Source organism: Pseudomonas sp. USHLN015 (genome assembly GCF_037153275.1).
GTDB lineage: Bacteria > Pseudomonadota > Gammaproteobacteria > Pseudomonadales > Pseudomonadaceae > Metapseudomonas > Metapseudomonas tohonis.
On record NZ_JBBCKP010000009.1, the window covers coordinates 1 to 54,642 of the forward strand.

Genomic DNA, 54,642 nt, shown 5'->3' on the forward strand with positions numbered 1-54,642 from the left:
GATGGGCCAGGGATGGCCCTTCGCGGCGTGCCCCTGGACGACGCTTGCGGCGAACGCACTTCAGTGCGGCCCGAAGGGCGAGCGCAGCGAGTAACGATGATGGAGCGAGGGAACCCGACGCAGTCGGGCCGTATGCAGGGGCGAGCGCTTTTGGTTACTTTTCTGTGGTTCGGCATCCCGACGCTTGAGAAAAGTGACTCGCCCGGGGGGCGAAACAGAAACCATCAGCAAAACTCGGCAATCGGCTTGGCCAAAGCTTCTATCAACACCTGACGCCGGCAGATCCAAGAGAATTCGCCCCTACACCCCGTCACCCCACCTGGGCTTCGCCCCGTGCGCCCTGGCGGGCATGCAGGCCGAAGGCGACCAGTGCCAGCAGAGGCAGCGCGGCGCCGACCAGGGCGATGGCCTGCCAGCCACCCTGCTCGAACAACAGGCTGGCGATGGAGGAGCCGATGGCGCCGCCGATGAAGATGCTGGTCATGTACAGCGCGTTCAGGCGGCCACGGCTGGCGGCATCGAGGGCATAGACCTCGCGCTGGCCGAGGACCATGTTCATCTGCACCGCGAAGTCCAGCAGCACGCCGGTCAGCGCCAGCCCCACCACGCCCCAGGGCAGGCCGAACAGCGCGGGCAGGAAGCTGAGGATGGCCAGCAGCATGGCGAGACGCGACATGCCGCGGGTATGGCCCGCATCCGCCAGGCGCCCGGCGATGGGCGCGGCGATGGCACCGATGGCGCCGACCAGGGCGAACAGCGCGATCTGCGACTGGGACAACCCGTGGTTGCGCGACAGCTCCAGTGGCACCGCGGTCCAGAACAGGCTGAAGGTACCGAACATCAGCGCCTGGTAAAGCGAACGCTGGCGCAGCACCGGCTCGCGACGGAACAGGTGCCAGAGCGAGGCCAGCAGCTGCCCGTAGCTGGCGCGGTGATCGGGCCGCCGGCTGGGCAGCGCCACGGCCACGACCACGGCGATCACCAGCATCAGCCCGGCGGCGCCGAAGAACACCGCACGCCAGCCGAAATGGTCGGCCACCACGCTCGACAACGGCCTCGCCAGGAGGATGCCCAGCAGCAGCCCGCCCATGATCCCGCCGACCACCCGGCCCCGCGACTCCTCCGGTGCCAGGTGCGCGGCCAGGGGGATCAGCATCTGCACCGATACCGAGCTGAAGCCGATCAGCGCCGACACCAGCAGCAGCGGGCCGGGCGCCTGGGTCAGCGCCATGCCCACGAGGCTGGCGAAGGTCACGCCGATGGTGGCGATCATCAGCCGGCGGTTCTCCAGCAGGTCCGCCAGGGGCACCAGGAAGAACAGGCCGAGGGCGTAGCCGACCTGGGTCAGGGAGACGATCAGGCTGGCGCCGTGGGTGGAGATGCCGACGTCGGGCGCGATCAGCTCGATGATCGGCTGGGCATAGTAGATGTTCGCGACGATGGCGCCGCAGCAGATGGCGAAGAGCAGCACCAGGCCACGGCTGATCGCCTGGGGCGCGGAATGGCTGGAAGGGGTCATCGGAGGGTCCTCGGGGTGGAACGGTTCGTGGCGCCTATCCTGGGCAAGAGCGCCGCCCGGGGGAATCCGTTCGCTGCGCAAAGCGGCTTTGCCTTTTGCGCAATGCCAGGCGCCTCAGAGCAGGCCGCCGACGAACGCGATGAAGGCCGCGACCCGCCGCGAGGCACGGTGGCTCGGCAGGTAGAGCGCGGTGATGAGCGAGCGGGTGTCGTCCGCGTTGATCCGCTGCCCCGGGAACAGCGACAGCAGGCGACCCGCGGCGATGTCGTCGTCCACCAGCCAGTCCGGCAGCAGGGCCACGGCCGAGCCGGCCAGCGCCACCTCGCGCAGCACCTCGATGTTGTTGCTGCGCATCCGCCCACGCACCGGCACGCGGACCTCGCCCTCGGGCCCCTGGAAGGTCCAGACCTGGCGCGCGGCGCCATAGTTGAAGCGCAGGCAGTCGTGCTCGGCCAGCTCCAGCGGCTGCGCCGGGGTGCCCCGTTCCGCGAGGTAGGCCGGGCTTGCCACCACATGGCGACGGAACTCGCCGAGGGTCCTGGCCACCACGCCGTCCATGGGCGCAGCCGCCCCGAGGCGGATCGACAGGTCGACCCGCTCGCCGAGCAGGTCGACGATTTCGTCGGTGAGGGTGATGTCCAGCTCCAGGCGCGGGTGACGCGCCAGGAGCGTACCGATATGCGGCGAGATCAGGCGCCGGCCGAAGGCGGTGGGCACCGAGACCCGCAACGGCCCGCTGGGCTCGTCACCGCCGTCCGTCACCGAGGCGTCGGCCTCGGCCAGGTATTCCAGCACCTGGCGCGCGCTCTGGTAGTAGGCGGCGCCGGCCTCGGTGACCGTGACCTGGCGGGTCGAGCGGTTCAGCAGCACCGTGCCCAGTTCCTGCTCCAGGGCATCGACCATGCGTGTCACCGAGGAGGTGGCCAGCCCGAGGCCCCGCGCGGCCGCCGAGAAGCCCTTGGCGTCCACGGTGGCGACGAACATCTTCAGGGCCAGCAGCTTGTCCATGTGGGCTCCGGGGCATTGGCAGAACCGGCGGGGCCGGGCTCGGGATCGACGGATGATACGCGGGGCAGGCCCGCGAAGCATCCGGCCGCATGCGGCTGGCACCCCGCCGCTGCGCTTCTGGACTGCTACTCCCGCCCTGTCATTCCAAGGAGAGAACGGTGAGTTGAGCGCTCGCCGCGACTCAACGCGGACTGACGCGATACACGCAGCGGGAGGCATTGGCCAGCAGGTGCTGTTCGCGGACCACCCGGGCCTCGTCGCCGATGATTTCCTGGAACAGTTGCAGCTCGGATCGGCAGAAGCCCTGGCAGGCCTGCGCCGCCACGCAGATCGGGCAGTGGTCCTCGATCAGCAGCCAGTCGTCGCCATCGCGCTCGACCCGCGCCATGTAGCCCTCGCTCGAGCGCACCTCGGCCAGTTGCTCCAGGCGTTGCATCAGGTCGCGGCCGGTACAGGCCTGGCGGTAGGCCGCACGCGACTCGGCCTCGCGCTGGCAGATCAGCCGGTCCAGCCCCTCCTCGCCGAACAGCTGGCGCACCGAAGCGATCAGCTGCACCGTGAGCTGCGCATGGGTATCGGGAAAACGCGCATAGCCGGAATCGGTCAGCACCCAGCTCTGGCGTGGCCGCCCCGCACCGGAAACCGGCTCCTGGCGCCCGGCCAGCAGCCCGGCCGCCACCAACTTCTGCACCTGCTGGCGCGCCGCCTCGGGCGTCATCTCCAGCACCTGGGCCAGGGTGGCGGTGGACAGCGGGCCACGGGTCTTCACCAGCAGCAGGATGCGGTCGGCCGTCGAGGCAGTGGAAGCGGTGGCGGGGTCGTGGGCAGGGGTCAAGGCGAGGTCCGGATATCCAAGCGAATGGTTGCATATTAGAGAGGTGACCGGAGCGCGTCGAGCGGCCACGCAGGGCACGCGCTGGGTAGCTTCTTCCCACGGCGCCGCGCCTGCCCTTCCCACGCCATCCTTTGGCTGGCTGGGGCGGGCGCGCGGTGGCGTCTAGCCTGCCCCTACCGCCCCGCGCCAAGGACAGCCACCGGGCGACCGCACTCCGAAAACAAGGAACGACACGATGAATCCCTACGGAACCGCCCTGAAGATACTGGCCCTGCTCGGCCTGGGCATCTGGTCCCTGGCCTCCTCCGCCTTCACCCCCTGGGGGCCCTTCACCGCCACCGGGCCGCTTACCGTCAAGTACAACCCGGCGCTGCCCGCCGCGACCTGCACCCTCACCGTGCAAGGCTTGGCCAACGGCGGAGTGGCGCAGCTCAATACCGCGACCATCGGCGGCACCAACCCGATCTGCTCGACCATCGCCGTACGTGGCTTGCCCTGGAGCTGGCAACCGACCAGTGCCACGGCCGTTAACGTCTCCGGCATGAGCATCAGGATCGGCACGGTTACCTGCGGTACCGGCGCCACCGTGCTGGCCACGAGCTGGAGCAACACCACCAGCAGCCTGGGGGCAACCAGCCAGCCCTGGGGCGGCTGTACGTTGCAAAGCCTGACGCTGACCACCTCGCCCGCGCTGACCCTTCCCTGAAGCCGGGTGTTGCTCGAAAAAAAAGTGCAGCTGTAACGGGTGACGCGCGCGGCGGCCGGGTAGTGTTGCGCGACCGGCCGCACCTGCGGCATCGCCCTGGATCGCAGCCATGCCCGACCTCGACACCTTCGTGATCTTCACCTGCGCGGTAGCGCTGCTGCTGGCATCGCCGGGACCGAACATGGCGTTCGTCATCAGCCATGGCGTTTCCCACGGTTGGCGTGGCGGTGTAACCGCAGCGCTGGGCATCAGCCTGGCGGATGCGATCCTGACCCTGCTCACCGCCGCCGGCATCACCGGCCTGGTGGCGGCCTGGCCGCCCTCCTTCGACATCATCCGCTTCGCAGGCGCGTTCTATCTCGCCTGGATGGCCTGGAAGACCCTGCGCAGCGACGTCACCGCCGGCGGCTCCCGCGTGGAGTGCGTGCCTTTGAAGACGGTGCTGGTCCGCGCCACCCTCAACAGCCTGCTCAACCCCAAGGCGTTGCTGTTCTTCATCGTCTTCCTGCCGCAGTTCGTGGTGCCGGGGCATGGCGCGATCAGTGCGCAGCTCCTGCTGCTGGGCGCCCTGCTCACCCTGCTGGCCTTCATCTTCCACGTGGGCCTCGGGCTGTTCGGCGGCGCCATGAGCCGCCGCCTCGGCGGGCGCGGGCGCCTCGCCGGCCTGCAGAAATGGGGGTTGGCCAGCCTGTTCGGCGCCCTCGCCCTGCGCCTGGTGGTGATGCAGCGCCCGGCTTGATGCGGGGCGCATCGCGAGCAGGGCTCGCTCCTGCGGGCGGTGCCTGGGGATGGCTCTTCCGTGGGAGCGGATGCATCCACGAATCGTCGCCTGTTTGCACGGTGCGGGCTTGTAACCGCATGGGTTTCGCTTCGCTCTACCCATCCCACGGGTGTGCATACGGTGGGTCGGGCGGCGTTTCGTGAGCCTCGCGCACCCCATCAATGCAAAAAAACCCGCCGGTCCTGCGACCGGCGGGGCATGGGGTGATGTCCTGGCTTATGCGACGACCGGGATCAGCGGGTCGGCTGCCGCCAGCGCTTCGGCACGGTTGGCCGCCGGCGGGTAGATCCACACGCTGTTGATCTGGGTCTTCAGTCGCTTGCCTTCCTCGCGCTCGAGCTTGACCTGGCGATCCCAGCCTTCGGTGTACACGGCGCCCCAGGCACCGAGGTCCAGGCAGGTGACGTACTTGGGCTGGCTGTAGGGAATGGGCTCGACGCCGAGCAGGTCGGCAGCGACGTTGTTGCCGGCCGAGCGCCCCAGGGCGATGGCGTGCTGGCAGGACATCAGGGCGAAGTGGCCCAGGTCGTCGCAGGCGGCGTAGGCGACGTCCCCCGTGGCGTAGACCGCGTCCTGGCCGATCACCTTGAGGCTGCGGTCCACGTGCAGGCGCCCCTGCGCATCGCGCTCGGCGGGGATCTGCTCGGTCAGCGCGCTGGCGCGCACGCCCACGGTCCAGACCACGGTGTCGGCGTCGATGCGGCGGCCATCGGCGAGGGTCACGCCGCCGGCATCCACCGAGGCGACGCTGGCATCCAGGCACCATTGGATGCCCAGCGCTTGCGAGGCCTCGATGATCTGCGCGCGTGGCCCGTCGCCCAGGGCAGCGCCGATGCGGCTGCCACGGTCGACCACGATGACCTGCACCTCGGCGTCGGCGCCCAGGGCCTCGCGCAGGCGGGCCGGCATTTCGGTGGCGGTCTCGATGCCGGTGAAGCCGCCACCGGCGACCACTACCGTATTGCGGGCCCGGGTCGCCGGACGCGAGCCGAGCGCGCGGATGTGCTCTTCCAGGCGCATGGCTTCTTCGATCTGGTCGACGTCGAAGGCATGCTCGACACCGGCCATCTTCGGCCGGACAACGCTGCTGCCGGTGGCCAGGACCAGGCGGTCGTAGACCAGTTCGGCGGCCGCGCCCCGCTCGTCACGGTAGGCCACGCGCTGGCCCTGCACATCGATGCGATCCACCAGCCCCTTGACGAAGCGCACGCCGACGGCGGCGAACAGCTCGCCCAAAGGCGCCTTCATGCGGTGCACGCCGGCTTCGTAGAAGCGCGGGCGGACGCGCAGCTCGGCCTGGGGCGCGAGGACGGTGACCTCGACATCGGTGCGGCCATGGATGTCCAGCAGGCGGGTGGCGCTGAGTGCGCTCCACAGGCCACCGAAGCCTGCACCGACGATCAGGATGCGCTGTTTCATGCTCGTTTCTCCAACGGGTAGGGTCGTGTTCGGTTCGAATGGGGTCGGGCTCTCGACGGCGCCAATGGCAAGACCGGGTTCAGTTGCACCGCGTGGCGACATCGACCGTCGATATCTACGACTATATTGATCGCAGTTTTTGCCAGCAAGCATTTTTTCTTTGCCCTCACCCGCCCGCGCTCGCCATGCTGCTGTCTGCACCGCTCAGGGATGCGCCCCGATCCCGCTCTCGCAACCTTGTGCCATGGGCATCGGCGGCGACGGACGGTATTCCCATCCATCGCCGACCAGGGCGCCTCCCTTGAGGCAAATGAATGCAGCTCGCACTATAAATGCGACCCGATAAGTCGGAGTTATGAATGTCTCTCTACAGCGCAGGGGTCGAGTACGGCATCCACTGCCTGCTCTTTCTCGTGGACGAGCGCGGCGACAGCCGTGAAGCCAGCGTGCGTGACATGGCCGAGCTCCAGGGCGTGCCCCAGGAGTACCTAGCGAAGGTCTTCACCAAGCTGGCCAAGGCCGGGCTGGTGGCGGCCACCGAAGGCGTGCGCGGCGGGTTCCGCCTGGCCCGTCCTTCGGACGAGATCACGGTGCTGGACATCGTCCGCGCCATCGATGGCAACAAGTCGATCTTCGAATGCCGCGACATCCGTGGGCGTTGCGCGCTGTTCGAAGGGTCGCCGCCGGACTGGGCGCTGGAAGGCACCTGCTCGGTCCACGCGGTGATGCTGACGGCGCAGAAGCGCATGGAAGAAGCGCTGGCCCAGCAGACCATTCTCGACATCGCCCGCCGCGTCGGCCGCAAGGTGCCCGCCGAGTTCGGCGCACAGGTCGCCGAGTGGATGGAGGAACGCCAGCAGAACCGTACGGGCGGTGATTCGATCCCCCTGGTCAATCTCCCCGACTGACCGGGCAAGGCTCAGAACAGGTCGAGCTGACCGTCGACCAGGCGGCTGAAATCGCCCTGGACGAAGGGCAGGATGGCCTCCGCCACCGGCTGCAGCTGGCGCGTGACGTAATGGTCGTAGTCGATGGCGGCGCGGCGGTTCTCCAGCGGCTCGGGCCCGGCCACGGTGATCAGGTAGCTGATCCAGCCACCGTTCTGGTACTGCCGGGGTCGACCCTGGCTGTCGTTGTACTCATCGGCCAGGCGCGCAGCGCGCACATGGGGCGGGACGTTGCGCTCGTAGTCGTCCAGGCGACGGCGCAGGCGCTTGCGGTAGACCAGCAGGTCGTCCAGCTCGCCGGCCAGGGTGCTGCGCACGTAGTCGCGCACATAGTCCTGGTAGGGCTCGCGGTTGAAGATGCGCAGGTACAGTTCCTGCTGGAAACGCTGGGCCAGGGGCGACCAGTCCGTGCGCACCGTCTCCAGGCCCTTGAAGACCATTTCCTCGCTGCCATCGGCACGCACCACCAACCCGGCGTAGCGCTTCTTGCTGCCCTCCTCCGCGCCTCTCACCGTGGGCATCAAGAATCGCTTGTAGTGGGTCTCGTATTGCAGCTCCAGCGCGCTCTCCAGGCCGTACTCGGCCAGCAGGTGCTCGCGCCACCACAGGTTGACCCGCTGCACCAGCGCGCGCCCGATGGCCGCGGCCTCCTCTTCGCCATGGGCGGCGCCCAGCCAGACGAAAGTGGAGTCGGTATCGCCATAGATCACCTGGTGCCCCTGTGCCTCGATCAGCGCGCGGGTGCGGCGCATGATCTCGTGGCCGCGCAGGGTGATGGACGAGGCCAGGCGCGGGTCGAAGAAGCGGCAGCCGCTGGAGCCGAGCACCCCGTAGAAGGCGTTCATGATGATCTTCAGGGCCTGGGACAGCGGCTGGTTGCGCTCGCGCTTGGCCGTCTCCCGCCCCTGCCAGACCCGCTCGACGATCGACGGCAGGCAATGCCGCGTGCGCGAGAAGCGTGCCTCGCGGAACCCCGGCACCGAGTGCTCGTCGTCAGGCTGGCGCAGGCCCTCCACCAACCCCACCGGATCGATGAGGAAGGTGCGGATGATCGAGGGGTACAGGCTCTTGTAGTCCAGGACCAGCACCGACTCGTACAGCCCGGGACGCGAATCCATGACGAAGCCGCCCGGGCTGGCCTCGGGCATGCGTTCGCCCTGGTTGGGCGCGACGAAGCCCTGGCGGTGCATCAGCGGCATGTACAGGTGGCAGAAGGCGGCGACCGAACCACCGCTGCGGTCGGCGGGCAGGCCGGTGACCGTGGCGCGTTCGAGGAGGAAGGTGAGCAGCTCGGTCTTTTCGAAGATGCGCGTCACCAGCTCGCAGTCCTTGAGGTTGTAGCGCGCCAGGGCGGGCTTGTCCTCGGCGAACATGCGGTTGATCTCGTCCATGCGCTGGTAGGGGGTGTCGATGGCCTTGCCTTCGCCAAGCAGGGTCTGGGCGACGTTCTCCAGGCTGAAGGACGGGAAGCTCCAGGTGGCCGAACGCAGCGCCTCGATGCCATCGATGATCAACCGGCCCGGCGCCTCGGTGAAGTAATGGTTGTTGCGGCTGCCGTGCTCGCGCCAGCCCATGGCCTCGCCGCCACGCCCCAGGCGCAGCGGTACCTTGAGGCGCTTGGCGTGCTCGTTGAGCACGCGCAGGTCGAACTGCACCAGGTTCCAGCCGATGATCGCGTCCGGGTCGTGCTCGACCAGCCACTGGTTGAGGCGTTCGAGCAGTTGCGCGCGGTCGTCGCAGTACTCCAGGGCGAAATCCACCTCGCTGGCGTCGCCGTTGGCCGGGCCGAGCATGTAGACCTGGCGCTGGCCACAGCCTTCCAGGGCGATGGAATAGAGCTCGCCGTGCAGGGTGGTCTCGATGTCCAGGGACACCAGGCGCAGGCGCGGGCGGTAGTCGGGCGCGGGCTTCATCTGCCCGTCCACCAGGGCGCCCTCGGCATCGGGCGTGCCGCCGAACAGCACCGGCGCGGTGATGAAGCGCTCCATCAGGTAGCGCTCCGGCGGGCGGATATCGGCTTCGAATACGTCGACGCCGGCCTGGCGCAGGGCCTTGTCCAGGCCGATCAACTGGCGGTGTTGCTGGCAGTACAGGCCGAGCACCGGACGATGGCGGAAGTCGCAGAGCCCCAGCGGCCGCAGCTCGACGCCGCGCTCGTTGCGCAGCAGCGCTTCGGCGCGCTCGCGCTGCTGGGCGGGGATGAAGGCGACGGACGTCTGCGGCGCCAGGCGCAGGTAGCGGGGACCATCGTCGGTGGCCAGCCAGAACGCCACTTCCGTGCCCGCGGGCGTATCGCGCCAGTGCCGGGTCAGGACGAAGCCCTGCTGTAGTTCCACCTTGTGACCTCGGAGAAAGATTCAGGGGCGCGATTCTACGTGGCGCGGCCGGCTCGCGCCTGCCCCATCGGCTAGTCGCGCGAACTCCTGACTTCCTTCAGCTTGCCTTCGATGAAGCGCAGCTCGCGGGTCATGCCGTTGCGCGGGCCGTAGGTCCAGATGTCCACGGTCACCGCATTGAGCTTTGGCACCCCGTTGTTGCGCAGGGCCGGCAGCGTGCGCACGCGGCTGTCGGGCTCGCCGCACTTGCGCAGCACGTCCTCCAGGCTGTCCTCCTGCTGCACCAGGCCCCCGCTGCAACGCAGGGTCAGGGCCTGGGCCGGGGCGACCCAGGCGGCTGCGAGCACGAGGGTCAGCAGGGCATGGGGAATGATGCGGTTCATGGAGTTCCTCCTTCGCGGTCAGCGCTTGATCGCCTGCTACCTATAGACCAAAGGGTGGCGCCGGGTGCTTCGCATGCACCGGCTCAGGGTGTCTCCGGCAGCGGCATGCCCTTGGGCCAGAGCATCCAGATGCGCCCTTCCTGCTTCATGTTGCCGGCCAGTTCACCCGCCTCCTGGCCGGTGCCCCAGAACAGGTCCGCGCGCACTTCGCCGACGATGGCGCCACCGGTGTCCTGGGCGGCGACCGGGCGCACCACGGGCGAGCCGTCGTCGGGGCGTGTGGTGGAGAGCCAGAGCAGGCTGCCCAGCGGGATCACCTTGCGGTCGATGGCCACGCTGTAGCCGGCGGTGAGCGGCACGTTGAGTGAACCGCGCGGGCCTTCGTTACTGTCCGGGCGGGCGCTGAAGAATACGTAGCTGGGGTTGCTGGCCAGCAGCTCGTCGACCCGCCCGGGATTGGCGACGGCCCATTCGCGGATGCGGCCCATGCTCACCTCCTCCTTCTGCAGCAGCCCCTGCTCCACCAGCCAGCGGCCGACGGGGCGATAGGGGTAGCCGTTCTGGTCGGCGTAGCCGATGCGCAACTGGCGGCCGTCGTCGAGCTGGATGCGCCCGGAACCCTGGATCTGCAGGAACTGCAGGTCCATCGGGTCATTGAGCCAGGCCAGCACCGGCGCCTTCACGCCCTGGCCACGGATGGTGGCGGCATCGTCGTAAGGCTTGAGCACGCGGCCTTCGAGGCGGCCTCGCAGGCGCTTGCCCTTGAGTTCGGGGTAGATCTCGTCCAGGGCGACGACGATGAGGTCGTCCGGCACGCCGTAGACCGGCACCTGCCCCTGCTCGGTGCGCTGCAGGTGGCCGGGGTAGACGGGTTCGTAGTAGCCGGTGATCAGGCCGTGCTCGCCCTTCCCCGCCGAGCGCAGGCTGTAGGGCTGGAGGTTGGCACCGATGAAGGCGCGGACGGCGCCGGCCTCCATCGGCACCGGCGCGGCGGCGGCACAGGTGGCGGACCAGACCGGGTCCTTGGCCAGGCGCGTGCAGGCCGAACGCCAGGCGGCGAAGCCATTGAGCAGTTCCTCGTCGGCCGTGGCGGGCACCTGGCTCCAGTCGACGGCGAGGTAGGTGGTGGCCTTGGCCGGCGGCGTCGGCTTCTCGGGTTCGCCCTGGTCGCAGCCGGCCAGTAGCGCAGCGAGGGGGAGGAGGCAGCAGAGGGTTCGGCGCCAATGGCGCAAAGCTGGGGTCACGCGGGGAATCCTGGGCGGTTGGGACGAAGCGCGTAGCTTGGTGAAGGTGCCAGCCCAGGTCAAACGCAACGGCCCGGGCAGCGGCAACAAAGCGTTATCAGAGATTGCAGGAAGGCCCCGGGGTTCCCTGCGCCCTCCTTCCAATGCCAATTTGTCGGGCGCCCCGCAAACGAAAGACCCGGCCACTGGGCCGGGTCCGGTTCCTCGAGGGCCGCGTCAGTGCACCGCGTCCGCCTGGCTGCGCGTCGGCCTTGGGGCCGGGCTGCCATGATGGTCGTCGTCATCGGCCAGTGGGACTTCGTTGCCGGCGGCGTCGTACAGCTTGCCGTTCTGGAAGTAGTCACCGTCGTTCAGCGCGGCGATGTCGGTGTAGCGCAGGCTGCGCTCGTGGCCGGCGGAGATCACCGAAGGCTGGTCGGGGTTGCCGGCGGTGAACTGGTTGAACACCAGGTTCAGCAGGATGGCCATGATCGCCGCCGAGCTGATGCCGGAGTGGAAGATGGTCTCGAACCAGGCTGGGAAGTGCTCGTAGAAGCTCGGCGCGGCGATCGGGATCATGCCGAAGCCGAGGGCGGTGGAGACGATGATCAGGTTCATGTTGTTGCGGTAGTCGACCTTGGCCAGGGTGCGGATGCCACTGGCGGCGACGGTGCCGAAGAGCACGATGCCGGCACCGCCGAGCACGGAGGTCGGCACGGCGGCGATCACCCGCCCCATGACCGGCAGCAGGCCCAGGGTGACCAGGATCAGGCCGCCGGTGGCGACCACATAGCGGCTCTTCACGCCGGTGACGGCGACCAGGCCGACGTTCTGGGCGAAGGCGCTCTGGGTGAAGGAGCCGAACAGGGGCGCCAGGACGCTGGACAGCATGTCGGCGCGCAGGCCATTGCCGAGGCGCTTGGAGTCCACCTTGGTGCCGATGATCTCGCCGACGGCGAGGATGTCGGCCGAGGTTTCCACCAGGGTCACCAGGATCACGATGCACATCGAGAGGATCGCGGCGAAATGGAAGGTCGGCATGCCGAAGTGCAGCAGCGAGGGCATCGCCACGATCGGGCCTTCAGCGACCTTGGAGAAATCGGTCAGGCCCAGTGCCATGGCGATCAGCGTGCCGATCACCATGGCCAGCAGAATCGACAGGCGCGAGATGGTGGAGCTGCCGATCTTGCTCAGCAGCAGCACGATCGCCAGGGTCATGCCGGCCAGGCCGATGTTGGTCATGCTGCCGAACTCGGGCGACTGGCTGTTGCCGCCCATGGCCCAGCGCGCGGCGACGGGCATCAGCGTCAGGCCGATGGTAGTGATCACCACCCCCGTGACCAGTGGCGGGAAGAACTTGGTGACACGGGAGAAGATGGGTGTGATCAGCAGGCCGATCAGCGACGCGGCCATCACCGCCCCGAGGACGGACTGGATGCCGCCCTCGCCGTTGTTGCTGCCGAGGATGGCGATCATGGTGGCGACGCCGGCGAAGGAAACGCCCTGGACGAGGGGCAGCTGGCAGCCGAAGAACGGCAGGCCGAGGGTCTGGAGCAGGGTCGCGAGGCCGCCGGCGAACAACGAGGCGGCGATCAGCAGGCCGATCTCGGAGGGGCTGAGCCCTGCCGCCTGGCCGAGGATCAGGGGAACGGCAACGATACCGCCGTACATGGTGAGAACGTGCTGCAATCCATAGGCGAGGTTGGCGCCGATGCCAAGGTTCTCGTCTTCCGGACGTGGTGCGACGGACGTAGCTTGGGAGAGCTTGTTCATGGGGAGGTGCACTCACTTCTTGTCGTTGTTGTGGGCGCAATGTAAACAAAAGTGTCCCCATATGGCTAGCACGTTGTATACAAAAAATGCGCATATGAAAAAGACAATTCCTGACCGATTGGTCATAACCCCGTATCCACGCGGGCTGAGGCCTGCACGGGGAAATTGGCCGAACGGGCGAATACCCTTTTCAACGACGTGACCCGGCTCACGCCGACGGCATTTACAGCGGCGGGATTTGGCCTACGCTGAGCCGTGACCCGATGGTCAGCTTGCATCCACTTCAAGGAGGAAACGGATATGACGCTGGGTATGGCCGATATCGGCAAGCTCTTCACCCTCTACATGCCCGCCTACATGTGCGAGGCGACCCGCCTGGACAGCGGTACCCTCTCCCTGCAGTTCACCGGGCGCGTCGACCTGGACGTGATCACCCTCCACGGCATGACCCTGGCCGAACTCTCCTCGCCCCTGGCGATCCGGAAGCTGAGCAAGGTGCTCAACGAGGAATTCGCCATCGCCATCGCCAACCGGCGCAGCTTCCGCCCGCGCACCTGCGGTGCCTGAATCGCAGCAGTCCTGGGCCGACGACCGCCCTCGGCAGCTCCCATGCGTACCGCATTGCACGGAGCCGGAACCTGGAGGGCCACTCGCCGCTCCAACCCCTTGGTCGCAGGCGAGCCTGCCTGCATCCCCGTGTGCGGGCACGACCCGAAGCGACGAAAAATACCGGTTCGGACTGGCGCAGGCCCCGGTTCTCGCGGCACTATCGCTGCTGGATTGAGAGCCGGGTTCGCCAACAAGGAAGGCTGCAATGCATTACTTCGACATCCAGTACAAGCTCAGGGGCGTGCCGAGAAGCCTTCGCGTGCGCCACACCGAGAAGGAAATGGGGCTGGAGCTGGCCCTGGCGCACATCATCGCCGAGCACCGTGGGCAGCTCGAGGTGGACCGCAACCTGGGCGGCTCGTCCTTCGAGAACAAGGTGCTCGCCTCCCAGGAAATCGGCGTATCAGGGGTCACCACGCACCTGGTCGAGAACTGACCCGAGGCCCTCAGGCCGCGATCAGCGGCCAGCGATCCTGGATGAACTCGCAGCCCTGCGGCGGCTGCCCGATCACCACATAGACCCGGCGCTCCCGCTCCGCTTCCAGCAACACCCCCTGCAGGCACTGGCTGGCCACGAGGTCGAACCAGTGCGGCTGCTGGGCCCTGTCCCTTTCCATGTAGCGCTGCACGGCGATCCTCACCGCCTGGGGCCGATAGCGCTCCCAGGCCTCCAGCGTCATGCAGTTCTCCCGCGCCCAGCCGCTGGCGGGCAAGGCTCCGGGCTGCCGTGGCCGGCGCCCCCAGGCAATCCATTCGATGGAACCGTCGGGCTGCACCACGGGCAGCTCCGCCCTGGGGCTCTGGAAATAGATCCGCCTTGCCCTGCCGTTCCCGGTGAAGCGACCCGCCACTTCGACGCCTCCGCACATGACACCCCCCTGAAGGTGGATACCGACAGGAGATTGACCGCGAAAAGGCCCATCCGCTGCATGCTGCCACGCGCCCTTCGTCGCCGTGTTGCAAGAACGCTCAAGCCCGGGGGTTGCAGCAGATGGCTAGCATTGCCTGACTCGCTGGTTCTGCTAGTTTTGCGCTCTTGATATCAAGGGGTCATCGGCGTGCCGGTGCAGGACTGAATGGGGCGGGGCCGCAGGCGCTTATGGAATGGTTGATCAGCTACAGCTTCAAGGGTGAAGCCCGCCACATGAAGATGAACACGCGGGACATACCCAACATCAAGGCCATCGGCTTTTCCATCTACACGCTCGAATTCCCCGGCAAGGCCCGCCCCTCACGCTCCAGCGAGGCCATCCAGGACTGGCTGACCGACTGCGGCATCGAGGTCACCGATGTGCGCCTGCTACGCCGCTCCGCAGGCCCCGGCCCGGAAGCGCCCTACAGCCAGCTGCTGCCGGGGCGCGACGGCACCTGAGCCAGCCCGCCCCGAGAGGCCGGGCAGCCGCACCCTTGCGGGAGCCCGCACACCCATCGCGCGCTCCCTTCCTGACCCGGATCAGCCTGCCGCGCGAAGGCGCTCGAAGCCGCGCGCCAGGTCGTTCTTCAGGTCGTCCATGTCCTCCAGGCCGACCTGCAGCCTCAGGGCGAAACCTTCCGCCTGCCAGTGCGTCGCGGTGCGGTAGGTGCGGCAATCGAAGGGGATCACCAGGCTCTCGTAGCCGCCCCAGGAGAAGCCCATGCTGAAGATCGACAGGTTGTCGAGCATCGCCGCCAGGCCGTCGCGGCTGTAGCCGGGGGCCAGCACGATGGAGAACAGCCCGGACGATCCCTTGAAATCACGCTTCCAGTGGGCGTGGCCCGGGCAGCTCTCGAAGGCCGGGTGCAGCACGCGGGAGACCTCGGGGCGCTCGCTCAGCCAGCGGGCCAGCTCCAGGCCGCGCCGCTCCGCCTCCTTGAGCCGCAGGAACAGCGTGCGCATGCCACGCAGCGCCTGCACGCAGTCCTCCGCACCGGGCAGCATCGACATGGCGTCGTAGGTGGCGCGCAACGCCGGCCAGCAGGCCTGGTTGGCCGTCACCAGGCCGAGCAGGATGTCGGAGTGGCCGCCCAGGTACTTGGTGCCGGCCTCCACGGTCAGGTCGATGCCGTGGTCGTGGCCACGGAAGAAGATCGGCGTGGCCCAGGTGTTGTCGAGGATGGTCTTCACGCCGTGACGGCGGGCGATTTCGACCATCGCCGGGATGTCCTGCACCTCGAAGGTCTGCGAACCCGGCGCCTCGAGGAACAGGGTGCTGGTGTCCGGCCCGATCAGGCGCTCGATGTCGGCGCCGATCAGCGGGTCGTAGTAGGTGGTGGTCACGCCGTAGCGGGCCAGCATCTGGTTGCAGAAGTTGCGCGTCGGCCGGTAGACGCTGTCGGGCACCAGGATGTGGTCGCCCGCCTTGGTGGTGCTGAACAGCGCCAGGGCCACGGCGCCCAGGCCCGAGGACGACAGCACGGTGCCCTCGGCGCCGGTCAGCTGGGTCCAGGCGTCCTCCAGGTGGGCGATGGTCGGCGACCCCGCCGTGCCGTAGGAGAAGCGACTGCGCCGGGCCTCGATGTCGTCCAGCGTCTTGTAGATGATGGTCGAGCCCTTGTAGAGCGGCGCGTTGACGAAGCCGAACTGCTCCGCCGGGTCGCGGCCGAGCATGGTCAGCTGGGTGCTGATGTCGAATTTCGAAATATCGTCTTTGTTCATTGCGAGGCGGGCCAGGATCGTCGAAGCAGCCGATGCTACCTGAAGCCTGCCCGTGGTTCACGAAGGCGTCCCAACACCGACCGGCCTGGTAGCGCTAGGTTTGGCCGCTGCTCCAACCTCCTCGCCAGCCTCTTCATCGCCGTGCGCATCAGGCTCGGCGCGCAACGGCTCCCGTAGGGTGGCGTAGAGCGAAGCGAAACCCACGGGGGTGGGCGTTACAGGGCGTCATGAATGCCCGGAAAACGCCGTGCATGAGGCTTCGCATCGCGCTCAGACAGCTTACGCAGACAGAGCCAGTGAAAACGTCATAGTTACGACATGAAACCGTCATCCATCCTCACGATGATGGCCCTGCATCCAACGGCAGATGGATGCATGCAGAATGCTTCTGATTGGCAGGCCCTCCTGGGCATGGACCGACCTCTTGCAGGTCGGTTTTTTTTGCCTGGAACATCCTTCACCGCCAGCCAGGAGCGCTGCAACCTCAGCGCAACATTCCTCCCCTAGGCTGCGCACAGTTTTCCCAGAGGCCGAACCCGTGACACGCGTTGCAAGAGATCTGCGCAAGAACCTGGAAAGAGTCGCCATCCACAACGAGGACGCCGCCATCGCCGTGATGCGCGCCGCCGACCGAATCGGCGACGAGTCCCTGCGCCAGCAACTGTTCATCGTCATCCAGCGCATGAACCAGGACGCCCTGGACCTGCGCGCCATGCGCAACGCCGTCTGACGCGCGCCTGGCCGCCCCGACGGCTCAGGCCTCGCCGAGGCAGGCGATGGCCCGCAGCACGTCCCTGAACGCCTCGATCTGCTGTTCGTTGAAGCGCGAGAACACCCGTTCCTGCTGCTGCTCGGCGATCTCCCAGAGGGTTTCCGCCTGGTCCATGCCCAGCGGAGTCAGGCTGCAACCGCTGGCATCGCCGCAGAGCATGCCCTTGCGGGTCAGCGTATCCACCGCCGCCTCGATCTCCCGCGTCGGCATCGCCACCAGTTGCTGCAGCGCCGCCATGTCCAGGCTGGCGTCCTTCTCCAGCACCATCAGCATGCGCGCCTCGCTGGTGCGCAGGCCGGTGGCGAGCTGCCGCGGCTGGTAGTCCTCCTGGTAGCTGCGCACCGCCTGGGTCATCAGGTAGTAGAGGTTGTGGCTGAGGCGCCCCTGGAAGGCGGTACGGGTAGCCGCCTCGTTCTTCTTCAGCAGGCGCGGATGGGGCAGCACCGCCGAATAGGCACCCTGGTGATAGAGCAGCGGCGCGCGACCGAAATCGTCGAAGGCGACGACCTTGCCGATCAGGATCCAGTGATCACCACCGTCCAGCTCCTGGTACTTCTCGCACTGAAAGCGCGCGGCGCACTCCTCCAGCAGCGGCGCACCACCGGCGCCCTCCTCCACGCGCAGCCCGGCGAAGCGGTCCTCGCTGGGGCGGGCGAACTGGTTGGAAATGTCGATCTGGTCGGCGGCCAGCACGTTCACCGCGAAGTGCCCGGCGCGGGAAAACACCTCGTAGCTGGTGGCGCGCTTGTCGATGCTCCAGAGCACCAGCGGCGGGTCCAGCGACACCGAGTTGAAGCTGTTGGCGGTCATGCCCACGCGGCGCCCGTCGGCGGCGGCGGTCATGACGGTCACTCCGGTGGCGAAATTGCCCAGGGCACGGCGGAAGGCACGCGGGTCGAAGCCCGCTTCATTGTTCTGTTGGGTCATGGCGAATCCTCGCAACCGGGCAACGCCCGGCTGGCAGGTGGACGATCGGGGTGGAGGCGGAGCCGGTCAGACCATGCTCGGGTCGGGTTCGAGGCCCATCAGTTCGCGACCGAGGATCTGCGCGCACACGTCGTAGTCGGTGTAGGCGTGGGCGCCGGTCATGTGGGCGTCGCGGAACAGGCGCTGCATCTCGTTGGACTCGAACCAGGCGGTGCCGCCGGCAGCCTCGAACAGGCGGTCCACCGCCTGGATGCACATCTTCACCGCGTAGGCCTGGTTGGTGCGCCAGAAGGCCAGGGTCTGGCGGTCCGGGTACTGATGGCGCTCACCGTGCTCGGCGTGCTCCTGCCAGGTCTTCTCCAGGAAGGCACGGGCAGCGGCGACCTGGTGGGTGGACTCGGCCAGGCGCATCAGCGCCGGGGTGGCGGTGCCGACGCTGACGCCGGTGTAGGCGCGCACGCGGTTCTTGGTCTTCTCGGCGAAGGCCACCAGCATGCGCTCGGCGACGCCCAGGCTGATGGCCGCGAAGCCGCTGGCGAAGTACGGGCGATAGGGGGCGTAGAAGATCTTGCTGTCCGGGTACAGGCCGAAGCCGGCGGAGCGGCCTTCCATCATGTCCTTGGCCGCCTCGATACGGTGATCGGGGATGAACACGTCCTTGAGAATCAGGGTCTTGGTGCCACTGCTGCGCATGCCGGCGACGAACCAGTCGTCACGGATCTCGTAGTCGGCGCGGGGCACCACGCCGAAGCAGTAGACCGGCGGCTCGCCCTCGCCCGCCGGGCGGCGGAAGCCGACGATGGCCCATTCGGCATGGTCGCAACCGCTGCTCCAGCCCAGCTCGCCGTTGAGGATGATGCCGCCCTCGACGTTCTCCGCCTTGCCGAACGGCGCGATGCTGCTGCTCGCGGTGGCATCCGGGTTCTCGCTCCAGATCTCGTCCTGCAGGCGCTTGGAGAACATCGCCAGCTGGTGGCTGTGGGTGCACAGCAGGCTGAAGGCCCAGGCAGTGCCCCCGCAGGCGCCGGCCAGGGCGACCACGCAGTCGGCGAATTCCGGCAGGGAGACCTCCAGGCCGCCATAGGCCTTGGGCTGGAGGGCCCGGTGCATGCCGATGCCCTTGAGCAGGGCGACGTTCTCGGCGGGCACCATGCGCTCCTGCTCCGCGCGGGCGGCGTTGGCAGCGATGGCGGGCAGGATGGCACGGAGGTCGGCGAGCAGAGGATTTGGCTTTTTCATGCGGGATACCCAGTCTATTTATTGTTAGTCGCCACCGTTCGGGAGAAGCCCTGGTGCCCCTTGGTGAAAGGGCCCATGGCGGTGGCCTGGGGGTCATTATGAAGAGGTGGTGCCGGGCTAAAAATGCACGTTCCGGATACTCGATTGCACTTTTCATGGCCAATCGCCGGTTTCCGGCAACAGCGTCGCCCACGAACGCTTAATGTATTAACGATCCATCTTTTGCTTTAGCATTCACCGCCCAGAACCCAGCCCCCAAGCCCAGCCCGAACGCCCTCGATGATCCAGCTGCCCAACGCCCTGCGTGCCCTGCGCCATCGCAACTTCCGCCTCTATTTCACCGGTCATTGCATTTCCACCCTCGGCACCTGGATCCAGCAGGTGGCACTGGCCTGGCTGGTCTATCGCCTCACCGGCTCCGCCGCGCTGCTCGGCGTCACCACCTGCGCCGCCCTGCTGCCGCAGTTGCTGGTCGGTCCCTTCGCCGGTGCCTGGATCGACCGCCACGACAAGCGCCGCCTGCTGATCGTCGTCGAAGGCCTGCTCGGCCTGCAGGCCCTGAGCCTGGCGGCGCTCACCGCGAGCGGGATGATCGGCCCGACCCTGCTGGTGGCCATGGCCGCCCTGCTCGGCGTGCTCAACGCGGTGGACACGCCGCTGCGCCAGTCGCTGCTCAGCCAGTTCGTCGACGACCGTGCGGACCTGCCCAATGCCCTGGCCCTGAACGCCATGCTCTTCACCCTCTCGCGCTTCATCGGCCCGCCGCTGGCCGGGCTGCTGCTCGGCTTCGTCAGCGAGGCGGTGTGCTTCGCCCTCAACGCCGTGTCCTACCTCGCGTTGATGACCGGGCTGCTGTGGGTGCGCATGGCGCCGACGCCAAGGGCGGCGGGCTCGTTCCGCAACGTCTTCGGCGAGGGGCTGGAATACGCGCGACGCGACCCGAAGATCCGCCTGATGATCCTCAGCGTGCTGGCCCTGAACCTCACCGCGTCGAGCTACGTGGTGCTGCTGCCGGTGTTCGCCAAGGACATCTTCGGCGGCGACGCCACCACCCTCGGCTGGCTCTGGGGCGCGGCCGGGGCCGGCTCGCTGCTGTCGAGCATAGTGCTCGCCAGCCACGCCGGCGGCAACGCCCTGTCGCGGCTGATCCTGCTCTCCTCCGCCGCCTGCGGGCTGGCCATGCTGGTCTTCGCCTGGAGCAGCCACCTGCCGCTGTCGCTGGCGGCCATGGCGGTGCTCGGCTTCGGCATCTCCTGCAGCAACGTCGGCACCAACATCATCCTGCAGAGCAGCGCCCCGGAAGCCTTGCGCGGCCGTGTCGTGGCGCTCTACACCTCCACCCGATTCGGCTTCGATGCCCTGGGCGGCCTCGCTGCCGGCCTGCTCGCCTCGCACCTCGGCGCCCCGCCGGTGCTGGCCCTGGGGGGCACGCTGCTGCTCGGCTACTGCCTGTGGCTGGCCCGCCACTCGAGCAGGATCCCAACGTAGCCGGCTGGCTCAGCGCCGGGCGAAGGTCGCTGCAACCAGGCAACAGGCCCCACAGCCGCCCATCACCAGTGCCATCGGCAGCGGCGTACCGTCGTAGAAGCTGCCCACCAGCGCGCTGGCCGCCGTGCCCAGGCCAAACTGGGTGGCTACCGCCAATCCCGCCGCCGCACCGGCGCGCTGGGGGAACTCGGCGAGCAGCGACGCCAGGCAGTTGGCCCCGAGCATGCCGGTGACGCTGACATAGACCACCACGCACGCCACGATCGCAGGCAAGCCGCCCCACCCCGCCCCCACCAGCAGCACCAGGGCAAGCCCCGCCGTCGCCGCCACCAGCGCGCCGAGGAAGAGCAACCGGCGCGGCCCCAGCCGCCCCACTAGCCGCGCATTGAGCGTGGTGACGAGGATGATGCCGGCGATGTTCAGCCCGAACAGCCAGCCGTAGCCCTGGGGCGAGACGCCGAAGTGGCCGATGTAGACGAAGGGCGAGGCCGTGATGAAGGCGAACATGCCGGCGAAGCAGCTGCCCATGCAGAAGATGTAGCCCAGCGCCCGTGGCCGCAGCGCAAGGTGCCCATAGGCGATGAAGGCCGCAGCCAGGGAATGGCTGCGCGCCTGCGGCGGGTGGGTCTCGGGAATCTTCAGCGCCACCGCCGCCAGGCACAGCCCGGCGAAGCCCATCAGCAGCAGGAACAGCGAACGCCAGCCGGCGAGCAGCATCAGGTAGCCGCCCAGCAGCGGCGCCACCAGGGTGGCGAACATGGTCACCAGGTGCATCAGCGACAGCACCCGCGCCGCATCGCTCACAGGGAACAGATCACGCACGATGGCCCGCGCCAGCACCGAAGCCGCAGCGCCACCCAGGGCCTGCAGCAGGCGCCAGGCCAGCAGGTGCTCGACCTCGCCCGCCAGCGCGCAGCCCAGGCTGGCCACCAGGTAGAGAGCGATGCCGCCCAGCAGCAGGCGCCGCCGGCCGAAACGGTCCGACAGCGGCCCATAGGCCAGCATCCCGAGGCACAGCCCGGCGAGGAACACGCCGATGGTCATCTGCACCCGCGCCTCCGGCGCCCCCAGGTCATGGGCGATCAGCGGCAGGCTGGGCAGGTACATGTCGATGGACAGCGGCCCGAAGGCCACCAGGGCGGCGAGCAGCAGGATCAGGCGCTTGGGGTTGGCGGTCATGGGGTTCCTGGGTGTCGTTCGGGTGGGTGAGGCGCCGGGCTGTTCAGTGGGTCCCCGCGTTCGCGGGGATGACAGGGTCGGGTACGGACGCTTTGCATGACCGTCACCCTCGCGAACGCGAGGGCCCACTCAGGAAGCCAGGTCGATCAGAGGCTCAGCAGCCACAGGCTCAGGCCCGGGAAGGCCACCAGCAGGACGATGCGCGCCAGGTCCGAGCAGAGGAACGGCACGATGCCCCTGGCGGTCTCGCCGTAGGGCACGTCGCCGGCGGCACGCTGGACGATGAACAGGTTCATGCCCAGGGGCGGATGGATCAGGCCGATCTCCACCACCATCAGCGCGAGGATGCCGAACCAGATGGACTTGTCGGACTCGCTCAGGCCGAAGAAATCCAGGCCCATGATCATCGGGTAGAAGATCGGGATGGTCAGCAGGATCATCGCCAGCGAATCCATCACGCAGCCCAGTGCCAGGTACAGGCCGAGGATGATCACCAGCACCAGCATCGGAGCCAGGCCGCTGCCGATCACCCAGGCCGCCAGCTCGCCCGGCATCTGGGTCAGCGCCAGGCCGGAGTTGAGCAGGTCCGCGCCCAGCAGCACGAGGAAGATCATCGCCGAGGTTTCCGCCGTGCCCAGCAGGCTGGCGCGCATGCCCTTCCAGCGCAGGCCGCCCTGGGTGACGGCGAGGATGCCGCAGGCCGCCGCGCCGATGGAGGCCGCCTCGGTGGGGTTGGCCCAGCCGCCGTAGATGCCGACGATCACCACCAGGAACACGCCGATCACCGGCAGCACGTTGACCAGCGCGCGGCCGCGCTCGGCCAGCGATGCCCTGGGCGAGACGGTGGCCTGGGACTCGTCCCGCGCCACCATGATCCGCAGCACCAGCACGTAGCCGATGATGGCGATCACCCCCGGCACCACGGCGGCGACGAAGAGCTTGGCGATGGATTCCTGGGTCAGCACCGCATAGATGATCAGCGGCACCGACGGCGGGATGAGGATGCCCAGGGTGCCGCCGGCCGCCACGGTCGCGGTGGCCAGGCGCCCGGAATAGTTGTGCCGGCGCAGCTCGGGCAGCGCCACGTGGCTCATGGTCGCCGCGGTGGCCAGGGAGGAGCCGCAGATGGCGCCGAAGCCCGCACAGGCGCCGATGGCGGACATGCCCATGCCGCCCTTCCAGTGGCCGATGAAGGCCGAGGCGCAGCGGAAGATCGAGCGCGACAGGCCGCCGTGGGTGGCGAACTGGCCCATCATCACGAACAGCGGGATCACCGCCAGGTCGTAGTTGGACAGGCGCGAATAGGCCAGGTCGTTGAGGGTGAACAGCAGGCTCGACAGGTCGCCGTCGTTGACCGCCCAGAAGCACGCCGCGCCGCCGACCAGCATGGTCAGGCCGATGTGAACCCGCAGCAGCAACAGGGTCATGGTGATCGCCAGTGCGATCAGCCCCAGGGCCAGGCCGCTCATGCCTCACCTCCCGCACCGCCCAGCACCCGCGCCACCCGGGCCAGGGCACAGAGCCCCAGGAGCACCAGGCTCGGCACGATCAGCGCCAGCGGAATCCACAACGGGATCGACAGCAGCGTGGTGACGTCGCCGAACTCGCGGTTGTCGAGCATCTGCAGGCTGGTGCGCCAGGCCAGCAGCCAGGCCACCGCGCAGCACAGCAGGTGGGCGAAGGCGTCCAGCACCCGGCGTACCCCGGCGGGCAGCCAGTTGGTCAGCGCGTCCACGCGGATGTGCGTGCCGCGCAGCTCGCACAGCGGCAGGAAGGCGGCGATGGCCACCGCAGCCCCCACCTCCACCAGTTCCATGTCGCCACGGATGGGCGTGGAGAACAGCTTGCGGCCGACGATGGAGACCACCGACATGCCGACCAGGGCCAGGATGATGCCGCCGCCCGCCAGGGCGAAACCATGAGTGACGCGCAGCAGGGCCCGGCGTACCAGGCCCCCCTGATCGCGCGCGTCGAGATCGAAATGCAGCGATTCCTTCATGGCCTCAGTGCCCCGAGCCGGCCAGGGTGCGCACGGCTTCCACCAGCGCCTTGCCGTCCAGCCCCTTGGCATCCGCCTCGTCGATCCAGCCCTGCACCGCGCCCTCGGATGCCTTGCGCATCTCGCCGTAGGCGGCGTCGTCCAGCACCACCAGGCCGTCGGCCGGCGTCGCGTCGTGGGCCTTGGCGGTGGCCGCATCCCAGGCGGTGGCGAAACGCTCGGACAGCGCCTTGCCGCTGTTGCGCTCGATGATCGCCTGCAGGTCCGCCGGCAGGCTATCGAAGCGGCGCTGGTTCATCAGCATGGTCAGCACCGTGTAGCCGAAGGCCGGTTGCCCGGCGGGCACGTCGCTGTGGTAGCGGGTCACCTCGTCGAGCTTGGTCGCCGGCACCACTTCCCAGGCGGCGAGCGCGCCATCCACCACGCCCTTGGAGATGGCCTCGGTCATCTGTGCCGGCGGCATGCTGACCGGGGTCGCGCCCAGGCTTTCTACGGTCTTCGCCGCCGTGCGGCTGGAGGCGCGCAGCTTGAGCCCGGCCAGGTCGGCCAGGGTGCGCACCGGTTTGCCCCGGGCGTGCAGGCTCATGCCGCCGTCACCGTGCACCACCAGCACCTTGTAGCCCTTGAAGTCGTCCCGGGCGTAGTGCTCGTAGAAGTCCCAGATGATCGCGTTGCCGGCCTTGCCGCCCATGGGCAGGACGAAGGGCAGCTCCAGCGCCTCGACCCGGGGGAACTTGCCGGCGGAATAGGCCGGCGCGGTCCAGACGATGTCCGCCACGCCGTTGCGCGCCATGTCCGCGAGCTTCGCCGGGGTGCCACCCAGCTGCATCGACGGGTAGAGCTGGCACTTCAGGCGGTCGCCCGACTCCTGGCGCAGTTGCTCGCACCAGGGCTCGATGATGTTGAGCTGGGCGTTGGAGGTGGATGGCAGGAAGTGGGCGACCTTGAGGGTGATGGTCTCGGCCTGGGCCGAACCGGCGCCGAGCAGCGCCGCGCACAGCGCGGGAATTGCGAGGGATTTCATGGCGATAGCTCCGTCTTGTTGTTGTAGCCAGTCACGTCGGCGCTGGCGGCTGGGAAGCGAATACCGTTAATACATTAATTTTTATCGCTTGCCTGTCAACAGAAAGAAGCGACCCTGGCGGGTATACGAAAGGCTAAAGTGATTTATCAGGAATATTAAATCCATATTTTTCAGCTATTTATAGAATATTTTAGATGTAGATTATCAAGTTTCTCTCTCGAAACGCCTTTCAAGGCATATTGTTAATATTTTAATTAATGACTAGATTGCGCGGGCCGACGCCACGGCTAGAGCGAGGCGTTCGGCCCCGACAGACCTTTCCTAGAGACAAGAACAATGACCAGGAAAATACGCACGACCCACGCCCTCACCTGCCTGCTGGCGACCCTCGCCGGCAGCGCCCACGCAGACCTCGTCAAGGACAGCAAGGCCAGCATCGAGGCTCGCAACATGTACATGAACCGCGACTTCCGCCAGGGCGGAGCGCCCCAGGCCAAGGCCGAGGAATGGGCCCAGGGCTTCACCGCGCGCTTCGAGTCCGGCTTCACCGAAGGCACCATCGGCGTCGGCCTCGACGCCATCGGCCAGGTGGCGATCAAGCTCGACTCCAGCCGCGACCGTCGCGGCACCGGCCTGCTGGCCTACGGCGCCCAGAGCCTGGAGCCCGAGGACAACTACAGCGAGCTGGGCCTGACCGCCAAGCTGCGCGCCTCCAGGAGCGTGCTGCGCATCGGCACCCTGCAGCCGCAGTTGCCGGTGGCGGCCTACAACGACGTGCGCCTGCTCTCCTCCACCTACGCCGGCGGCCTGCTCACTTCCCAGGAATTCGACGGCCTGACGCTCAACCTGGGGCGGCTGGAGAAGATCAACCTGCGGGATTCGTCGAGCAACGACGAGATGAACTACGGCGGCGTGGAAAGCGCGCACCTGGACCTGCTCGGCGGCAGCTACGCGCTCAGCCCGGCACTGACGCTGAGCTACTACCACGCACAGATGCAGGACATCTATCGCCAGCACTACCTCGGCCTGGTGCACAACGCCACCCTCGGCGAGGGCATCACCCTGAAGACCGACCTGCGCTACTTCGACACGGGCGAGGACGGCGAGCACCGCTATCGCAGCGCCGCGCGGGTGGACGGCGGGCGCATCGACAACCGCTTCTTCAACGGCATGGTCACCCTCGGCATGGGCGCCCACAAGTTCGGCCTCGGCTACCAGAACCTCTCCGGCGACGGTGATTTCGCCTACCCGGGGCTGGACCCCTACTCGGTGAACCTGGTGACCTTCAACGTCTTCACCAAGGCCGAGACCGATGCCTGGCAGGCGCGCTACGACTTCGACTTCGTCGCCCTCGGCGTGCCCGGCCTGAGCTTCATGACCCGCTACGTCAGCGGCAGGAACGTGCAGACCGCCACGGTGCAGGACGGCCGCGAATGGGAGCGTGACACCGACCTCGTCTACACCTTCCAGGACGGATCGCTGAAGGGCCTCAACATCCGCTTGCGCAACGCCACCTTCCGCTCCGGCGATGGCCTGCGCACCGATGTCGACGAGAACCGCCTGATCATCGGCTACACCCTGCCGCTGTTCTGATTGTCGCGTGCGGTAAGCGGAGTCGCTGGCGAGCGATCCACCAGGAGAGCTTCGCGAGCAGAGCTCGCTCCTACAAACCCATGCCCGGTGCACGCTCCCTCCCGTGGGAGCGGATTCATCCGCGAAGCGATGTGCAAGGACTCCCCGGACTGAAGTCCGGGCTACGGTGCCCCTTGGACCCTGTAGCCTGGGCTTCAGCCCGGGAACGGAGCTGGCACGAACCTACCCCCCGTTACGCGCCCGGTACTCGCCGGGCGTGATGCCGGCATGGCGGGAGAAGAAGCGGCTGAAGTAGGCCGGGTCCTTGAAGCCCAGCTGGTAGCAGATCTCGTTCACCGAGCCGCCGGTGAACAGCAGCAGCCGGCGCGCCTCCTGCATCAGGCGCTCATGCACCAGGCGCTTGGAGGGCAGGCCCGCGACCCGGCGGCAGATGTCGTTGAGGCGCGCCTCGGTGACGCCGATCTGCCGCGCATAGTCGGCCAGCGACCAATGCTGCGGGTAGTGCTCCTCGATCAGCGCGTTGAAGCGGTGGAAGAACTGCAGGTCGTCCCGCCGCGCCGGCTGCGCCTTGAGCGAACGGGTGGAGAGGCGCAGCAGGCTGATGAAGATCAGCCGGGTCAGCGCCTCCAGGCTTTCCGCGCGGCCGGAGTGCTGGCTGCGGAACTCATCGCCAAGGTAGTCGAACAGCTGGTCGAGGCGCCGCACCTCGGCGGCAAAGCTCTCGTCCAGCTCGTCGAAGGCCACGCAGACGGCACCGATCTGCGGCCCGGCGGCCAGGCCGCGCCCGGCATCCAGCAGCGGCCACACCAGTTGCTGGCGTACGGTCAGCACATGGCCGTCGGCGTCCGCCTCGGTGACGAAGGAATGGGGGATGGTCGGCGGGGTGAGGAAGAACAGCGGCCCCTGGCGGTGGTACTGCTGCTCGTCGAGGTAGACGCGCACCGAGCCGCTCTTCACGTAGTGCACCTGGAAGAAGCGGTCGTGACGGTGCACCGGCATGTTGCGGCCGAAGAAGTCGGCCAGCCGGCCCAGTTGCTCGTAGTGCACGTCGGCATCGGCGTAGCGCTGGTCGTAGACCTGGCCGATGTCGATATTGGGAATCGGGGAAGACGCCATGGTCCGCAGCCTCACCCGATCGCCATCAAGGTTTTATCTGCTTGAGCTCGTTCAGCAGCCCCAGCAGTTGCTGCAGCTTCTCTTCGCCGAACTGTTCCTGGATGCGCTGGTAGTTGCTCTCCATGCCGTCGCTCATGGACACGAAGCACTGCTGCCCCTGCTCGGTCAGGCCTACGTAGACGCGGCGCTGGTCCTGGGGGGACTTCCAGCGCCGGACGATGCCGTCGCGCTCCATGCGCACCAGCACGCCGGTCATGCTCGGCTTGAGGATGCAGGCCTGGTGCGCCAGCTGGTGGCTCTCCATCTCGCCGTTCTGCCGCAGGATGCGGATCACCCGCCATTGCTGCTCGGTCAGCCCGTGCTGGTTGAGCAGCGGGCGGAAGAACCCCATCGCCGCCTCGCGTGCCTGCAGGAGGGTCAGGGTCAGGGAAGGTCTGGGCGTTGCCATGTGTGCTCCGGATGAACGCGATGGCGGATTTAAGCAACAACCGGCGCCACGAAGCAAACCCCCGCGCGCCTTGTCACGCCCGGTCAAGGCCTTGGCAGGAATGGACAATCCGCGGGCTGCGGCGGGGTTTCTAATGGGCTCGTCGATCACATCGTCCTTTGGTAGGGCTTGATCATCGTTAATATATTAATTATAAAGTTAGCATGTTAACGAAATGACTTCGGGCGCCGCTCCTACACCGTCATGAGCGCGCCCTCTTTTCTTCCGGGGATGACCCCGTAGCTTCAGGAGTGAACCCATGCGTCGCGCAACCAGCGAAGCCGCTACCGGTACCCTGTTCGGCGTCGCGCTGAACTACAGGGGCCTGCTCGAAAGCCGCCTGGCCGAGTTCGACCAACCGCCTTACCAGAAGCCGCCGGTAAAGCCGGTGCTTTTCATCAAGACCCCGAACACCCGCAACCACGAAGGCGGCGCCGTGCCCTTCCCGGCCGGCGAGCGCCTGCAGCCGGGCCCGGCCCTGGGCGTGGTGATCGGCCGCGACGCCAGCCGCGTCAGCGCCGAGGACGCCCTGGCCCACGTGGCCGGCTACGTCATCGTCAACGAGTTCAGCCTGCCGGAAACGAGCTACTACCGCCCGGCGGTGAAAGCCAAGTGCCGCGACGGCTTCTGCGCCCTCTCCGATGAGCTGGTGCCGGTCGAGGGCATCGGCAACCCGCACGCCCTGGGCATCCGCCTGCGGGTGAACGGCGAGCTGCGCCAGGAGAACAGCACCGCCAACCTGGTGCGCAGCATCCCCCAGCTGATCGCCGAGATCAGCGAGTTCATGACCCTGCACGAAGGCGACGTGCTGATCACCGGCACCCCGGAAGGCCGTGTCGACGTGCAGCCCGGCGATGAGGTGGTGGTGGAGATCGACGGCCTCGGCCGCCTCGCCAACACCGTGGTTGCGGAATAAGGAGCCCCTGATGAAACACGCACGTATCCGTTACCAGGGCGACATCCACGCCGTGACCGTCGAAGACGGCAACGCCGTCCGCCTCGCCGATGGCCGCCTGCTGGCCGAAGACCAGGTCGAGTGGCTGCCCCCGGCCACCGGCAGCATGTTCGCCCTCGGTCTGAACTACGCCGACCACGCCGCCGAACTGGCCTTCAAGGCGCCCACCGAGCCGCTGGCCTTCATCAAGTCGCCCGGCACTTACACCGGCCACAACCAGGTCACCTGGCGCCCGGACAACGTCGCCTACATGCACTACGAGTGCGAGCTGGTGGCGGTGATCGGCAAGCCCGCGCGCAACGTCAAGCGCGAGGACGCCCTGCAGTACCTGGCCGGCTACACCGTCTGCAACGACTACGCCATCCGCGACTTCCTCGAGAACTACTACCGCCCCAACCTGCGGGTGAAGAACCGCGACTGCACCACCCCGGTCGGCCCCTGGATCGTCGACGCCGCCGACGTGCCGGACCCGTCGAAGCTCAGGCTGCGCACCTGGATCAACGGCGAGCTGAAGCAGGAAGGCACCACCGCCGACATGATCTTCGACATCCCCTACCTGATCGAATACTTCTCCAGCTTCATGACCCTGCAGCCGGGCGACATGATCGCCACCGGCACGCCGGAGGGCCTGGCCGACGTGGTACCGGGCGATGAAGTGGTGGTGGAAGTGGAAGGCGTCGGCCGCCTGGTCAACCGAATCGTCAGCGAAGCCGAGTTCTTCGCCCGTAAACAAGAGGCATGAGCAGCATGATCAAGCACTGGATCAACGGCCAGGAAGTCGAAAGCAAAGAGACCTTCGTCAACTACAACCCGGCCACCATGGACGCCATCGGCGAAGTCGCCAGCGGCGGCGCCGAAGAGATCGCCGCAGCCGTCGCCGCCGCCAAGGACGCCTTCCCCAAGTGGGCCAACACCCCGGCCAAGGAGCGCGCCAAGCTGATGCGCAAGCTGGGTGAACTGATCGACCAGAACGTGCCCAAGCTGGCCGAGCTGGAGACCCTGGACACCGGCCTGCCGATCCACCAGACGAAGAACGTTCTGATCCCCCGCGCCTCGCACAACTTCGAGTTCTTCGCCGAGGTCTGCACCCGCATGGACGGCCACAGCTACCCGGTGGACGACCAGATGCTCAACTACACCCTCTACCAGCCGGTGGGCGTGTGCGGCCTGGTCTCCCCGTGGAACGTGCCGTTCATGACCGCCACCTGGAAGACCGCACCCTGCCTGGCCCTGGGCAACACCGCCGTGCTGAAGATGAGCGAACTGTCGCCACTGACCGCCAACGAACTGGGTCGCCTGGCGCTGGAAGCCGGCATCCCCAAGGGTGTGCTCAACGTGGTGCAGGGTTACGGCGCCACCGCCGGCGACGCCCTGGTCCGCCACCCGGACGTGCGCGCCATCTCCTTCACCGGCGGCACCGCCACCGGCCGCAAGATCATGCAGACCGCCGGCCTGAAGAAGTACTCCATGGAGCTGGGCGGCAAGTCCCCGGTGCTGATCTTCGATGACGCCGACCTCGACCGCGCCCTCGACGCCGCGCTGTTCACCATCTTCTCGCTCAACGGCGAGCGCTGCACCGCCGGCAGCCGCATCTTCATCCAGGAGACCGTCTACGACCGCTTCGTCGCCGAGTTCGCCGCCCGCGCCAAGCGCCTGATCGTCGGCGACCCGCAGGACCCGAAGACCCAGGTCGGCTCGATGATCACCCAGGCCCACTACGACAAGGTCACCGGTTACATCCGCATCGGCATCGAGGAAGGCGCCACCCTGCTGGCCGGTGGCCTGGAGCGCCCGGCCAACCTGCCCGCGCACCTGTCCAGGGGCCAGTTCATCCAGCCCACCGTCTTCGCCGACGTGGACAACCGCATGCGCATCGCCCAGGAAGAGATCTTCGGCCCGGTGGTGTGCCTGATGACGTTCAAGGACGAGGCCGAGGCCCTGCGCCTGGCCAACGACACCGAATACGGCCTGGCCTCCTACATCTGGACCCAGGACATCGGCAAGGCCCACCGCCTGGCCCGTGGCATCGAAGCCGGCATGGTGTTCATCAACAGCCAGAACGTGCGCGACCTGCGCCAGCCGTTCGGCGGTGTGAAGGGCTCCGGCACCGGCCGCGAAGGCGGCCAGTACAGCTTCGAAGTGTTCGCCGAGATCAAGAACGTGTGCATTTCCATGGGGAGCCACCACATCCCGCGCTGGGGCCTGTGAGGCGCCGCGCCCCTTCTCGCCTTCGAGGAAGGGGCGCAGGATAACGATTACCGAGCGTGCACCGACAATCACAATGAACCCTGAAGGCCCGGCGGCGGGCCTTCCACTCGGAGTAACGACCATGGGCAAACTCGCTCTGGCTGCCAAGATCACCCACGTACCCTCCATGTACATCAGCGAGCTCGAAGGCCCGCGCAAGGGCTTCCGCAAGGCGGCCATCGACGGCCATATCGAGATCGGCCGGCGCTGCCGCGAGCTGGGCGTGGACACCCTGGTGGTGTTCGACACCCACTGGCTGGTCAACGCCAACTACCACATCAACTGCGGCAAGCAGTTCCAGGGGCTGTACACCAGCAACGAGCTGCCGCACTTCATCGCCAACATGGAATACGCCTTCCCCGGCAACCCCGAGCTGGGGCACCTGCTGGCGGCGGAATGCAACCGCTACGGCGTGGAGACCATGGCCCACGACGCCACCACCCTGGCGCCCGAGTACGGCACCCTGGTGCCCATGCGCTACATGAACACCGACCAGCACTTCAAGGTGATCTCGGTCTCCGCCCTGTGCACCTCCCACTACCTCAACGACAGCGCCCGCCTCGGCTGGGCCATGCGCAAGGCCGTGGAAGAGCACTACGACGGCACCGTGGCCTTCCTCGCCAGCGGCTCGCTCTCCCACCGTTTCGCCCAGAACGGCCAGGCCCCGGAATTCGCCACGAAAATCTGGAGCCCCTTCCTCGAGACCCTCGACCAGCGCGTGATCCAGATGTGGGAAGCCGGCGAGTGGGAGGAGTTCTGCGGCATGCTCCCCGAGTACGCGGCCAAGGGCCACGGCGAAGGCTTCATGCACGACACCGCCATGCTGCTCGGCGCCCTGGGCTGGTCGAAGTACGACGGCCACGCCGAAGTCATCACCCCCTACTTCGCCGCCTCCGGCACCGGCCAGCTCAACGCCGTGTTCCCGGTCACCCCGCAGGACGGCTCGACCATCCCGCAAGCGCAAGCCTCCAACCCGGCCGGCGTCGCCTCCGCCAGCCGCCTTTAGCCCCCGTGGCGGCTGGCCCCGGACCGCCGCCACGTACCTGAACGCCACGCCAGCCGGTGGCGGATGCGCAGCCGCCATCCGCACCAGAGGAGGTCCGCATGCCCCACTTCATCGCCGAGTACACCCACAACATCGAAGCCGAGGCCGACCTGCCCGGCCTGTTCGAGAAGGTCCACGCCTGCCTGGGTGCCTCCGGGGTCTTCCCCCTCGGCGGCATCCGCAGCCGTGCCGTGCGCCTGGACACCTGGCGCATGGCCGACGGCCAGCACGACTACGCCTTCGTCCACATGACCCTCAAGGTGGGCGCCGGCCGCGACCTGGCCACCCGCCGCCAGGTGGCCGATGCGCTGTTCGAGGTGATCAGCAGCCACTTCGCCGCGCTCCAGGCCCGGCGCCTGCTGGCCCTCTCCTTCGAGATGACCGAGCTGGACGCCGAGCTCAACTACAAGCTCAACAACGTGCACGCCTTCCTCAAGGGCCAGGCCGGCTGACCCCCGGCCCACCGCCGGCGCGGGGTGGCAACGCCCCGCGCCGCGCACCCCGACGCGACTCCCAACAAGAAGTACAAGACCATGAGCACCGCCCACACCGCCTGCCCCACCGGCGCTGACCACGCCACCCGCGACACCACCCACCGCACCGTCACCTGGCGGCTCATGCCGCTGCTGCTGGTGTGCTACCTGTTCGCCCACCTGGACCGCATCAACATCGGCTTCGCCAAGATGCAGATGAGCGCCGACCTGCAGTTCAGCGACACCGTCTACGGCTTCGGCGCCGGCCTGTTCTTCATCGCCTACGCCCTGTTCGGCGTGCCCAGCAACCTCGCCCTCGACCGCGTCGGCCCGCGCCGCTGGATCGCCACCCTGATGGTGGTCTGGGGCCTGCTCTCCACCAGCATGTTCCTGGTGCAGGGCGCCACCGGCTTCTACGTCCTGCGCTTTTTGCTGGGTGTCGCCGAGGCCGGCTTCTTCCCCGGCATCCTCGTCTACCTCAACCGCTGGTACCCGGCCCGCCGCCGCGCGCAGATCACCGCCCTGTTCGCCATCGCCGTGCCCATGGCCGGGGTCATCGGCGGGCCGCTGTCCGGCGCCATCCTCGAAGGCTTCCACGGCGCCCTCGGCCTGCGCGGCTGGCAGTGGATGTTCCTCCTCGAAGGCGCCCCCGTGGTGCTGCTCGGCCTGCTGGTCTGGGCGCGCCTGCCGGAGCGCTTCGATGACGTCGCCTGGCTCGACGACGCCCAGAAGCGCCAGCTGCGCGAAGACATGGCCCAGGAGGAACAGCGCAAGCCGATCACCTCCTTCGCCGGCATCCTGCGCGACCGCCACGTCTGGCTGCTGGTGGCCATCTACTTCGCCGTGATGCTCGCGGTGAACACCCTGGCCTTCTGGATGCCCACCCTGATCCACGGCGCCGGCGTCGCCCGCGACAGCCAGGTTGGCCTGCTCAGCGCCGTGCCCTACCTCGCCGGGGTGTTCTTCATGCTCGCCTGCGGCCGCTCGTCGGACCGCCACCGCGAACGCCGCTGGCACCTCAGCGTGCCGCTGCTGATGTGCGCCGTGGGCATCGCCAGCAGCGGCCTCGCGCCCACCAGCGCGATCCCCGTGCTGACCGGCCTGATCATCGCCGGCATGGGCGCCAGCGCCGCCCTGCCGATGTTCTGGCAGCTGCCGCCGGCCTTCCTCTCCGACAAGGCCCAGGCTGCCGGCATCGGCCTGATCAGCTCCTTCGGCAGCATCGCCTCGTTCCTCGCGCCCTACCTCATCGGCTGGATGCGCGACACCACCCAGAGCGCCAGCCTCGCGCTGTTCGTCCTGGCCTTCTTCATCGCCCTCGGCGCCGGACTGGTGCTGCGCACCCCGGCCGCCCTGGTCAACCCACGCTAAGAGAGACCCCACCATGCTCGACGCCACCCTGATCCAGCAGGCCGCCGCCCGACTCGACGCCGCCGAACGCTCGCGGCAGCAGATCCGCCAGTTCTCCCTGGACCACCCCGGCATCACCATCGAAGACGCCTACGCCATCCAGCGCGCCTGGGTGGCGCAGAAGATCAGCGACGGGCGCAAGCTGGTGGGCCACAAGATCGGCCTCACCTCCCGCGCCATGCAGGTGTCCTCCAACATCACCGAGCCGGACTACGGCGCGCTGCTGGATGACATGTTCTTCGACGAAGGCACCGACATCCCCTTCGAGCGCTTCATCGTCCCCCGCGTGGAAGTGGAGCTGGCCTTCGTCCTCGGCAAGCCGCTGCGCGGGCCGAACGTCACCCTGTTCGACGTGCTCGACGCCACCGAGTGGGTCATCCCCGCCCTGGAGATCATCGACGCCCGCATCCAGCAGGTGGACCCGCAGACCCAGGCCACCCGCAAGGTCTTCGACACCATCTCCGACAACGCCGCCAACGCTGGCGTGGTGATGGGCGGACGCGCCGTGCGCCCCACCGAGATCGACCTGCGCCGCGTGCCCGCCGTGCTCTACCGCAACGGCGTGATCGAGGAATCCGGCGTCTCCGCCGCCGTGCTCAACCACCCGGCCAAGGGCGTCGCCTGGCTGGCCAACAAGCTGGCGCCCTACGACGTCACCCTGCAAGCCGGGCAGATCATCCTCGGCGGCTCCTTCACCCGCCCGGTGGCCGCCCGCCCCGGCGACACCTTCCATGTCGACTATGACCAGCTGGGCTCGATTGCCTGTCGGTTTGTCTGAAATCCAGCGGCAAGCTACAAGCGGCAAGTCGGTGCTCAACCTCTTGCGGCTTGCAGCTTGAAACTTGTAGCTCTCCGAAGGAGCCTCCCATGCCCCTCATCAACACCTTCAAACACCGCCTCCAGTCCGGTGACGCCCAGGTCGGCCTGTGGCTCGGCCTGGCCGACCCGTACTGCGCGGAGCTGGCCGCCAACGCCGGCTTCGACTGGCTGCTGATCGACGGCGAGCACGCCCCCAACGACCTGCGCAGCCTGCTCGGCCAGTTGCAGGCCGTGGCGCCCTACCCTGCCCAGCCGATCATCCGCCCGCCCATCGGCGACCCGGTGCTGATCAAGCAACTGCTGGACATCGGCGTGCAGACCCTGCTGGTGCCCATGGTGGACTCCGCCGCCCAGGCCGCCGAGCTGGTGCGCGCCATGCGCTACCCGCCGTTCGGCATCCGGGGTGTCGGCAGCGCCCTGGCCCGTGCCTCGCGCTGGAACAGCATCCCCGGCTACCTGGACAAGGCTGACGAACAGATGTGCCTGCTGGTGCAGATCGAGAACCTCGACGGCCTGGCCAACCTCGACGCCATCGCCGCCGTGGAAGGCGTGGACGGCGTGTTCATCGGCCCGGCCGACCTCTCCGCCGCCATGGGCCATCGCGGCAACCCCGGCAACCCCGAGGTGCAGGCCGCCATCGAGGACGCCATCGCCCGCATCCGCCGCGCCGGCAAGGCCGTCGGCATCCTCAGCGCCGACGAGGCCCTGGCCCGCCGCTACCTGGAGCTGGGCTGCAGCTTCGTCGCCGTCGGCGTCGACACCAGCCTGCTGATGAAGGCCCTGCAAGGCCTCGCCGGCCGCTTCAAGGGCACGCCCGCGCCGACGTCCAGCGCCGGCAGCGTGTACTGAACCCCACCTCATCCAAACCTCTTCTGCCCACCCGGCCCTGCTCACAGCGCCGGGCACGGGTGGGAACCGTCCTGAACAAGGCAGACCGATGAAACTCAACGACCTCAACCTGCTGCGCGAACAGGCCTATGTGAACGGCCAGTGGATCGAAGCCGACGACGAAGGCCGCTTCGCCGTGACCAACCCCGCCAACGGCGAGCTGATCGCCGAAGTCGCCTCCCTCGGCCGGGTGGAAACCGCCCGCGCCATCGACGCCGCCCAGGCCGCCCTGCCCGCCTGGCGCGCCCGCACCGCCAAGGAGCGCAGCACCATCCTGCGTCGCTGGTACGAGCTGATCATGGCCAACCAGGAGGACCTGGCCCGCCTGCTCAGCTGGGAACAGGGCAAGCCCCTGGCCGAGAGCCGGGGCGAGATCGCCTACGGCGCCAGCTTCATCGAGTGGTTCGCCGAAGAAGCCAAGCGCGTCTACGGCGACGTCATCCCCCACGACAAGCCCGGCCGCCGCCTGGTGGTCATCAAGCAGGCCATCGGCGTCGTCGCCGCCATCACCCCGTGGAACTTCCCCAACGCCATGATCACCCGCAAGGTCGGCCCGGCCCTGGCCGCCGGCTGCACCGTGGTGCTCAAGCCCGCCTCGGAGACGCCGCTTTCCGCCCTCGCCCTGGCCGCGCTCGGCGAGCGCGCCGGGATTCCCGCCGGGGTGCTGAACATCGTCCCCGGCACCCGCTCGCGGGAGATCGGCGCCGAACTGACCGGCAACCCGTTGGTGCAGAAACTCTCCTTCACCGGCTCCACCGGCATCGGCAAGCTGCTGATGGCCCAGTGCGCCGAGACCATCAAGAAGGTCAGCCTGGAACTGGGCGGCAACGCGCCCTTCATCGTCTTCGACGACGCCGACCTCGACGCCGCCGTGCAAGGCGCCCTCGGCTCCAAGTTCCGCAACACCGGGCAGACCTGCGTGTGCACCAACCGCCTGCTGGTGCAGCGCGGCGTCTACGACGAATTCGCCCGGCGCCTGGTGTCGGCGGTCAACGCCCTCAAGGTGGCCCCGGCCGACGACGACGGCGCCCAGCAGGGCCCGCTGATCAACGCCAAGGCCGTGGCCAAGGTGGAGGAACACATCGCCGACGCCGTCGCCAAGGGCGCCCGCGTCCTGGCCGGCGGCAAGCCCCACGCCCTGGGCGGCAACTTCTTCGAGCCCACCGTGCTCGGCGAGGTGACCCCGGAGATGCTGGTGGCCCGCGACGAGACCTTCGGCCCGCTGGCACCGATCTTCCGCTTCGACACCGAGGAGCAGGCCATCGCCATGGCCAACGACACCGAATTCGGCCTCGCCTCCTACCTCTACACCCGCGACCTCGGCCGCGCCTGGCGGGTCAGCGAAGCCCTCGAATACGGCATGGTCGGCGTCAACGAAGGCCTCATCTCCACCGAAGTCGCCCCCTTCGGCGGCATCAAGCAATCCGGCCTCGGCCGCGAAGGCTCCAAGTACGGCATCGACGACTACATCGAGCAGAAGTACATGTGCCTGGGCATCGGCTGATGCCGCCGTAGGTTGGCGCCAAGCGCAGCGCGGCCCAACGAGCAAGCCCAGGCCCCGCTGCACCACCCTGTGGGAGCGAATTCATTCGCGATGCTCTTCGCGGTTGAAACCGCTCCCACACCTCACCCACCCTCGGCCTGGCTGTAGGGGCGAATTCATTCGCCCAGCGGCGCCAAGCGCAGCACGGCCCAACGATGCAAGGCCAAGCCCCGCTGCACCACCCCGTGGGAGCGAATTCATTCGCGACGCTTTTCGCGGTTGAAACCGCTCCCACAGATCAGTCCCAGCGGGCGACGAGTCGTGTAGGGGCGACTTCAGTCGCCAAGCGGTGCGCAACCCCGCCATGGGGCAAGAGATGCGAGGAGCCTCAGGGCCTGATGCCCTTCAGCTCCTGCAGCAGGTCCAGCAGCTCGTGCAGCTTCTCTTCACCCAGCTGCTGCTGGATGGACTGGTAGCCGCGCTCCATCTCCTGGCTCATGGACTGGAAGCAGGCCTCGCCCTGCTCGGTGAGGGCGAGGAGGATGCGGCGCTGGTCCTCGGCGACCTTGCGCCGGCGGACCATGCCGTCGCGCTCCAGGCGGGCGAGCACGCCGCTCATGCTGGGCTTGAGGATGCAGGCCAGGCGCGCCAGCTTGTGGCTTTCCATCTCGCCCTGCTGGCGGAGGATGCGGATCACCCGCCACTGCTGCTCGGTGAGGTCGTGGCGGTTGAGCTGGGGGCGGAAGAAGCGCATGGCCGCTTCGCGGGCCTGCAACAGGGTGAGGGTCAGGGAGGCGCGGGTATCGGGCATGGGTCGGGCAACGCTTGAAAATTAGTTCACAGTTTAACGAATCGAGCGCTACGCGTCATGGCGCGCGGCTCGCCTTGACCTTCGCCCAGAAGGCATCCAGCGCCGCCTTCTGCTCCACGGAAAGCCGTTCCAGCACATAGAGGCGCCGACGCTCGTCGCTCTTGAGCACCTGCATCGGCCGCTCCCTGGCCAGTTCCGCCAACTCCGGGCTGTCGGCCGCCAGCGGCGAGTAGAACTGGCTGGCGCGGGCATCGGCCAGGGCGTTGCGCGGCTCCAGCAGGTAGTCGATGAAGCGGTAGGCGAGGTCCGGCCGCTCGGCGTTGGACGGGATCGCCAGGCTGTCGATGAAGACCATCGCGCCCTCGTCGGGAATGCGGTAGCTGAGCGCCGGGTTGCGCGCGGAGGCAGTCAGCGCGTGGCCGATCCAGGCCATGGCCACGCACAGGCGGCCGTCGGCGAGGGCGTCGATATAGGCGTCGTTGTCCAGGTGGCGCACGATGCGGGCGATGCCCAGCAGCGGCTGCAGGTTGCGCTCGATCTGCCGCGCGCCGTACAGCGACAGGCTGCGGCCCCGGTAGTTGAACCACAGCGAGGCGGTTTCCTCCGGGGCATCCAGCAGGCCCACGCCGCAAGCGGCCAGGCGCGAGGCCTGGCGCTCGTCGAACAGCAGGCTCCAGCTGTTGGGCAAGGGCCCGCCATAGGCGGCCTCGGCGAGGCCCGGGTTGACCACCAGCCCCACCGAGCCCCAGAGATAGGGCACCGCATAGCGGTTGGCCGAATCGATGCCGGCGAGCATCGCCAGCAGGCCGCTGTCGACGCTGCGGTAGTGGCTCAGCCGACCCGTATCCAGCGCTGCCAGCTGGCCTGCGCGGATCAGCCGCGACAGCTGGAAATGCGAAGGCACGACGATATCCAGGGGCTGCCCACGCCCCAGGGCGGCGTCCAGCTCCTCGGCTGCGGTCATGGTCTGGTACTCGACGCGGATGCCCGTCTGCTTCTGGAAGTCGGCCAGCACCTGTGGCTCGATGTAGTTCTTCCAGTTGAGGACCCGCAACACGTCCTCGGCCCGGGCTTCCAGGGCCAGCAACAGCATCACCAGACAGGCCAGCAGTCTCATCGCGCAACTCCTTGCAGGAAAGGGGGCCGGCAGCGCCGGATCACCCATTAGGAGCGAGGTGAGAAGCCCGCGTCATGTTCCAGCCTGCCAGCTTCTTGCTTGCCCGTGCCGGATTGGCCTGCGCGTGACGGAGGCCACGCAATGGCGGCGGAAATATCGCCGTACAGGCCATTGCGGGCATTCATTAACCTGTTCATGATCGAGCGGGAATTCCTCCCGCAAGGTGCCCCCATGAATGCCCTGCTACGCCAGCAGCCCCACCTCGGCCTCCGCCTCGCCATGCAGGCGCTTTCGGTCGCCCTGGCCGAGGCCGAACGCCACGGCGCCCGAGTCAGCATCGCAGTGGTCGACGCCGCCGGCCTGCCGATCCACAGTGCACACATGGACGGCGCACCCGGCCCCAGCCGCGCGATCGCCCTGAACAAGGCCGTCACCGCCGCAGGCTTCGGGATCGCCACCAGCGCCTGGCAGGAGCGCCTGGAACACTGCTCCGCCGCCGTACGCCAGGGCCTGCCGCTGCAACCGGGGCTGGCCCTGTTCGGCGGCGGTGAACCCTTCCGCCACCAGGGCCAGGTGATCGGCGCCATCGGCATCTCCGGCGCTTCCGAGCAGCTCGACAGCCTCTGCGCCCGTGCCGCCGTGGAGCACGTCGCAGAGCTGCTGGAGCCCGATGGCGGCGGCACCTGTCAGCCGTGATCAAGGTCGCGGGCAGTCAGGGACAAGACGCACGGGCACCTCACGCCCCCTAATAGCGTCCAGCAGAACGCATTCCACTCACCGTTTCAGGCTGCAGTCATGATCAATATCGAGACACCCACCTACTACACGGCCACCAAGAAGTACGACCTCTCCTTCCCCTCCCTGGAAGCGGACCTGGAAGCGGATGTCGTCGTGATCGGCGGAGGGTTCTCCGGGATCAACACCGCGCTGGAACTGGCGGAGAAAGGCATCACCAACATCGTGGTGCTGGAGGCGCGCTACCTGGGCTTCGGCGGCACCGGGCGCAACGGCGGGCAGATCATGGCCGGCATCGGCCACGACCTGGAGAAGATCCGCAACGACGTGGGCGAGGACGGCCTGCGGCAGATCTTCGAGATCAGCGACCTGGGCGCCGACATCATCAAGGGCCGCATCGCCAAGTACGGCATCGACGCCGACTTCTGCCACGGCTACGGCTACATGGGCTTCAACGCCCGCCAGGAAAAGACCCTGCGCGCCTGGGAGAAGGAGTTCAAATCCCTCGGCTCGCCCCACGAGATCCGCTTCCTCGGCGGCTCCGAGGTCAAGCAGATCATCGGCTCCGACGCCTACAGCAGCGCCCTGCTGCACATGGGCGGCGGCCACGTGCACTCGCTCAACCTGCTGCTGGGCGAGGCCAAGGCCCTGGCCAGCCATGGCGTGAAGATCTTCGAATACAGCCCGGCGCTGGAGGTGAGCTACGGCGAGCGCATCACCGTGCGCACCGGCAAGGGCTCGGTCAAGGCCAGCAAGCTGCTCTGGGCCTGCGACAGCTTCCTCAACAAGCTGGAGCCCGAGCTGCACAAGACCACCATCAACACCTATGCCTTCCAGCTGATGACCGAGCCGCTGTCCGACGAGTTGATCCAGCGCATCAGCCCGATCCGCGGGGCCTACAGCGACATCCGCCCGGTCATCGACTACTACCGCGTGACCAACGAGAACCGCCTGCTGTTCGGCGCGGCCACCCCGTTCGTCGAGCACATCCCGGGCGACCTGAAGGCCTGGAACCGCAACCTGATGCTGAAGATCTTCCCCTACCTCAAGGACGTGAAGATCGACCTCGCCTGGGGTGGCCCCATGGCCTGCAGCGCCAACCTGTTCCCGCAGATCGGCACCCTGCCCGGCCGCCCCAACGCCTTCTTCGTGCAGGGCTACTCCGGCTTCGGCGTCACCCCCAGCCACATCATCTGCAAGGTGCTGGCCGAGGGCATGAGCGAAGGTTCGGCGCGCTACGACCTGATCAGCTCGGTGCGACGCATCGAGGTGGTCGGCAAGGACCATATCCGCCCGCTGCTGCTGACCGTCGGCAAGACCTGGCACCAGGTGTCCGGCTACTGGAACGGCCGCCGCTGACAGCGATCGACGCGGCTGCGCGTCGGCGGTACGGCGTTGGGATCGGCCCTGGAATGCTCATTCACAGATTTCCGCAGCCGCTCCCGCCTTGTACCGCTCTAGCTCGCTCGCGCCGGAAGCGGTGCAGCGGAAAAGCAAATACCGTCATTCCCGCGAACGCGGGAACCCACTGAACAACCATCACTCGCAGGAGAACTGCCATGTCCCTCACCCCCATCAAGACCGGTATCACCCTCGCGGAACTGGATGCCTGGGGCACCGTCGCCGACCTGGGCTCGGAAATCCTCGAAGGCGAGGTCAAGGCCTTCGGCAAGATGACCGCCGGCGCCCCCACCGATCCGGTCAGCGCCGCCTACTTCGGCACCACCGGCGGCAAGTTCCGCATGGTCTATCCCTTCAACGAGCAGGCCACCGTGGTCAGCGGCGAGGTGATCCTCACCGACGAGTCCACCGGCCAGACCACCCGCTTCAAGGCCGGCGACAGCTGGTATGTCGCCAAGGGCACACCGGTACTCTGGGAAGTGCCCGGCGAGAGCTTCGTCAAGCACTACTACGCCGTGGCCTGACCTTCCAGGCGCCTGCCCCGCGGGGCAGGCATCCGGCACTGGCACCCCCGGCGGCGATGGGCTGCAATACCCTCACCGCCCACGCGAGGGAATCCCCATGACGCCCACATCCGCCCCCGCCGAATTCGCCCGGCACTGCCTGCACACCTTCACCCACTTCGTGCCCGCCTCCCTCGGCGCCTTCTACCTGATCGACGACCAGTTGCAGGCCCGCGATTTCCAGCTGCTGGGCATGCACCCGCACATGCACGATGCCTACCTCGGCCACTACCGCCATGTCGATCCGCTGCAACCGCAACGCTGCCTGGCCACCGGCCTGCCGGTGATCCCGCTGAGCGCGGGCCAGGCGCGTCAGGACGAGGCCGGCAACCGCGAATACCAGGGTTTCCTGCGCGATCACCAGGTCATCGATGTGGTGGAGGTAATCGCCCAGGTCGACGCGCGCCCCGTGGCCGGGCTCTCCCTGCTGCGCTGCAGCGGCATGCAGGCGTTCAGCGACGGCGAGCTCGCCAGCCTGGACGCCCTCCAGGCGCTGATGCAGGCCGGCGCCCGCCACCTGGCTCCAGCAGCGCCGCTGCGCCTGGACGGCCTGACCCCGCGCGAACGGGAGATCGCCCTGCTGCTGCGCGAGGGCATCAGCAACAAGCAGCTCGCCCGCCACCTGGGCGTCGGCCTGCCGACGGTGAAGACCCACCTGCTCAACCTGTTCCGCAAGGTCGGCGCCAGCAGCCGCACCGAACTGGTGGCGATGCTGTTCCTCTGAAGCGTGACTCAGCGCGCCGGGTGCTGCGCCCGCGCATCGGGCGCGACGCCCGTCGGCAGCTCGCCCAGCTCGGTGCCCAGCAGGTGGTTGACGAAGAGGTGGAACAGCTCCGACTGGCTGGAGATGCCGAGCTTGCTGTAGAGGTGCTTGCGGTGGTTCTTCACCGTGCCCTCGGCGATCTCCAGGTGCAGCGAGATGGACAGGCTCGAATGCCCCCGCAGGATCAGCCCGACTATGGCCTGCTCGCGTGCGGTGAGACGGTCGGTGGCGAAGCCGGAGAAGGCCGCGGCCAGGTGCTCGGCGATGCTGCGCGCCGGCCGCGCGCCCATCGATGCCACCGCCACCCTGGCGTAATGGCGCTGCAGGAAGGCCTCCAGCGCCGGCTGGCACAGGCGCAGGGCGGCGATCTCCTCCTCCGCGAACACCGGCGAGCCGTTGCAGCGCATCAGCGAGTAGGCAGCATAGGTGCCTCCCGGCAGCGGCGAGAGGAAGACGATCTCCTCGGCCAGGCTGCCCGAGGCCAGCGAGATGCACGGGTGCACATCCGGCGAGTTGAAGTATTCCCCTTCGAAGAAGGCGTCCGGCGCCAGCTCCCTCATGCGGTAGAGCCCGGCGGGCCGGCCATGGGCGCAGGCAGTGTAGACCGGGTCCAGCAGGTAGGTGCCGTTGACGTAGCGCTGCATCGCGCCGGGCTCGGGGATGCCATGCAGGTTGTCGTGCAGCAGCGCGGGGCTGCCGCCCGCCGGGTAGAGGAAGATGCAGCTCTGGTCGAAAGGTGCCAGGGCCTGCAACGCCGCGTCGACGCGGGGTGGGAAGGCCGGCGTCTCGAGGTCGGCGACCAGCGCGGGGAGGTGCGTATGCCAGGTTTCCAGGGCCTGCCAGCCCTGGGAATGGGAGAGTCCTGCGGGGTGCGCCATGCCTTCACCTTCTTGTCGTCGGCCGCCCCGCCCGGGTGCACGGAATGCTTGCGGGGCCTGCATTTCAGGGGTGTTTTCGAAGAAGCATTTTGCTTGCCACAACGCCCACCGCGCCAGCGCTTTTCAGCGCGACCGTAGGGGCGAATTCATTCGCCCAGCGGTGCGCAGCACCGCCGTAGGTTGGTGCCAAGCGCAGCGCGGCCCAACGATGCAAGGTCAGGCCCCGCCACGTTGGGCTTCGTCCCTCAGCCCACCTACACAGCGCAGTCCTGTAGGAGCGAATTCATTCGCGATGCTTTTCGCGGCTGAAGCCGCTCCCACCCTCCCCAAACACCTCACCCCCTGATAATCCCCCGCCGCTTGCGCCCCCCATGAAAAAGCCCGACGCAGTCGCCTGCATCGGGCTCGTCCGGCTGCTTTCCCTGCTACACGGACGAAAACCCGTTGTCGACGAACAAGTGCGCGCCGCTGACGAAGGAGGCCTCGTCGGAGGCCAGGAACAGCGCGGCCCGCGCCACTTCTTCCGGCTCGCACAGGCGACCCTGCTGGGCGGCGATGTCGGCTTCGCTGGCGTTGACGCCCATGGCCTGCAGCTCCTGCAGTTCGCGCATGCCGTGGGCGGTGCGGATGAAGCCCGGCGCCACGGCGTTGCAACGGATGCCACGGTCGCGGAACTCCACGGCTATGGCCCGGGCGAACATCTGGCAGGCGCCCTTGGTGGCGTTGTAGACCACCTCCCCCGGCGTCGCGTACTGGGCGGAGATGGACGAGGTGCAGACGATGCTGCCCTTGCCCTTGGCCAGCATCTGCGGCAGCACCGCGCGGGTCATCAGGAACATGCTCTTGACGTTGACCGCCATGAGCCAGTCCCACTCCTCTTCCTGCACCTCCAGGAAGGGCTTCACGATCAGCGTGCCGGCGTGGTTGAACAGCACGTCCGCCGGGCCCAGCGCGGCAAGGCTGGCGGCCACCGCCGCGGCCACCTGGTCGGCCTGGGACACGTCGGCGCCCAGGCCGATGGCGCGCCCGCCCTCGGCCTCGATCTGCGCCGCCAGGGCGCGTGCCGCCTCGACGTCGCGGTCGATGATGGCGACCGCCGCGCCCTCGCGGGCGAACAGCCGGCTGGCCGCCTCGCCGCAGCCACCGGCGCCCCCGCTGATGATCGCGACCTTGCCGTGCAGGCGTGGTTGGTTGGAAAGCATGGCAACTCCTGTTTCAAGGGCTTCGTAGGGGGCGTGACGAGGGCGCGAACCGGTCCCCGCCACGCGACGTGCATGGGGTTTGCCCGTGGGCGGCCTTCAGCGCGGGTGCCCGTCGCGCCCGCTGCTGACGGCGAAGGCCTCCTCCGGCGACAGCACCAGGCGATGGCGGCGGTAGAAGGCGAAGTAGGCCATGCCGACCAGGTACCAGGCGGCGGCGCCCAGGGCCGCCCATTTGTAGAGCGGGTCGAGGAACTGGTAGATCAGCGTGATCGCGGAAACCCCGATCACCACCAGCGCGCCGAGCACGCCGTAGGGGCTGCGGTAGGGGCGCGGCAGGTCCGGATGCAGGCGGCGCAGGCGGATGAAGGCGACGCTCTGCAGGATGTAGGAGATCATCCCGGCGAACACGATCATGCTGACCATGATCCCGCCCATCAGCGCGTTGTTCTCGCGGCCGAAGCCGAACCAGAACACCAGCAGGATCGTCAGCGCCAGTAGCGAGCCGGCCAGCAGGGCGAGGTTGGGCGTCTTGTGCACCGGGTGGGTGACCGACAGCGCGGTGGGCAGGTACCCGGCGCGGGACAGCGAATAGATGTTGCGCCCGGCGGCGAAGCTGCCGGCCAGGAAGGACGCCGCCAGGCCCAGCACCGCCACGGCCGAGAGGACCTTGCTGGCGGTGTGCCCGAAGATTTCGCGGAAGCCATCCAGCAGCGGCTCGCCCGAACTGCTCATGGCGAAGGCGCCACCCCCGATGGACGCGCTGAAGAACAGCACGCCGATGGCCAGCGCCGCGAGGATGAGGATGCCGAACACCAGCGCACGCGGAACGTGGCGACTGGGGTCGTGGGACTCCTCGGCGGTCAGCGGCAACTGCTCGATGGCCAGGAACATGTAAACGCCGAAGGGCAGCGCCAGCATCACCCCGGTCAGGCCGAAGGGCAGCCAGGGCCCGTTGCCGCCGGCGACTTCCACCGGCGTACCGTCCGCACCCGATGCGAGGTTCAGCGCCTTGGCGGCGAAGTCGACATGGGGAATCGCCGTGGCGAAGAAGAACACCAGCACGCCGATGGCCGCGAGGGTGATCAGCACCACCACGCGCATCGACACGCCCAGCCCGCGCACCGAGAGCAGCAGCATGCAGGCATAGCCCACCAGCCACCACAGGGGCTGCCACTCCGGCGCGGTGCCGAAGATGGCCGAGAGGTAGGTGCCCATGAAGAACATGTTGCCGGCCGGCGCCAGGATGAACTCGATGTTCTCCGCCAACCCGGTGCTGAAGCCGCCCCAGGGCCCGAGCGTGGTGCGGGCGAAGGAATAGGCGCCCCCGGTGTGCGGCAGCGCGGCGGACATCTCGCCAATGGACGAGCACAGCAGCAGGTACATCACCGCGATGATCACGGTCGCCGCCAGCATGCTGCCGAAGCCCTGCGCCAGGCCCAGGTTCCAGCCCGAGTACTGCCCGGCGATCACCGCACCCACGCCCAGCACCAGCAGGGTGAAGAACCCCGCATGGCGCTGCAGCGTGCGCTGCTCGAAATAGCCGGCGGACACGGCCTGGTAGCTGACACCCCCATTGCCCGCGCCGGACCGCTCCAGTGTGGTGCTCTCGTTCATCGCGCCCCTCCCCTCGTTCGGTTTCTTGTGATGGGTATGGGGCGATGGTCGGTGCAAATGGCGGGGATGGGTATGTCCCTAAAGGGATAGGGGGAGGAAGTAGCGGCAAGCTTCAAGTAAGAGCGACGCGCACAAGCTTCCAGCCCCGACCTCTTGCGGCTTGCAGCTTGAAGCTTGCTGCTGCGACTTGTCGCTGCTCCACCTTCCGGTTGATACCCCCACCCGCCCCGACTGGCGACCATTGAGTCCTCATCCACACAACGAGGACCGTTCCATGACCACCCAATCCGACTGGATCACCGTAGGTGCGCTGGCCGAAGGCTTTGCGCCCGAGGCGTTCATCCTGCCCAACCTGGCCGATCTCGACGGCAGGCGCTTCGACCTGCAGTTCGACAACGGCTGGAGCATTGCCCATGCGTTCGCCGACGGCCACCTGGACTGGGCGCTGGCCGACGGGTCATCCAGTGGCCGTTCGCCCTATCGCGCCACGTCGGTGCGCCCGGGCATCTACCTGGTGGATTTCATCAAGGAGGAGTTCGGCCAGCAGTGGTCGGTGAGCCTGGTGCTGGATACCGGCGCCGCCGCCTTCACCGCCGTGCTCGGCCGCCTGCCCGATGCCGCCGCCACCCGCGAAGGCCTGTATGGCCGGGCGCTGGCCGGCAAGAGCCTGACCGGCGTCGAGGTGCAGTTCTTCCATGGCACCCTCGACCGCCCCTTCCAGCCGGGCGCCTGCCCCCATGCGGCGAGCACCGAGCTGGTGGGGCTGCGCAACCGCTACCGCTACAGCCCCACCGAGGTCTACGAACACATCTACCTCAACGAGAACTACTACAGCTGGCAGTGCCTGGCGGGCGTCGAGAAGGGCCTGTGCGACACCGACCGCTGCCATTACTACAAGATCGCCGATGAGCTGTACCTGTTCGTCTGGCGCGAGAAGATCGTGCCCACCCTGGGCGTGGTGATGATCGACCTCAAGGCCCACCGCAGCGACGGCAAGATCTTCGGCTACGCCGATGGCGAGTTCGGCGCCCTCTCCAACTTCCCCGTCGCCTCCCATTGCGATGTGCTCAACCGCACGGTGCATGGCGATGCGTGAGCGCACGGTGGTGATCACCGGCGCCGGCACCGGCATCGGTGAAGCCTGCGCCCGACGCCTCGGGGCCGAAGGCGCCAACCTGGTGCTGATCGGCCGCCGGCGCGAGCCATTGGAGAGGGTCGCCGCCGAGACGGGCGGCCTGGTACTGGTGGGCGACGCCGCCAGCAGCGCTGACTGGGCCGGCTTCGTCGCCGCCACCCGCGAGCGTTTCGGCGGCATCGACGCCCTGCTCGCCTGCGCCGGCGGCCACGGCCTGGGCAGCGCCACCGACACCAGCGACGACGCCTGGCAGGCCGCCATGCGCGGCAACCTCGACACCGCCTTCCACAGCGCCCGCGCCTGCCTGCCGTCGCTGCTGGAGCGGCGCGGCAGCATCGTCCTGCTCGGCTCCATCGCCTCCCTGGCGGCGGGGCCGGAGGTGTGCGGCTACACCACCGCCAAGCATGCGCTGCTCGGTCTCACCCGCTCGCTCGCGCGGGACTACGGGCCGCAAGGCGTGCGGGTCAACTGCGTGTGCCCCGGCTGGGTGCGCACGCCCATGGCCGACGAGGAGATGCAGCCGCTGATGCGCCACTACGAAGAGAGCCTCGACGCCGCCTATGCACGGGTCACGGCCGAGGTACCGTTGCGCCGCCCGGCGCAGGCGGAGGAAATCGCCGCGCTGTGTCGCTTCCTGATCAGCGACGAGGCCTCAATCCTCACCGGCGCCACCCTGGTGGCCGACGGCGGTTCCAGCATCGTCGACCTGCCCACCCTCGCCTACGAACGCATGGGGGACACGCCATGAAGAACGCCTTCGACTTCACCGGGCGCCGCGTGCTGGTCACCGGCGGCGCCCAGGGCATCGGCCGCGCCATCGTCGAAGGCTTCGCCGCCTGCGGGGCGCACGTGCTGATCGCCGACCTGCAGCAGGTGCCGGCCGAAGCCCTGGCGCGATCGCTGCGCGATGGCGGCTGCGACGTGAGCGCCGTCACCCTCGACCTCGCCGACCGCGACGCCACCCTGCAGCTGCTCGCCGGCCTCCCCCGGCTCGATGTGCTGGTGCATAACGCCGGCTACTTCCCGCTGACGCCGCTGCTGGAGATCGGCCCGGCATTGCTGGAGCGCACCCTGGCGGTGAACCTCGGCGCGCTGTTCTGGCTCACCCAGGGCGCCCTGCCCTTGTTCCGGCGCCAGGGTGGGGGCTGCGTGCTGGTCACCTCCTCGGTGACCGGGCCCCGAGTGGCCTACCCGGGACTGACCCACTACGCGGCGTCCAAGGCCGGGGTCAATGGCTTCATCCGCAATGCGGCGCTGGAACTGGCCCCCGAGGGCGTGCGGGTCAACGGCGTGGAACCGGGGATGATCCGCACCCCGGCCATGGGCAACCTGGGCGATGCCGGCCACGCCGCCGCCATCGCCCGGGGCGTGCCCCTGGGGCGCCTCGGGGAGCCTGGCGACATCGCCGCCGCCATGCTGTTCCTCGCCTCGGACCAGGCGTCCTACATCACCGGCCAGACCCTGGTGGTGGATGGCGGCGCGACGCTCCCGGAAACCCTCGCGGCCACCGCCGGCTGAACGCCCAAGGCCAGGGCCGGCGGGGGTCCCCGGCCTATCCTGCATCTGTAGGATGGTGACCCCCGCAAGCCTTGGCGATACTCGCTCCAGGCCCTGCCCCGTCACCCCGACACCGGCCACCCACTGATGACTGAGAGCCGCTCGCCGGCTCCGACAAGAACAACAAAGTCGCAGAGAGGTACCCCCATGAGCCAGATCGACGAACACCTCATCCCCGCCTGTCGTTTCGCCGCCTTCAATGGCTGCGTGCTGGACCTGCAACGCCTGGCCCAGGAACAGCCTCTCGCCCGTTTCCATCGTCATGCCCTGCAGCGCCTGCAGGCGTTGCTGGCTTTCGACAAGGCCTGGTGGGGACACGCGGCGATGGTCGCCGACCTGCCTGAGGAGCGCAGCTCTCAGGTGTTCGGCCTGCCCACGAGCTATGTCGAGGACTGGCAATCGATCCGCGAGCAGGACATCACCATCGGCCTGGTGCAGTCCCGGCCGGGCCGCGCGGTGATCGTCGACAGCCAGGCCACGGACACCCCCGCCGGTCTGCGCTGGCTGGGCCGCAAGCACGGCTTCGGCGAATTCCTCTGTGTGATCCACATCGACCCGCAGACCCAGCTCAGCGTGCACCTGACGCTCTACCGCCGCCCGGACGCGCCGCGTTTCGGGGAAGAGGAACGCTTCCTGCTCGACCAGGTGATGCCGCACCTGCTGGCCGCCGAGGGCGCCAACCAGATCCGCGCCCTGGTGGCCCTGCGCGAGACCCTCGACGGGCCGAACACCCTGGCGCTCGCGGTGTGCGACCGCCAGGGCACGCTGCACTATGCCGAGCACGGTTTCGTCGAGCGCCTGCTGCTGGAATGGCCGCGCTGGAACGGCCCGCACCTGCCCGAGGCGGTCGGCGCCGCCGGCTACCGCGGCCAGCACCTGCAGCTGGACGCCACCGAGGTGGGCCACCTGCTCCTGCTCAGCGCCCGCCCGCGCACCGCCCTGGCGCAGCTCAGCGCCCGCGAGGCCGACGTCGCCGAGCGCTTCGGCGGCGGCAGCACCTACAAGGAGATCGCCCGCGACCTGGGCCTGGCGCCGAACACCGTGCGCCATCACATCCGCAGCATCTACGACAAGCTCGGCGTCAACGGCAAGGCGGGCATCGCCCACCTGCTGCACCACACCCCCGGCTAATCCCAACCGCTCCCCGGCTCCACCTCCACCCGCCCTGAAGAAGGCGGGATGGGGAGCCTTTTGCCTGCACTCACCATCCGCCAGAGGAACCCTGCACATGCACAGCCGCCATTCGCCCCTGCTCCCTCAGGTCGTCGCCCTCGCCGTCGCGCTCGCCGCAACCGGTGCCCGGGCCGCCGACCTCAACGCCCGCGACTTCGTCTCCGCACCGGTGGGCACGGTGCTCGGCGTCGGCTACCTGCCGCTGACCCGCGCCAACGACTACCAGGGCGCGGGCGACAGCACCGGCAAGGCCGACCTCGCGGTCAACGCCTTCGCCTGGCGCCAGCTGATCTTCACCGACATCTGCGGCACCCTGTGCACCCCGCAGTTCATCGTGCCCTACGTGGACGTCGACATCCGCGCGCCGGGCGCCGCCAGCCGCAGCAGCGAACGCGGCCTGGGCGACCCGCAGGTGGGCGGCACGCTGTTCTTCATCAACGACCCGCAATCACGCACCTACAGCGGCCTGCTGACCATGCTCACGGTGCCGGTGGGCGAGTACCACGGGCGCAACCCGGACGCCTCCCCGGGCGCCAACCGCTGGGCCCTGCACCTCAACTACAACTACACCCAGGGCGTGGGCGAGAAGTGGATGCTGGAGGCCAACCTCGAAGCCCAGCTCTACGGCAAGAACGACGACTACTTCGGCCAGGACCTGGAGCAGAAGCCGCTCTACCGCCTGCAAGCCTTCGCCTCCTACGACTTCACCCCCAGCACCTACGGCGCCCTGCGCCTGATCCACGCCGACGGCGGCGAGCTGGAGCTCAATGGCCGCACCCTCGACGACACCCACCAGCGCTACACCCAGCTCGGCTTCGAAGTGGGCCACTGGCTGGACCCGCGCAACCAGGTGCTGCTGGGCCTGACGCGCAACGTCGCCACCGAGAACGCCTTCGAGCAGAACAACCTGCTGCTGCGCTTCGTCCATGTCTTCTGAGGGCATCGCCATGACCACCGCCACCCCTGCGGGGCTGCCCCGCACCCGCCTGCTGGCCATCGTGCTGTTCGCCGCCATCGTCCCCTGCGTGCTGATGGCGGCACCGGCCATCGCCACCCAGTACGCCCTCCAGCTCGGCCTAGGCCCGGCGCAGATCGGCCAGCTGTTCTCCGCCGAACTGGCCGCCATGAGCCTGGCCACCCTGCCCGCCTACCTCTGGCAGCCACGCCTGGACTGGCGACGGGTGGCGCGCGCTGCGGCGCTCCTGTTCATCGTCGCCAACCTGGCCTCGGCCTGGGCGAGCGCCTTCCATCCGCTGATGGCGCTGCGCGTGGTCAGCGCCCTGGCCGGCGGCACGCTGATGGTGCTGTGCATCGCCAGTGCCGCGCAGAGCCGGGACCGGGACCGCGTCTATGGCCTCTGGGTCATGGGCCAGCTGGTGCTCGGCGCCGCCGGCCTGTGGCTGCTGCCACCGCTGTTCGCGCGCTTCGGCCTGCAGGCGCTGTACCTGGGCCTGGCCCTGCTGATGCTGCTGTGCCTGCCGCTGGCGGGGAGCTTCCAGGGCATGGCCGCGAGCACCCGGGCGCAGGTGAGGGAACGCGGCGGCCTGGGCTGGCGCGCGCTGCTGGCGCTGTTCGCGGTGCTGGTGTTCTACGTCGGGCTCAGCGGCGTATGGACCTTCATCGGCAGCATCGCCAGCGCCGCGGCCATCGACCCGGCCAGCAGCGGGCGCATCCTCGCCATCGCCACCCTGCTGGGCATCGCCGGCTCCGCCTGTGCCGCGCTGATCGGCCAGCGCTGGCCGCGCGGGACGATGCTGCTGCTCGGCTACGCCCTGATGACCGGCGCCGTGCTGCTCCTGCTCGATGAGCCCGGCCTCGCGCGCTTCGCCACCGCAGCCCTGGTGTTCAAGTACACCTGGACCTTCGCCCTGCCCTTCATCCTCGCCTGCCTGGCCGATCTGGACCGCGACGGCCGCCTGATGAACACCACCAACCTGCTGATCGGCGGCGGCCTCGCCCTGGGCCCGGCCATCGCCGGCCCGCTGCTGGAGAGCAGCGTCGGCATGCGCGGCGTCCTGCTACTCAGCGCCACCTGCCTGCTGCTGTCCTTCGCCGCCCTCAGCTTCAGCCGCCTGCGCGGCACCGCGCCCACCCCTTCCCTCGACGACAACGGAGTCCAACCATGAGCCGCCGTACCGCCTTCTTTTCCGATGAACTCTGCTTCTGGCACAGCGCCGGCATGCACGCCCTGACCCTGCCCGTGGGCGGTTGGGTGCAGCCGCCGGCCGCCACGGGCTTCGCCGAATCCCCCGAGTCCAAGCGCCGGCTGAAGAGCCTGCTGGATGTTTCCGGCCTCTCCCACCAGTTGCTGCAGCGCGGCGCGGAGCCGGCCACGCACGAGGACCTGCTGCGCGTCCACCCGGCGCATTACCTGGAGCGTTTCAAGGCCATGAGCGATGCCGGCGGCGGCGAGCTGGGCAGCGAGGCGCCCATCGGCCCGGGCAGCTACGAGATCGCCAGGCTCTCCGCCGGCCTGGCCATCGCCGCCGTCGACTGCGTGCTGCGCGGCGAAGCGGACAACGCCTACTCGCTGTCGCGTCCGCCGGGCCATCACTGCCTCGCCGACCAGGCCATGGGGTTCTGTTTCCTCGCCAATATCCCCATCGCCATCGAGGCCGCGCGGGTGAAGCACGGCCTGCGCCGGGTCGCGGTGATCGACTGGGACGTGCACCACGGCAACGGCACCCAGTCGATCTACGAGGAGGACGACGAGGTGCTGACCCTCTCGCTGCACCAGGAGAACTGCTACCCACCGGGCTACAGCGGCGCGGAGGATCGGGGGCGCGGCGAGGGCCTGGGCAGCAACATCAACATCCCCCTGCCGGCCGGCAGCGGGCATGACGCCTACCTGCACGCCATGCGTCGTATCGTGCTGCCGGCGCTACAGCGCTTCCGCCCGGAGCTGATTGTGGTCGCCTGCGGCTACGACGCCAATGCCGTGGACCCGCTGGCGCGCATGCTGCTGCACAGCGACTCGTTCCGGGGGATGACGGCGCTGCTGCGCGAGGCAGCGGATGCGCTCTGTGGTGGGCGCCTGGTGCTAGTGCACGAGGGCGGCTACGCGGAAGCCTACGTGCCCTTCTGTGGCCTGGCGGTGATGGAGGAACTGGCGGGGGTGCGCACTGCGGTGGAGGACCCGATGCTGGCCTTCATCCAGCTGCAGCAACCGGGCGAGGCCTTCGCCGGCTTCCTGCGTGACCAGGTGGAGAACCTGGCCACGCGGCTGGGCTAGCCGATGGGGCGGCCGTCAGAACCCGGCGGCTGCCTGCATCAATGCACCGGCGCGGTAGTCCTTGGGCGAGCGGTCGAAGTGTTTCTTGAACGAGCGGCTGAAGTGCGCCGAGTCGGTGAAGCCCCACTTGTAGGCGATCGAGGTGATGGACTCACCCTTGAGGATGGGGTTGGCCAGGTCGTCGGCGCTGCGCTTCAGGCGTGAGCGCTGGATGTAGCGGCAGACGCTGTCACCCTCCTCCTCGAACAGCCGGTACAGGTGGCGCACCGAGATGTCCAGGCGATTGGCCAGGGCCAGGGGCGTGAGGTTGGGCTGGGACAGCGACTCGTCGATGATCTTCTGCACGTAGCTGCGCAGGTTGGCGCCCTGCAACGATTCGCTCGATGCGGCTTGCGCGCGGTCCTGGCCCAGCGCCGGCTCCAGCAGGGAGATGAAGGCATTCTCCAGGGCCTCGCTTTCGGCGTCATCCGAGGCGGCCTGCTCGCGGCACAGCTGGTCCATCAGCAAGTGGAGCATCTTGCCGCTGGCACGGCTGGAGGAAATCTTGCCGAACTTGGCCTGCTTGGACTTGAACGCCCGCTCCACCGCCACCCGGGGCAGGTGCAGGGACGCGTGGTCGATGAGGCCGAAGGGGGTGATCTCGCAGGCGCCCACCGAATCCATCAGCAGCAGTTCGCCAGGCGCCAGGTCGATGCTGACGCCACCCTGCATCACACGGGAGAAACCGCTGCGCTGGCTGATCAGGAAGCAGTGGCGATCGTCATCGCGGTCGGCCTTGAGGGAAGCGCGTGAAATGAGCCCGGCATTGGTGCGCAGGTGCGCCATGGTGAGGCCGGAATGGCACTGCGAGGAGATCTCGCCGATGAACAGCGAACGGCTGGTCGCCAGCCGGGTCTCGAACCTGCCACAGATGGACTGCAGCGCCGCCTGCCAGTCTTCCAGACCGCCACGAGCTTCTTGAGCACGCATACGAACCTCCGGAGTTGTCTTGTTTTTGTTGCGAGATTGTTAACATGTTATCTATGCGAGCGCAACAAGGACTCCCACGGCTTCTGCGAATGCAGATTTGGTGCCAGCCGCTCCGGCTGGCGCGGATTGCCCGGGGCTGGGCGGCTGCCCGGCAACGCGATTCCCGGCGCCTCT

At 68.2% G+C, this 54,642-nt stretch carries 53 protein-coding genes; 29 read left to right on the plus strand and 24 right to left on the minus strand.

Going from position 1 to position 54,642, the window contains the following annotated elements; all coding sequences use genetic code 11:
* Positions 1-310: 310 nt before the first annotated feature.
* From WFQ67_RS18580 to WFQ67_RS18590, 3 genes are all read right to left on the minus strand, one after another.
* Positions 311-1,519 (minus strand): MFS transporter, encoded by a 1,209-nt coding sequence (locus tag WFQ67_RS18580; protein ID WP_213625006.1) that lies wholly within the window; start codon positions 1,517-1,519, stop codon positions 311-313.
* Between the two features lie 114 nt (positions 1,520-1,633).
* Positions 1,634-2,527 (minus strand): LysR family transcriptional regulator, encoded by an 894-nt coding sequence (locus tag WFQ67_RS18585; protein ID WP_337057826.1) that lies wholly within the window; start codon positions 2,525-2,527, stop codon positions 1,634-1,636.
* 181 nt (positions 2,528-2,708) lie between these two features.
* Positions 2,709-3,362 (minus strand): helix-turn-helix transcriptional regulator, encoded by a 654-nt coding sequence (locus WFQ67_RS18590; RefSeq protein WP_337057827.1) that lies wholly within the window; start codon positions 3,360-3,362, stop codon positions 2,709-2,711.
* A gap of 235 nt (positions 3,363-3,597) precedes the next feature.
* Between WFQ67_RS18590 and WFQ67_RS18595 the strand changes: the two genes are divergently transcribed.
* Together WFQ67_RS18595 and WFQ67_RS18600 are read left to right on the plus strand one after the other, a co-directional pair.
* Positions 3,598-4,068: a hypothetical protein gene (locus WFQ67_RS18595; protein ID WP_337057828.1), complete on the plus strand. Its 471-nt coding sequence runs from the start codon at positions 3,598-3,600 to the stop codon at positions 4,066-4,068.
* Between the two features lie 109 nt (positions 4,069-4,177).
* A complete protein-coding gene (locus tag WFQ67_RS18600; protein ID WP_337057829.1) occupies positions 4,178-4,807 on the plus strand; it encodes a LysE family translocator in 630 nt (209 codons plus the stop codon).
* A gap of 258 nt (positions 4,808-5,065) precedes the next feature.
* Here the strand turns inward: WFQ67_RS18600 and WFQ67_RS18605 are convergent, their stop codons facing one another.
* Positions 5,066-6,268, minus strand: a complete 1,203-nt coding sequence (locus WFQ67_RS18605) for an NAD(P)/FAD-dependent oxidoreductase (RefSeq protein WP_337057830.1) — start codon at positions 6,266-6,268, stop codon at positions 5,066-5,068.
* A gap of 359 nt (positions 6,269-6,627) precedes the next feature.
* Between WFQ67_RS18605 and WFQ67_RS18610 the strand changes: the two genes are divergently transcribed.
* A complete protein-coding gene (locus WFQ67_RS18610) occupies positions 6,628-7,176 on the plus strand; it encodes an RrF2 family transcriptional regulator (RefSeq protein ID WP_213625014.1) in 549 nt (182 codons plus the stop codon).
* An 11-nt stretch (positions 7,177-7,187) separates the two neighbouring features.
* Here the strand turns inward: WFQ67_RS18610 and WFQ67_RS18615 are convergent, their stop codons facing one another.
* The 4 genes from WFQ67_RS18615 to WFQ67_RS18630 all read right to left on the minus strand — a co-directional run bounded on the left by WFQ67_RS18615 (position 7,188) and on the right by WFQ67_RS18630 (position 12,930).
* A complete protein-coding gene (locus WFQ67_RS18615; protein ID WP_337057831.1) occupies positions 7,188-9,551 on the minus strand; it encodes a DNA polymerase II in 2,364 nt (787 codons plus the stop codon).
* Positions 9,552-9,622: 71 nt separating this feature from the next.
* Positions 9,623-9,934: a DUF2845 domain-containing protein gene (locus WFQ67_RS18620; RefSeq protein ID WP_213625016.1), complete on the minus strand. Its 312-nt coding sequence runs from the start codon at positions 9,932-9,934 to the stop codon at positions 9,623-9,625.
* A gap of 83 nt (positions 9,935-10,017) precedes the next feature.
* Positions 10,018-11,178, minus strand: coding sequence for a murein transglycosylase A (gene mltA, locus WFQ67_RS18625; RefSeq protein ID WP_337057832.1), 1,161 nt, complete (start codon positions 11,176-11,178; stop codon positions 10,018-10,020).
* 216 nt (positions 11,179-11,394) lie between these two features.
* The gene (locus tag WFQ67_RS18630; protein ID WP_337057833.1) at positions 11,395-12,930 is read right to left on the minus strand and encodes a nucleobase:cation symporter-2 family protein; all 1,536 of its coding nucleotides are present in this window, start codon (positions 12,928-12,930) and stop codon (positions 11,395-11,397) included.
* 300 nt (positions 12,931-13,230) lie between these two features.
* On the opposite strand from WFQ67_RS18630, the gene WFQ67_RS18635 reads away from it, so the two are divergent.
* Positions 13,231-13,497, plus strand: a complete 267-nt coding sequence (locus WFQ67_RS18635) for a hypothetical protein (RefSeq protein ID WP_213625019.1) — start codon at positions 13,231-13,233, stop codon at positions 13,495-13,497.
* A gap of 247 nt (positions 13,498-13,744) precedes the next feature.
* The gene (locus tag WFQ67_RS18640; RefSeq protein WP_111262897.1) at positions 13,745-13,975 is read left to right on the plus strand and encodes a hypothetical protein; all 231 of its coding nucleotides are present in this window, start codon (positions 13,745-13,747) and stop codon (positions 13,973-13,975) included.
* Between the two features lie 10 nt (positions 13,976-13,985).
* Here WFQ67_RS18640 and WFQ67_RS18645 read toward each other — a convergent pair whose 3' ends face one another.
* A complete protein-coding gene (locus WFQ67_RS18645; RefSeq protein ID WP_213625020.1) occupies positions 13,986-14,408 on the minus strand; it encodes a hypothetical protein in 423 nt (140 codons plus the stop codon).
* Between the two features lie 230 nt (positions 14,409-14,638).
* Here WFQ67_RS18645 and WFQ67_RS18650 point away from each other — a divergent pair, with 230 nt between their 5' ends.
* A complete protein-coding gene (locus tag WFQ67_RS18650; protein WP_213625021.1) occupies positions 14,639-14,911 on the plus strand; it encodes a hypothetical protein in 273 nt (90 codons plus the stop codon).
* Positions 14,912-14,992: 81 nt separating this feature from the next.
* On the opposite strand, the gene metC is transcribed toward WFQ67_RS18650, so the two are convergent.
* A complete protein-coding gene (gene metC / locus WFQ67_RS18655; RefSeq protein ID WP_337057834.1) occupies positions 14,993-16,174 on the minus strand; it encodes a cystathionine beta-lyase in 1,182 nt (393 codons plus the stop codon).
* A 538-nt stretch (positions 16,175-16,712) separates the two neighbouring features.
* Between metC and WFQ67_RS18660 the strand changes: the two genes are divergently transcribed.
* Positions 16,713-16,904 (plus strand): hypothetical protein, encoded by a 192-nt coding sequence (locus tag WFQ67_RS18660; RefSeq protein ID WP_337057835.1) that lies wholly within the window; start codon positions 16,713-16,715, stop codon positions 16,902-16,904.
* A 24-nt stretch (positions 16,905-16,928) separates the two neighbouring features.
* On the opposite strand, the gene WFQ67_RS18665 is transcribed toward WFQ67_RS18660, so the two are convergent.
* Both WFQ67_RS18665 and WFQ67_RS18670 read right to left on the minus strand, forming a co-directional pair.
* Positions 16,929-17,873: a p-hydroxyphenylacetate 3-hydroxylase reductase component gene (locus WFQ67_RS18665; protein WP_337057836.1), complete on the minus strand. Its 945-nt coding sequence runs from the start codon at positions 17,871-17,873 to the stop codon at positions 16,929-16,931.
* A gap of 66 nt (positions 17,874-17,939) precedes the next feature.
* Positions 17,940-19,112: a p-hydroxyphenylacetate 3-hydroxylase oxygenase component gene (locus WFQ67_RS18670; protein WP_337057837.1), complete on the minus strand. Its 1,173-nt coding sequence runs from the start codon at positions 19,110-19,112 to the stop codon at positions 17,940-17,942.
* Between the two features lie 279 nt (positions 19,113-19,391).
* On the opposite strand from WFQ67_RS18670, the gene WFQ67_RS18675 reads away from it, so the two are divergent.
* Entirely contained in the window at positions 19,392-20,600 is a 1,209-nt protein-coding gene (locus tag WFQ67_RS18675) for an MFS transporter (protein ID WP_213625025.1), read from the plus strand.
* A gap of 9 nt (positions 20,601-20,609) precedes the next feature.
* Here the strand turns inward: WFQ67_RS18675 and WFQ67_RS18680 are convergent, their stop codons facing one another.
* The 4 genes from WFQ67_RS18680 to WFQ67_RS18695 form a co-directional block, all read right to left on the minus strand.
* The gene (locus WFQ67_RS18680) at positions 20,610-21,779 is read right to left on the minus strand and encodes a Bcr/CflA family multidrug efflux MFS transporter (RefSeq protein ID WP_337057838.1); all 1,170 of its coding nucleotides are present in this window, start codon (positions 21,777-21,779) and stop codon (positions 20,610-20,612) included.
* A gap of 146 nt (positions 21,780-21,925) precedes the next feature.
* Positions 21,926-23,248, minus strand: a complete 1,323-nt coding sequence (locus tag WFQ67_RS18685; RefSeq protein WP_337057839.1) for a TRAP transporter large permease — start codon at positions 23,246-23,248, stop codon at positions 21,926-21,928.
* Positions 23,245-23,778 carry a TRAP transporter small permease gene (locus tag WFQ67_RS18690; protein WP_337057841.1) on the minus strand — a complete coding sequence of 178 codons (534 nt, stop codon included), beginning with the start codon at positions 23,776-23,778 and terminating at the stop codon, positions 23,245-23,247. The genes WFQ67_RS18685 and WFQ67_RS18690 overlap by 4 nt, the downstream gene beginning before the upstream one ends.
* Positions 23,779-23,782: 4 nt before the next feature.
* Positions 23,783-24,802: a TRAP transporter substrate-binding protein gene (locus WFQ67_RS18695; protein ID WP_337057842.1), complete on the minus strand. Its 1,020-nt coding sequence runs from the start codon at positions 24,800-24,802 to the stop codon at positions 23,783-23,785.
* Positions 24,803-25,138: 336 nt separating this feature from the next.
* On the opposite strand from WFQ67_RS18695, the gene WFQ67_RS18700 reads away from it, so the two are divergent.
* Complete coding sequence (locus WFQ67_RS18700) at positions 25,139-26,395, plus strand: OprD family porin (RefSeq protein ID WP_173175858.1); 1,257 nt, start codon at positions 25,139-25,141, stop codon at positions 26,393-26,395.
* A 222-nt stretch (positions 26,396-26,617) separates the two neighbouring features.
* Here WFQ67_RS18700 and hpaA read toward each other — a convergent pair whose 3' ends face one another.
* Positions 26,618-27,511: a 4-hydroxyphenylacetate catabolism regulatory protein HpaA gene (hpaA, locus tag WFQ67_RS18705; protein WP_173175856.1), complete on the minus strand. Its 894-nt coding sequence runs from the start codon at positions 27,509-27,511 to the stop codon at positions 26,618-26,620.
* A gap of 25 nt (positions 27,512-27,536) precedes the next feature.
* Complete coding sequence (hpaR, locus tag WFQ67_RS18710; RefSeq protein WP_111264628.1) at positions 27,537-27,959, minus strand: homoprotocatechuate degradation operon regulator HpaR; 423 nt, start codon at positions 27,957-27,959, stop codon at positions 27,537-27,539.
* A 298-nt stretch (positions 27,960-28,257) separates the two neighbouring features.
* On the opposite strand from hpaR (WFQ67_RS18710), the gene WFQ67_RS18715 reads away from it, so the two are divergent.
* The 9 genes from WFQ67_RS18715 to WFQ67_RS18755 all read left to right on the plus strand — a co-directional run bounded on the left by WFQ67_RS18715 (position 28,258) and on the right by WFQ67_RS18755 (position 37,339).
* Complete coding sequence (locus WFQ67_RS18715) at positions 28,258-28,914, plus strand: fumarylacetoacetate hydrolase family protein (RefSeq protein ID WP_337057843.1); 657 nt, start codon at positions 28,258-28,260, stop codon at positions 28,912-28,914.
* 10 nt (positions 28,915-28,924) lie between these two features.
* A complete protein-coding gene (locus WFQ67_RS18720; RefSeq protein ID WP_074968526.1) occupies positions 28,925-29,695 on the plus strand; it encodes a fumarylacetoacetate hydrolase family protein in 771 nt (256 codons plus the stop codon).
* 5 nt (positions 29,696-29,700) lie between these two features.
* Entirely contained in the window at positions 29,701-31,161 is a 1,461-nt protein-coding gene (gene hpaE, locus WFQ67_RS18725; RefSeq protein WP_337058023.1) for a 5-carboxymethyl-2-hydroxymuconate semialdehyde dehydrogenase, read from the plus strand.
* A gap of 121 nt (positions 31,162-31,282) precedes the next feature.
* The gene (hpaD, locus tag WFQ67_RS18730) at positions 31,283-32,206 is read left to right on the plus strand and encodes a 3,4-dihydroxyphenylacetate 2,3-dioxygenase (protein WP_337057845.1); all 924 of its coding nucleotides are present in this window, start codon (positions 31,283-31,285) and stop codon (positions 32,204-32,206) included.
* Positions 32,207-32,304: 98 nt separating this feature from the next.
* The gene (locus tag WFQ67_RS18735) at positions 32,305-32,697 is read left to right on the plus strand and encodes a 5-carboxymethyl-2-hydroxymuconate Delta-isomerase (protein WP_305834781.1); all 393 of its coding nucleotides are present in this window, start codon (positions 32,305-32,307) and stop codon (positions 32,695-32,697) included.
* Between the two features lie 81 nt (positions 32,698-32,778).
* Entirely contained in the window at positions 32,779-34,089 is a 1,311-nt protein-coding gene (locus WFQ67_RS18740) for an MFS transporter (protein ID WP_337057846.1), read from the plus strand.
* A gap of 13 nt (positions 34,090-34,102) precedes the next feature.
* The gene (gene hpaH / locus WFQ67_RS18745) at positions 34,103-34,906 is read left to right on the plus strand and encodes a 2-oxo-hept-4-ene-1,7-dioate hydratase (RefSeq protein WP_337057847.1); all 804 of its coding nucleotides are present in this window, start codon (positions 34,103-34,105) and stop codon (positions 34,904-34,906) included.
* A gap of 89 nt (positions 34,907-34,995) precedes the next feature.
* Positions 34,996-35,796, plus strand: a complete 801-nt coding sequence (gene hpaI / locus WFQ67_RS18750) for a 4-hydroxy-2-oxoheptanedioate aldolase (protein ID WP_337057848.1) — start codon at positions 34,996-34,998, stop codon at positions 35,794-35,796.
* Positions 35,797-35,884: 88 nt separating this feature from the next.
* Positions 35,885-37,339: an NAD-dependent succinate-semialdehyde dehydrogenase gene (locus WFQ67_RS18755; RefSeq protein ID WP_337057849.1), complete on the plus strand. Its 1,455-nt coding sequence runs from the start codon at positions 35,885-35,887 to the stop codon at positions 37,337-37,339.
* A 367-nt stretch (positions 37,340-37,706) separates the two neighbouring features.
* Here the strand turns inward: WFQ67_RS18755 and hpaR (WFQ67_RS18760) are convergent, their stop codons facing one another.
* Positions 37,707-38,129, minus strand: a complete 423-nt coding sequence (gene hpaR, locus WFQ67_RS18760; RefSeq protein ID WP_173175829.1) for a homoprotocatechuate degradation operon regulator HpaR — start codon at positions 38,127-38,129, stop codon at positions 37,707-37,709.
* Positions 38,130-38,184: 55 nt separating this feature from the next.
* On the minus strand, positions 38,185-39,246 hold the full coding sequence (locus WFQ67_RS18765; RefSeq protein WP_337057850.1) for an extracellular solute-binding protein: 1,062 nt from the start codon (positions 39,244-39,246) through the stop codon (positions 38,185-38,187).
* A 231-nt stretch (positions 39,247-39,477) separates the two neighbouring features.
* Between WFQ67_RS18765 and WFQ67_RS18770 the strand changes: the two genes are divergently transcribed.
* From WFQ67_RS18770 to WFQ67_RS18785, 4 genes are all read left to right on the plus strand, one after another.
* Positions 39,478-39,942 carry a GlcG/HbpS family heme-binding protein gene (locus WFQ67_RS18770; protein ID WP_337057851.1) on the plus strand — a complete coding sequence of 155 codons (465 nt, stop codon included), beginning with the start codon at positions 39,478-39,480 and terminating at the stop codon, positions 39,940-39,942.
* A gap of 99 nt (positions 39,943-40,041) precedes the next feature.
* Complete coding sequence (locus WFQ67_RS18775) at positions 40,042-41,340, plus strand: NAD(P)/FAD-dependent oxidoreductase (RefSeq protein ID WP_337057852.1); 1,299 nt, start codon at positions 40,042-40,044, stop codon at positions 41,338-41,340.
* 200 nt (positions 41,341-41,540) lie between these two features.
* The gene (locus WFQ67_RS18780; protein WP_263149701.1) at positions 41,541-41,906 is read left to right on the plus strand and encodes a cupin domain-containing protein; all 366 of its coding nucleotides are present in this window, start codon (positions 41,541-41,543) and stop codon (positions 41,904-41,906) included.
* 97 nt (positions 41,907-42,003) lie between these two features.
* A complete protein-coding gene (locus WFQ67_RS18785) occupies positions 42,004-42,669 on the plus strand; it encodes a helix-turn-helix transcriptional regulator (protein WP_337057853.1) in 666 nt (221 codons plus the stop codon).
* Positions 42,670-42,677: 8 nt separating this feature from the next.
* On the opposite strand, the gene WFQ67_RS18790 is transcribed toward WFQ67_RS18785, so the two are convergent.
* The 3 genes from WFQ67_RS18790 to WFQ67_RS18800 all read right to left on the minus strand — a co-directional run bounded on the left by WFQ67_RS18790 (position 42,678) and on the right by WFQ67_RS18800 (position 46,402).
* A complete protein-coding gene (locus WFQ67_RS18790) occupies positions 42,678-43,586 on the minus strand; it encodes a helix-turn-helix transcriptional regulator (RefSeq protein WP_337057854.1) in 909 nt (302 codons plus the stop codon).
* A gap of 425 nt (positions 43,587-44,011) precedes the next feature.
* On the minus strand, positions 44,012-44,788 hold the full coding sequence (locus tag WFQ67_RS18795; RefSeq protein ID WP_337057855.1) for an SDR family NAD(P)-dependent oxidoreductase: 777 nt from the start codon (positions 44,786-44,788) through the stop codon (positions 44,012-44,014).
* A 96-nt stretch (positions 44,789-44,884) separates the two neighbouring features.
* On the minus strand, positions 44,885-46,402 hold the full coding sequence (locus tag WFQ67_RS18800; RefSeq protein WP_337057856.1) for an amino acid permease: 1,518 nt from the start codon (positions 46,400-46,402) through the stop codon (positions 44,885-44,887).
* A gap of 274 nt (positions 46,403-46,676) precedes the next feature.
* On the opposite strand from WFQ67_RS18800, the gene WFQ67_RS18805 reads away from it, so the two are divergent.
* The 7 genes from WFQ67_RS18805 to WFQ67_RS18835 all read left to right on the plus strand — a co-directional run bounded on the left by WFQ67_RS18805 (position 46,677) and on the right by WFQ67_RS18835 (position 53,499).
* Positions 46,677-47,498, plus strand: coding sequence for a molybdenum cofactor biosynthesis F family protein (locus WFQ67_RS18805; protein WP_337057857.1), 822 nt, complete (start codon positions 46,677-46,679; stop codon positions 47,496-47,498).
* A complete protein-coding gene (locus WFQ67_RS18810; RefSeq protein ID WP_213630114.1) occupies positions 47,491-48,285 on the plus strand; it encodes an SDR family NAD(P)-dependent oxidoreductase in 795 nt (264 codons plus the stop codon). The genes WFQ67_RS18805 and WFQ67_RS18810 overlap by 8 nt, the downstream gene beginning before the upstream one ends.
* Positions 48,282-49,055 (plus strand): SDR family oxidoreductase, encoded by a 774-nt coding sequence (locus tag WFQ67_RS18815; protein ID WP_337057859.1) that lies wholly within the window; start codon positions 48,282-48,284, stop codon positions 49,053-49,055. The genes WFQ67_RS18810 and WFQ67_RS18815 overlap by 4 nt, the downstream gene beginning before the upstream one ends.
* 186 nt (positions 49,056-49,241) lie before the next feature.
* Positions 49,242-50,225, plus strand: coding sequence for a response regulator transcription factor (locus tag WFQ67_RS18820; RefSeq protein ID WP_173175805.1), 984 nt, complete (start codon positions 49,242-49,244; stop codon positions 50,223-50,225).
* 97 nt (positions 50,226-50,322) lie between these two features.
* Positions 50,323-51,204, plus strand: a complete 882-nt coding sequence (locus tag WFQ67_RS18825) for a transporter (RefSeq protein WP_337057860.1) — start codon at positions 50,323-50,325, stop codon at positions 51,202-51,204.
* Positions 51,194-52,393, plus strand: coding sequence for an MFS transporter (locus WFQ67_RS18830; protein ID WP_213630107.1), 1,200 nt, complete (start codon positions 51,194-51,196; stop codon positions 52,391-52,393). Before WFQ67_RS18825 ends, WFQ67_RS18830 begins: the two co-directional genes overlap by 11 nt.
* The gene (locus tag WFQ67_RS18835; RefSeq protein WP_337057861.1) at positions 52,390-53,499 is read left to right on the plus strand and encodes a class II histone deacetylase; all 1,110 of its coding nucleotides are present in this window, start codon (positions 52,390-52,392) and stop codon (positions 53,497-53,499) included. Before WFQ67_RS18830 ends, WFQ67_RS18835 begins: the two co-directional genes overlap by 4 nt.
* Positions 53,500-53,514: 15 nt before the next feature.
* Here WFQ67_RS18835 and feaR read toward each other — a convergent pair whose 3' ends face one another.
* The gene (gene feaR, locus WFQ67_RS18840; RefSeq protein WP_213630103.1) at positions 53,515-54,468 is read right to left on the minus strand and encodes a transcriptional regulator FeaR; all 954 of its coding nucleotides are present in this window, start codon (positions 54,466-54,468) and stop codon (positions 53,515-53,517) included.
* Between the last annotated feature and the right edge of the window lie 174 nt (positions 54,469-54,642).

Bases quoted from the DNA above. Each gene is read 5' to 3' on its own strand.
- WFQ67_RS18670 (WP_337057837.1), bottom strand. From the start codon at position 19,112: ATGAAAAAGCCAAATCCTCTGCTCGCCGACCTCCGTGCCATCCTGCCC.
- WFQ67_RS18605 (WP_337057830.1), bottom strand. From the start codon at position 6,268: ATGAAACAGCGCATCCTGATCGTCGGTGCAGGCTTCGGTGGCCTGTGG.
- WFQ67_RS18645 (WP_213625020.1), bottom strand. From the start codon at position 14,408: ATGTGCGGAGGCGTCGAAGTGGCGGGTCGCTTCACCGGGAACGGCAGG.
- WFQ67_RS18735 (WP_305834781.1), top strand. From the start codon at position 32,305: ATGCCCCACTTCATCGCCGAGTACACCCACAACATCGAAGCCGAGGCC.
- WFQ67_RS18580 (WP_213625006.1), bottom strand. From the start codon at position 1,519: ATGACCCCTTCCAGCCATTCCGCGCCCCAGGCGATCAGCCGTGGCCTG.
- WFQ67_RS18640 (WP_111262897.1), top strand. From the start codon at position 13,745: ATGCATTACTTCGACATCCAGTACAAGCTCAGGGGCGTGCCGAGAAGC.
- WFQ67_RS18600 (WP_337057829.1), top strand. From the start codon at position 4,178: ATGCCCGACCTCGACACCTTCGTGATCTTCACCTGCGCGGTAGCGCTG.
- WFQ67_RS18695 (WP_337057842.1), bottom strand. From the start codon at position 24,802: ATGAAATCCCTCGCAATTCCCGCGCTGTGCGCGGCGCTGCTCGGCGCC.
- WFQ67_RS18770 (WP_337057851.1), top strand. From the start codon at position 39,478: ATGAATGCCCTGCTACGCCAGCAGCCCCACCTCGGCCTCCGCCTCGCC.
- WFQ67_RS18785 (WP_337057853.1), top strand. From the start codon at position 42,004: ATGACGCCCACATCCGCCCCCGCCGAATTCGCCCGGCACTGCCTGCAC.
- hpaR (WP_111264628.1), bottom strand. From the start codon at position 27,959: ATGGCAACGCCCAGACCTTCCCTGACCCTGACCCTCCTGCAGGCACGC.
- WFQ67_RS18635 (WP_213625019.1), top strand. From the start codon at position 13,231: ATGACGCTGGGTATGGCCGATATCGGCAAGCTCTTCACCCTCTACATG.
- WFQ67_RS18755 (WP_337057849.1), top strand. From the start codon at position 35,885: ATGAAACTCAACGACCTCAACCTGCTGCGCGAACAGGCCTATGTGAAC.
- WFQ67_RS18740 (WP_337057846.1), top strand. From the start codon at position 32,779: ATGAGCACCGCCCACACCGCCTGCCCCACCGGCGCTGACCACGCCACC.
- WFQ67_RS18675 (WP_213625025.1), top strand. From the start codon at position 19,392: ATGATCCAGCTGCCCAACGCCCTGCGTGCCCTGCGCCATCGCAACTTC.
- WFQ67_RS18585 (WP_337057826.1), bottom strand. From the start codon at position 2,527: ATGGACAAGCTGCTGGCCCTGAAGATGTTCGTCGCCACCGTGGACGCC.
- WFQ67_RS18680 (WP_337057838.1), bottom strand. From the start codon at position 21,779: ATGACCGCCAACCCCAAGCGCCTGATCCTGCTGCTCGCCGCCCTGGTG.
- WFQ67_RS18665 (WP_337057836.1), bottom strand. From the start codon at position 17,873: ATGACCCAACAGAACAATGAAGCGGGCTTCGACCCGCGTGCCTTCCGC.
- WFQ67_RS18720 (WP_074968526.1), top strand. From the start codon at position 28,925: ATGAAACACGCACGTATCCGTTACCAGGGCGACATCCACGCCGTGACC.
- WFQ67_RS18835 (WP_337057861.1), top strand. From the start codon at position 52,390: ATGAGCCGCCGTACCGCCTTCTTTTCCGATGAACTCTGCTTCTGGCAC.
- WFQ67_RS18780 (WP_263149701.1), top strand. From the start codon at position 41,541: ATGTCCCTCACCCCCATCAAGACCGGTATCACCCTCGCGGAACTGGAT.
- hpaE (WP_337058023.1), top strand. From the start codon at position 29,701: ATGATCAAGCACTGGATCAACGGCCAGGAAGTCGAAAGCAAAGAGACC.
- WFQ67_RS18825 (WP_337057860.1), top strand. From the start codon at position 50,323: ATGCACAGCCGCCATTCGCCCCTGCTCCCTCAGGTCGTCGCCCTCGCC.
- feaR (WP_213630103.1), bottom strand. From the start codon at position 54,468: ATGCGTGCTCAAGAAGCTCGTGGCGGTCTGGAAGACTGGCAGGCGGCG.
- WFQ67_RS18610 (WP_213625014.1), top strand. From the start codon at position 6,628: ATGTCTCTCTACAGCGCAGGGGTCGAGTACGGCATCCACTGCCTGCTC.
- WFQ67_RS18685 (WP_337057839.1), bottom strand. From the start codon at position 23,248: ATGAGCGGCCTGGCCCTGGGGCTGATCGCACTGGCGATCACCATGACC.
- WFQ67_RS18715 (WP_337057843.1), top strand. From the start codon at position 28,258: ATGCGTCGCGCAACCAGCGAAGCCGCTACCGGTACCCTGTTCGGCGTC.
- WFQ67_RS18795 (WP_337057855.1), bottom strand. From the start codon at position 44,788: ATGCTTTCCAACCAACCACGCCTGCACGGCAAGGTCGCGATCATCAGC.
- WFQ67_RS18805 (WP_337057857.1), top strand. From the start codon at position 46,677: ATGACCACCCAATCCGACTGGATCACCGTAGGTGCGCTGGCCGAAGGC.
- WFQ67_RS18775 (WP_337057852.1), top strand. From the start codon at position 40,042: ATGATCAATATCGAGACACCCACCTACTACACGGCCACCAAGAAGTAC.
- WFQ67_RS18630 (WP_337057833.1), bottom strand. From the start codon at position 12,930: ATGAACAAGCTCTCCCAAGCTACGTCCGTCGCACCACGTCCGGAAGAC.
- WFQ67_RS18690 (WP_337057841.1), bottom strand. From the start codon at position 23,778: ATGAAGGAATCGCTGCATTTCGATCTCGACGCGCGCGATCAGGGGGGC.
- WFQ67_RS18765 (WP_337057850.1), bottom strand. From the start codon at position 39,246: ATGAGACTGCTGGCCTGTCTGGTGATGCTGTTGCTGGCCCTGGAAGCC.
- WFQ67_RS18830 (WP_213630107.1), top strand. From the start codon at position 51,194: ATGTCTTCTGAGGGCATCGCCATGACCACCGCCACCCCTGCGGGGCTG.
- WFQ67_RS18810 (WP_213630114.1), top strand. From the start codon at position 47,491: ATGCGTGAGCGCACGGTGGTGATCACCGGCGCCGGCACCGGCATCGGT.
- WFQ67_RS18815 (WP_337057859.1), top strand. From the start codon at position 48,282: ATGAAGAACGCCTTCGACTTCACCGGGCGCCGCGTGCTGGTCACCGGC.
- hpaR (WP_173175829.1), bottom strand. From the start codon at position 38,129: ATGCCCGATACCCGCGCCTCCCTGACCCTCACCCTGTTGCAGGCCCGC.
- WFQ67_RS18700 (WP_173175858.1), top strand. From the start codon at position 25,139: ATGACCAGGAAAATACGCACGACCCACGCCCTCACCTGCCTGCTGGCG.
- hpaA (WP_173175856.1), bottom strand. From the start codon at position 27,511: ATGGCGTCTTCCCCGATTCCCAATATCGACATCGGCCAGGTCTACGAC.
- WFQ67_RS18620 (WP_213625016.1), bottom strand. From the start codon at position 9,934: ATGAACCGCATCATTCCCCATGCCCTGCTGACCCTCGTGCTCGCAGCC.
- hpaD (WP_337057845.1), top strand. From the start codon at position 31,283: ATGGGCAAACTCGCTCTGGCTGCCAAGATCACCCACGTACCCTCCATG.
- WFQ67_RS18800 (WP_337057856.1), bottom strand. From the start codon at position 46,402: ATGAACGAGAGCACCACACTGGAGCGGTCCGGCGCGGGCAATGGGGGT.
- WFQ67_RS18650 (WP_213625021.1), top strand. From the start codon at position 14,639: ATGGAATGGTTGATCAGCTACAGCTTCAAGGGTGAAGCCCGCCACATG.
- metC (WP_337057834.1), bottom strand. From the start codon at position 16,174: ATGAACAAAGACGATATTTCGAAATTCGACATCAGCACCCAGCTGACC.
- WFQ67_RS18790 (WP_337057854.1), bottom strand. From the start codon at position 43,586: ATGGCGCACCCCGCAGGACTCTCCCATTCCCAGGGCTGGCAGGCCCTG.
- WFQ67_RS18595 (WP_337057828.1), top strand. From the start codon at position 3,598: ATGAATCCCTACGGAACCGCCCTGAAGATACTGGCCCTGCTCGGCCTG.
- hpaI (WP_337057848.1), top strand. From the start codon at position 34,996: ATGCCCCTCATCAACACCTTCAAACACCGCCTCCAGTCCGGTGACGCC.
- WFQ67_RS18820 (WP_173175805.1), top strand. From the start codon at position 49,242: ATGAGCCAGATCGACGAACACCTCATCCCCGCCTGTCGTTTCGCCGCC.
- hpaH (WP_337057847.1), top strand. From the start codon at position 34,103: ATGCTCGACGCCACCCTGATCCAGCAGGCCGCCGCCCGACTCGACGCC.